The following is a 46,681-nucleotide window of genomic DNA, read 5'->3' as shown; positions in this document are numbered from 1 at the left end:
GACAAAAAGAGCGGCCGGGACCCAAACTCGCATCGCCTTAAGGCGATACTCAAACATGGGTCCCTCTTTTCCGCTCTTTTTGCCTGCCGACGAGGCGCCCCATACGGCCTGGTACACCTTGACGGCTCGCTTCGCATCGCGGGTTGGTGCGGCCCGCCCTTGGGGGCGCTCCACACGGCTACACCAGGTCGTTGATCTGGCGGTGGCGCTTTTCTCTGCGTTGCTTCGGTCCGTCAGGCTTTGCTTGTCAGGCGCGAGTTCCACATTCGCCTTTGGTCTTGGCCAGGCTGTTGCCGTTAGAGCATCGTCGCTGCAGCCTAGCCGCTTCCGCCTTTCCTGAAATGCGCTTGCAAGGCTTCAATCATCGCCGCTGCCGCTACCGAGTCTCCTCTCTCTTTCAGCCGCACCAGGCATATCTCGCGTACCAGGGAGGGTAATTGCAGGGGCCGGATCGCCAGGCTTTCTTGCTGGAACTGGAACAGCGCCAGCGCGGGCACCACCGTCACGCCGAGCCCCGCCGCTACCAGTGCGGCTACGGTGGCGAGGTGTTCTACTTCCATCACCCCGTTAAGCTTGAGCGGATGGAGCGCGGCGTCCAGGTGCTGGCGCACGCTGCTGGTACGCGAGAGCTGGATAAAGGGCAGGCCCGCAAGCGCTTGCGGGGCCACCCGCCGGCGGCGCGCCAGCGGATGGTCCGCCGGGCAAACCAGGTGGAAGCTGTCCGTCACCAGGGGCTCGATGCGCAGGTCGCCGTCCTGCGCCGGGGCGGGCGCCAGCGCGAAGTCCGCGCGGCCTCGCCGTACCAGGTCGATGCAGCCGTCCGCCAGCAGGTCGAACAGCTCGATGGCAATGCCGGGATAGCGCTGGTGGAAGGCCGCGAGGATCGGCGGCAGGTCGCCCGCGGCCAATGAGGGCAGCGCTGCAATCGAAACCCGCCCCTTGCGGCGTTCGGCGTGGTCGCGCAGTTCCGCGAAGGCGGTCTCGAAATCCGCCAGCAGGCGCGTGGCCACTTCCTCGAAGCGCCGGCCTTCCACGCTCAGTTCCACATGCCGCGTGGTGCGCTCGAACAGCCGCGTACCGGCCTGTTCCTCCAGCGTCTGGATAAGTGCGCTGAAGGCCGATTGCGACAGGTGGCAGGCCTGCGCGGCGCGCGTGAAGTTGCGGTGCGTGACCAAGGCCACGAAGGCGCGCAGGTGTTTGACCGAGAGGTTCATTGGCAGGCGCCCAATTCAGCTGAAAAAACGATAGATTAATCCAAATTATCCATTTTTTAGTTGAGGATGACACGTCTAGAATGACTTCATCGGACGTGCTCATCGGGGCTCGTACTTCTTCATCACCCAAGCTTTTCTCAGGCCATCAACGGGCTTCCATCCTATGACCGCTCCTCTGCTGATTGGCTCAGGCGCCGGCTTCTCCGGCGACCGCACCGACGCCGCCCTGCCCGTGGTGCGGTCCCTGATCGCAGCGGGCGGTCCGGCCGTGCTGATGTTCGAGACGCTGGCCGAGCGCACGCTGGCGCTGGCCCAGCTGGCGCGCCGCGGCAACCCCGCCCATGGCTATGAACCGCTGCTCGACGCGCTGCTGGCGCCCGTGCTGGGGCTGTGCCTGGCCAATGGCATTCCCATCGTCGGCAATTTCGGCGCGGCCAATCCGCATGCCGCCGCGCAGCGCGTGGGCGCACTGGCGGCGGAGCTTGGCCTGGCGCCGCCGCGGGTGGCGGTGGTGGAGGGCGACGATCTTTCGCACGAGGCCGGCCGCGCCGTCCTGCGCCAGATCGTCGGCCCTGATTTTCCCGAGGCGCGCTTCGTTTGCGCCAACGCCTACATCGGGGCGCAGGGCATTGCCGATGCGCTGGCCGCCGGCGCGCAGGTGGTGGTGTGCGGCCGCGTGGCCGATCCCGCCCTGGCGGTCGGCCCGGCCATGGCGCATTTCGGCTGGTCATGGCAGGACTGGGATCGCCTGGCGCGCGCCACCATGGCAGGCCACCTGCTCGAATGCGGGGCGCAAGTCACCGGCGGCTATTTCGCCGATCCCGGCATGAAGGACGTGCCGGATGTGCACGCCGTCGGCTATCCCATCGTGCGCCTGGATGAAGACGGCAATATCGAGGTGGGCAAGGCGGCGGATACCGGCGGCTGCGTGGACCTGCGCACGGTCAAGGAACAGTTGCTGTACGAGGTGCATGACCCTGCCGCCTATCTCACGCCCGACGTGATCGCCGATATCAGCGCGGCCACGGTCGAGCAGGTCGGCCCCGACCGCGTGGCCGTGCGCAATGTGCGCGGCCGCGAGCGGCCCGGACAACTCAAGGCCAACCTGTTCTACGAAGGCGGCTGGATCGCCGAAGGCGAGATTTCGTACGCCGGCCCCAACGCCGCGGCGCGCGCGCGCCTGGCTGCGGAGATCGTGCGCAAGCGCATGGACCTGCTGGGCCACGCGGCGCCGATCCGCTTCGACCTGATCGGCGTGCTGAGCGTGTTCGCCGACGATGGCGGCCGCCTGCTGCAACAGCCGCAAGCCGGCGAGGCGCAGGCGCGGGACGTGCGTCTGCGCGCCGCGCTGGCGCATGAGGACAAGTCCGTGGCGGAAACGCTGCTGCGCGAGGTCAATGCGCTCTATACCTGCGGACCCGCCGGCGGCGGTGGCGTGCGCACCGCGCTGCGCGCGCGCCTGAATGCCATGTCCTGCCTGGTGCCGCGCAGCGCCGTCACCGCAAGCCACACTCTGCTGCCATGAACGCCACCACCTCCAATACCGCCACGCCGGCTGCCGCTGCAGCCACCATCGCGCTTTATCAGCTTGCGCACGGACGCACGGGCGACAAGGGCGATCGCTCCAATATCAGCGTGATCGCCTACGACCCGCGCGACTTCGACCATCTCGCCGCCCATGTCACCGAAGACGCCGTGGCGGCACTGTTCAGCTACCGGCGGCCGTCTGCGGTCAGACGCTACCTGGTGCCCTCGCTGCAGGCGATGAACTTCGTCATCGACGGCGTGCTCGACGGCGGCGTCAACGATGCACTCAACCTGGACACGCACGGCAAGGCGCTGTCCTTCCTGCTGCTGCAACTGGAAATTCCCTTGCCCCCGCGCCTGGCCGGCGCCGGCTGAAACGCCGGATCCAGACCGCAAGCGACAAACCACAAACCACGTATCACAAATCAAAACGATTCGAGATTCGAACAGGAGACCCAAGATGTCCGCATACACCAAGCCCGCTTCCGTCCTGAAGGCGGTCACCGGCATCGCCGCCGCCGCGCTCGTGCTGCTGGCCGGCCCGGCGCACGCGGAGTTCCCGGACAAGCCGATCCGCTTCGTGGTGCCTTTCGCCGCCGGCAGCGCGACGGACCAGCTAGCCCGCGCGATCGGCCAGGCCATCACGCTGGATGCCAAGGTAACGGTGGTGGTCGACAACAAGCCCGGCGCCAACGGCTTTATCGCCGCCAGCGACGTGGCCAAGGCCAGCCCCGACGGCTATACCGTGCTGATCACCAGCAACACTACGCATGCGGCCAACGAGCACCTGTTCAAGAAGCTGCCTTACGATCCGGTCAAGGACTACGTTCCGGTGACAGCACTGGGCCGTGGCGGCCAGATCATGGTGGTCAACCCGCAGTTGCCGGTCAATAGCGTGGGAGACTTCATCGCGCTGGCCAGGAAGGAGCCGGGCAAGCTCAGTTTCGGCAGCGGCAGCTCGTCCTCGCGTATCGCGGGCGAGCTGTTCCAGCAGATGGCGCATGTGCAATTGCTGCACGTGCCCTACAAGAGCAATCCGCTCGCGGTCACGGATCTGCTGGGCAACCAGATCCAGATGATGATCACCGATACCGCCACCGGACTACCCCAGGTCAAGAGCGGCAAGCTCAAGGCGCTGGGCGTGTCGGGCAAGACCCGCTCGCCGCTTGCGCCCAATGTGCCGACCATCGACGAGGCGGGCGTCAAGGGTTATGAGATGAGCTACTGGTTCGCCGCCTACGCGCCGGCCAAAACGCCGCAGCCGGTGGTGGACAAGCTCAACGCGCTGATGGTAAAGGCCGCCAGGAGTGACACCGCGGCCAATTTCTACCAGTCCACCGGTACTGAAGTGTTCACCAGCACGCCGGCGGAACTGGCGAGGTTCCAGACGCAGGAATCGGCCAAGTGGGGCCGCATCATCAAGGCCGCGAACATCCAGCCCGAGTAAGCCATGCGTGCCGCCTTGCCGTGCGATCCACCTGCACGGCATGGCCTGGCAGCCAACCGCATACGGCAGCTTGCCGGGCTAGGCGCTGCGCATCGGATGTGTTGGATGGGGCGGGGCGCGCCCTAGGTCAACCTTGCTGGCGGCAGGGCCGCAGCGCCCCGGGCGCCACAGACGGGCTACCATGCCGGCACCCACTCAACTTTCGCCACGCCCCGGCCCACGGCCATGCGCGGACGTACGCAAGGCACAGCATGAACGCAACCGCCGCTTCGGGACTTCCCGGCTCCCTCGACCCCCAGGCGCTGATCCGCACCTATATCCGCGCCAAGGACGAAAACCGTCCCCACCTGATGGCGCAGGCCTTCGCCGCCGATGCCACGCTGGAGATGACGGTCAAGTCCGCGGCCATCGCCTTCCCCGCGCGCAGCGAAGGCCTGGCCGCCATCAGCGATGTGCTGGTGCGGCGCTTTGGCCAGAGCTACGACAATGTCTACACGTTTTGCCTGGCCGAAGCCCAGCCCGCAGCGGATGCGCAGCGCTATGCCTGCGACTGGCTGGTCGGCATGACCGACAAGGCCACCGGCGGCGTACGTGTGGGCTGCGGCAGCTACGCATGGGAATTCTCCGGGCCGGGCAAGCCGCGCGTGCAAGCCCTCGCCATCGTGATCGAGGCCATGGAAGTATTGCCCTCCGACACCGCGCAACCCGTGCTCGACGGCTGGCTGGCGCGGCTGCCCTATCCGTGGTGTGCTGGTGCACTCGCCTGTCAGCAGGCGCCGGCGCTGCCGCAACTGGCACCGGTGCTGTCGTATCTTCGTGCCGGCGCCGCGGACCGGTGAGGAATCCGGGCGGCGCGGGCGCCGCTCAGCGCTTGAACCCGAGCACCAGCACGCCGGCGCCCACCAGAGCGATGCCGGCCCACTCGCGCAGGCTGGGGCGTTCGCCGAGGAAGATCACGGCGAACACCGCCACCAGCAGCAGGCTGAGCTTGTCCACCGGCGCCACCTTCGAGGCATCGCCGATCTTCAGTGCCCGGAAGTAGCACACCCAGGAGGCGCCGGTGGCCAGTCCCGACAGGACCAGGAAGATCCAGGTCCGGGGCGGCAGCGCGAGCGGGTTGCTCCACTTGCCCGTCAGCACCACGAAGATGCTCAGCACCACGATGATCACCGCGGTGCGCACCAGGGTGGCGAGGTCGGAATTAATGCCCTCAAGCCCGATCTTGGCAAAGATCGCCGTCAGCGCGGCGAAAACAGCCGACAGCAATGCCCAATGAAACCAACCGGTGGAAGAAGCCATGGCGTTGCGTGTGAGGTGTTTGGCGGCCGCCTTGCGCCACTCAGGTGCGCCGGCGCTCCATGGCCACCAGCGAAGGCACGAAGCCTAGCTGGCCGAAGAAGGCCGCCTCGGACGAGCGTCCGGCGCGTAGCACCCAGGTGATGTCGGGATCGTTGCCGACGATCTGGCGCACCAGGGCGCGCCCGATGCCGCGCCGGCGATGGCTCGGTGCCACCGCGACCATCGACAGATAGCCGTTGGAGATGTCGTCGCACAAGGCACGCGCGAAACCTACGACTTCACCGTTATCCACCGCCACCACCACCCGTTGCGAGTTGGCGATCAGGCGGGCGAAGCGTTCCGTATTGGCGACCCGGTGTGCCCACCCGTTGGCCGCAAGGAGTTGTCTGGCTGCCTCGGTTTCTTCTGGCAGCAGATTGCGGATTTCCATCAGGGCTCCCCATGCAAGCACATACTGCAACTCGGCGCTGCCCTTCTTGTGGGGGGGCGTCTCGAGGCGAGTGCGGCCCGAGGCCGCGAAAGACTGCTGGCAGTGTAGCGAGCGCGCGCAGGCCCGTCAATTTGCGACAGGCCATGTTGCTACCATGCTGTGGCGGGGTATCATGGACACCATGAATGCCTCGATCTTCTCTTCCGCCCATCCGGCCGATCAGCTGGCCGAGTTCAGCGATGCCGATGCCGCGCTGGCCCGCATCCGTGAAATCTACGATGCCTCGGTCGGCGCCATCCGCGCGCGCTTCGATGCCTTTGCCAAGGGACAGCCACTGCCGTCAGCGGCACATGCCTGTTACCCCTACCTCGGCATCTCGGTCAATCTCGAAACCATGGTCACCGACAGCCGCCCATCCTGGGGCACGGTCGCCTACCCCGGCGTGTACGGCACCACGGTCACCCGGCCCGAACTGCTGGCGGACTACTACCGGGACCAGATCGAGCGCCTGATACGCTACCACCGCGTGCCCGTGGTGGTCGGCGTGAGCCGGCGCCCGATCCCGCTGCCCTTCGTCATCGAAGCCTCCACCACGGACATCAGCTACACCCAGGCGCGCGAGCTGGAAGCCTCCTTCGTGCTGCCCGAGCTGAGCCGCATCGACGATGCCATCGCCAACGGTACCTATGAGCCGGTGGCGGGCGAGGCCTGGCCGCTCTCGATGTTCCCCGGCGAGCGCGTGGACCTGGCGCTGCAGCGTCTCTACCACTACACCGGCACCGCGCCACAGCACTTCCAGCGCTTCGTGCTGTTCACCAACTACCAGCGCTACGTCGATGAATTCATCGCGCTCGGCCGCTCGCTGATGGGGGCCGAAGATGCGCAGGGCGCCGATGGCTACGTGCGCTTCGTCGAACCCGGCGACGTGATCCAGGAGCGCGGCGCGGCCGAGCCCGACGACGCCCAGCGTCCGCGCGCGCTGCCGCAGATGCCCGCCTATCACCTGGTGCGCGAGGACAAGCTCGGTGTCACGCTGGTCAATATCGGCGTGGGCCCGTCCAACGCCAAGACCATGACCGACCACCTTGCCGTGCTGCGTCCGCACTGCTGGCTGATGGTCGGCCACTGCGGCGGCCTGCGCCGCTCGCAGCAACTGGGCGACTACGTGCTGGCGCACGCCTATGTGCGCGACGATCACGTGCTCGATCATGACCTGCCGCCGTGGGTACCGGTACCTCCCATCGCCGAAATCCAGGTCGCGCTGCAGGAGGCCGTGGTGCGAGTGACGGGCTTGTCCGGCAATGAAATGAAAACCCGCATGCGCACCGGCACGGTGGTTTCCACCGACGACCGCAACTGGGAGCTGAAGTCCAAGGCGCTGTACGCCCGCTTCAACCAGTCACGTGCCATCGCCATCGACATGGAGAGCGCCACGGTCGCGGCCAACGGCTTCCGCCTGCGGGTGCCATACGGCACGCTGCTGTGCGTGTCCGACAAGCCGCTGCACGGTGAGCTCAAGCTGCGGGGCATGGCGAATGCGTTCTACCGGCAGCGGGTGAGCCAGCATATGTCGATCGGGCTGGAAGCGATTCGTATCCTGCGCGAAGGTGGTGCCGAACAATTGCACTCGCGCAAGCTGCGTAGCTTCGACGAACCGGCGTTCCGCTAGGCGGGCTTCTTCGGGAAAGCTGCAATGCAAGGGGGCCCCGTGATGCGGGGCCTTTCTTCTTGTGCCGCGCTCTCATCGACGTGCGAGCTGGCGTACGTTCGCACTGGCGGTCCATCGCATTCCCTGTTCCCGCTCACCGCGCCGTTGGCCCGCCACGCGTGTTTCACCGGATCCCTGGCGATAACCGGCTATTGCCTATTGGCGATATGCCAGTCCAGGCATAGAATCTCGCGCTTTGCCAGATGCCATTCGCCGTCATGCGGCGAATGCCGCGATTGCCCGGCATGGCATCCACCTGGCCATGCCGGTGCCGTTGCGATCTGCACCACTTCAGAACTATGACTACGAACCACCATGCGGTCGTCACGCTGGCCAGCCTGACGCTGGCAGGCTGCTTGCGTTATCCGCATGCCTCTGGCCATCTGGTTCGCACCGCGACGATTGCGGCCGGCCTTGCGGAAATGGTCGGACTGCGTGCCGAGGAGTGCGAGCGCATTCGGCTCGCCACGCCGGCGCACGACGTCGGCAAGCTCGCCATCCCGGACGCCGTGCTGCTCAAGCCCGGCAAGTTGCTTCCCGAAGAGAGACAGGTGATCGAGCGCCACGCCGAGATCGGCGCGAACCTACTTGCGGGTAGTTCGAATGCCCTGATGCGGCTCGCATCGCWGGTCGCGCATCACCACCATGAGCGCTTTGACGGCACGGGCTATCCGTGTGGGCTGGCCGGCCAGGAGATCCCGCTGGCAGCTCGCATCGTGGCGGTTGCCGATGCCTTTGACGCGATGACCGAGGCGCGTTGCTATCGCCCCTGCATGACGGACGACGATGCGCTATCCATCGTCTCGGCTGGGTCAGGCACGCAATTCGACCCGGAGGTGACGAGCGTCTTCCTCGCCAACATCCCGCAGGTCTTGCACCGCCGGCGGTCGGCGCAAGCGCTGCTCAGCGCCGGCTCCGAGATGGCCGTGGTCGCGCGCTTCTACGGCTTGAATCGCGATGCATTGCGGCAGATCCCCCGTCAGGCGAGGGCCTGACGGGGGATCTGCCGCGCGCGCCTGGAAGCCCGGTTAAAGCGTCCGAGGCGTCCGAGGCGTCCGAAGGGCTCGATGTGTTCGATGTGTTCGAGGTGTTTAGAAGCGGTAGCCCACACCCATGCTGAACAGCCACGGATCCAGGCTCACGTTCGAGACCTTGACGCCGGCCGCCTTGACGTCGCTCGACAGCCACACCTTCTTGATGTCGGCATTGAGGAACCAGTTCTTGGTGAGCTTGTAGTCCATGCCGATCTGCAAGGCAGGCGCCACGCTCCAGCTGTCGAGCGATAGCGAGTTGTTGGCAATGTCGGCGCCCCAGATCCGCGTGAAGTTCAGGCCCGCGCCCACATAGGGGCGGAAGGTACCGTTGGGGATGAAGTGATATTGCACCAGCAGCGTCGGCGGCAGGTGGGTGAAGGAACCGATCTTGTTGCCATCGAGGTAGACGTTCTGCTTCTGCGGCACGGTCAGCACCAGTTCCGCGGCGATGTGTGGTGTGAAGAAGTAGGTGACGTCGAGTTCCGGGATCCACTTGTTGTTGACGGTGATGCGGTCCGATGCGCCAACGCCGCCGATCGGGTCCGACTTGTCGGCCATGTCCAGATAGGTGGCGCGCAGGCGCACCATCCAGTTGCCCTGGGTTTCGTCGGACGCTGCCATGGCGGGCGCCGCGGCAACGCTGCCGAGCAGGGCGATGGCAGCAACAACGGTTGTGGAAAGGCGGGTGGACAGACGCTTCTTCATGATGGTTGGCTCGTGTAGTAGGGAAACTTCACGCTCAGTGTGGCGTAGGGTTCCCAGCCAAGCCTTGACCGAAAGCAAGAAGCACTGCATCGGCGGCGCGCGTGTGCATGTGCGTCGCAGCGTCGCCACAGCCGCTGTCTGGTTGTCAGGCGGGATCGTGGGCAAGCCGCCGGACTTTCGCATTTCCAATCGCGCTCCGGGGTTCTAAGGACATGCGCAAATATTCGTGGCAACCGGCACCGGCGCCCCTTACGCTGTGCACACAGTCAAGCAACGAGCATGTCGTGGGCGTCCCGCCAAGGGCGTCTTTCCGGGTGTGCCCCGTGGGGGCGGGGCACACCGGTTTTTCCTCGGTGGACCTCAGCCGGCCAGGGCTTCCTCGCGTTGCGACTGACTGGTGGCGCGCAGGTGGCGGTTCACGCCGGACACCACAGCCTTGAGCGACGCCGTGACAATATTGGCATCGATGCCGGCGCCGAAGCCGGTGGCGGAATCGCCAACACGCACTTCCACATAGCAAGCCGCGGCGGCATTAGCGCCGGACGACAGCGCGTGCTCGTGGTAATCCATCACACGTACCGGCGCATCGAGCGCGCCGGCGAAGGCGCCGACGAACGCATCGATCGGGCCGTTACCCCGGCCGCGCACGCTGACGGACTCGCCGTCGCGCAGCAATGCCACTTCGATCTCCACCTGGCCTTCGCTATCGGACACCATCTGGTGGCCCACATAGCGCAACGGCGCGGCGTGTTCGAGATACTCGCGCTGGAACAAGCCGTAGAGGTCGTCGGCGCTGGCTTCGAGCCCGCTTTCGTCGGTCATTGCCTGCACCGCGCGGCTGAACTCGATCTGCAGGCGCCGCGGCATATAGATGCCATGCACCTGTTCCAGCAGGTAGGCCATGCCGCCCTTGCCGGACTGGCTGTTGACGCGGATCACCGCGTCGTAGCTGCGGCCAAGGTCGGCCGGGTCGATCGGCAGGTAGGGCACTTCCCAGATCTCGTCAGGCTTTTGCTGGGCGAAGCCTTTGCGGATCGCGTCCTGGTGCGAGCCCGAGAACGCGGTGAAGACGAGGTCGCCCACATAGGGGTGCCGCGGATGCACCGGGAGCTGGTTGCAATGCTCCACGCAGTGGCGCACTTCGTCGATATCGGAAAAATCGAGCGCAGGGTCCACGCCCTGCGTGTAGAGATTCAGCGCCAGCGTGACCAGGTCCACATTGCCGGTACGCTCGCCGTTGCCAAACAGGCAACCTTCCACGCGATCCGCGCCGGCCATCACGGCCAGCTCGGCGGCAGCCACGGCGGTACCGCGGTCATTGTGCGGATGGACCGACAGCACGATGTCAGCGCGCCTTGCGAGATGGCGGTGCATCCATTCGACCTGGTCGGCGAAGATATTGGGCGTGCTGCATTCCACCGTGGTCGGCAGGTTCAGGATCAGGGGGCGCGCAGCGCTCGGTTGCCAGATCGCGGACACCGCATCGCAGACCTCGAGCGAGAAATCCAGTTCGGTCATGCTGAAGGTTTCCGGCGAGTATTCGTAGCTCCATGCCGTCTCGGGCATGGCATCGGTCAACGCCTTGATCAGCCGCGTGCCCTCCAGGGCGATCTCCTTGACCTCCTCGCGGCTGGCACCGAACACGATGCGGCGAAACGCGGGAGCGATGGGATTGTAGAGATGCACCACGGCGCGAGCCGCGCCGCGCACGGAATCGATGGTACGGCGGATCAGGTCCTCGCGCGCCTGCGTCAGCACCACGATGGTCACGTCATCCGGAATGCGGTCTTCCTCGATCAGCATTCGCACGAAATCGAAATCGGTCTGCGATGCCGAGGGGAACGCCACCTCGATCTGCTTCAGGCCGATCTTCACCAGTTGCTCGAAGAAACGGAGCTTGCGCTGCGGGTTCATCGGCTCGATCAGGGCCTGGTTGCCATCGCGCAGATCGGTGCTCATCCAGATCGGCGCGCGCGTGATGCGCTGGTCGGGCCAGGTGCGGTCGGCGATTTCGACGGCGATGGCGGGGCGGTACTTGGCGGCGGGGTTGCACAACATCATGACGGTTCTCCTTCCTCGCGGGAAGATGCAAGACACAATAGGCCAGAGCGCTAAAGCGCAATGGCGGAAAAAGGGTGGCGCGAGGCTGCCGAACTGCCACGAGGCACTAGGCCCGGCAACCGATCGGTAGGTCTAGCAGTAGCGAGGAGGAGAGATGCGGCGCCGATAGCGCCGGAGCGGTGCCCGGCACACGGCCTGCTGCCGGCACGCGCACGGCTGCGGCGATGCTGGAAGCATCGGCGGCCTGGCGGTGGGAGCAGGTGGCTTGGTGCATTGCGTGCGGTGCGGGAAGCGGTCCGGATGGCGCGGCTTCCGTGGTTGCGCTGATCACTTGCGTTGCATGCCTGTCGCCAGCGAAGCGGCAAGCATCTGGCAAGAGTAGTCGAGTTGACGCGCGGGCGTCAAGGGCGCCGCCGCGTCGTCTTCGGGCCTGAGCCGCAAAGGTGCGCGTTTCGCATTTCACCCTGACGGATGGCGGCGCGGGGATGAGCGCTGCCGCACATAAGCCTCGAACCCTCAACCGTATGGCTGGTACAGCAGTCCGCGCATCCTGACTAGTCTGGTAAGCGACGTGACCAGAGATTCCGCCATTTTCCCAGCTGGCGCGTCCGGAAAACGAGATTCGGCACCTGCGCCTTTGCCTTGTTCGGCATGGCCCGCGGACAGGACGCCATACGGGGGAGACATCATGACAAACACCAAGAGGTGGCCAGCATGGCTGGCCTGTGGCGCCATGGCATTGCTGGTGGCGGGTTGCGGTGGCGGGGGCGGCGGCGGAAATTCAGCCGCGCCCAGCACGGCGAGCACCGCGGCCGATACGACACCGCTGAAATACTCGGTAACGCTCACGATGACCTCGGGACAGGTGGGCGTGGGACGCAGCATTTCGATGTCAGCCTCGGTGGTGGACAGCAAGGGCACGGACGTGACCTCGTCCACCGCCTTTGCCTGGACTTCGTCAGTCGATACAGTGGCCACCGTGGTCCCTGCCGCCGCTGCAAGCGGCAGCGCCACCGTGACGGGCGTGGCGGTGGGTACGGCCACCATCCAGGTGGTCGCCAGCGTCAAGGCGGCCGACAACACCACCACGCAGTTGCCCGCACAGACCGCGACGGTGACCGTGGAGCCGGGCACCGTCAGCTACAACCTGGCGTTGTCGAATCCGGTCCTGTCGCTGGTCGACGGCCAGGTGCAGCCAGTCACGGCGAAGCTGGTCGATGGCAACGGCAACGACGTCAGCGCGGCCGTGCATGACTGGGCCTGGGCCAGTTCGATTTCCAACGTGCAAGTCAGTGCCACGCAGAACTCGGCTTCGCTCAAGGGGGTCAACAGCTCTGATACGACCGAAGCGGTCGGCACGGTCACCGTGTCGGTCACCGCGCCCAACGGCAGTCCTGTCAGCGGGCAAATGCTGGTGACGGTGCAGAAGAACACCAGCTACACGTACCAGCTCGAACTGTCGCAGGGGGGGACGCCGATCAGTACGCTGACCGTGCTCAATGGCTATCCGCAGACCTTTGGCGCCCGCGTGATCCGCAGCGACTCACATGATTCCACCGCGGACTTCGACGGCACCTGGAGCTATGCGATCGCTTCCCCGACACTGTCCGTCTCCGCGACTCCGGCCACGCGGCAAGCCGTGGTGAGCAGCAATATCGTGATTGGCAAGCCCACCGTGCAGAGCCAGTTGCTGGTGACGGCTGCAAGTTCCAAGATATCCAGTACGCCCAAGGCCAGCCTGACGGTGACGGAGCAGCCGAAATGGGCGCTGGTGTATAGCGGGCCGCAGCCCCTGAAGCTGCTGCTGTCGCTGCCGGTGCCCATTCCAGTCAGCGCCAAGCTGATGTTCTTCGGTGCGGCAAGCCCGTCCCTCAACTGCACCGGCTGGAGCTGGACCAGCAGCGCAAACGTGACGTTCGGGCCTGGCGTCGATGCCGCGCAGATCGTAGTGACGCCCCTGGCGCTTGGCGACTTCTCCGTGACGGCAACCTGCACGGCAGGCCCCGAGTTGCAGCCGATCTCAATCACGATTCCGGGAACGGTGATCTGATACGAGGGCCAGGTCTTCCTGTACGCCTTCTCGGCTTTGACGCGGCGCCCGGCATGCTTATCTGCCGGGCGTCGTTGTCATTGCCGGCGCACTGCACAAGCAAGCAGAGGTTGGCCTGGCATTCGGGAAAATACCGTAACGCGGTGGGAATCCGGCAACTGCTCGTGCATGAGAGCCTGGACCTTGGCGCAACATCGTGGAGACTGCCTGGCCCAGGCTTCCTGGCGGGTAGAGAAAGACGGCGCAGGGGGAGGGGGAAAGGAGGCGGGAAAAGCCGGGATTCAGCCCCGGCGAACCCAGGGCGTACCCGTTTCTGCGTGGACCGGCAAGAGGGTTCGCGATGGGTCTTGAGGGTATTTCAGCGCTTGGCCACGAAACGGATGACCTGCTCGCCGGCCTGTTTGCCGGGCGCCGGATGCTCGCCCTGCGCCGTGCTGGAGTCGCAGGTATTGCACCCGCCGCTGTCGCAGCCGCTGGCGCAGCCGGCCGCGGCCTGCGGTGCCAGCCATGCCACGGCGCGCTGGCGCCAGCCGTTGGCGGCGCTGCCGCCCAGGCTCGCCGCCAGCCACGCCTTGACCCGCTCGCGCGTGCGCGGCGCGTAGCGCGCCAGCACGGAGAGCGCGCAGACCAGCACGATCAACGGTACGAGCAGGGTTTCGGCGGCGTGGTAGAGGTTCATGACTGGGTGCTGCTGGTTAGCTGAACATCAGGGCGATGCGGTATGTGGCAAAGGCTGCCACGTAGCCCAGCCCCGCCAGGTAGGCGGTCGAGGCCGCCATTACCTTCCAGGAGCCGGTCTCGCGCCGGATCACCGCCAGCGTGGAGATGCACTGCGGCGCGAACACGAACCACGCCAGCAGCGACAGCGCGGTGGCGAGCGACCATTGCGCGGCGATCATCGGCGCCAGCTGGCTGGCCATGGCGTCCTCGCTGCCCGACAGGGCATAGACGGTGGCCAGCGCGCCCACGGCGACTTCGCGCGCGGCCAGGCCGGGTACCAGCGCAATGCAGATCTGCCAGTTGAAGCCCACCGGCGCGAAGACATGCTCCAGCCCGCGGCCGATCATGCCGGCGAAGCTGTAGTCGATGGCCGGGGCGGTGGCGCCGTCCGGCGGCGACGGGAAGGTGGCCAGGAACCACAGCAGCACCGTCAGCGTCAGGATCACCTTGCCCACGCGGGACAGGAAGATACGGGCACGCTCCCACAGGCCGATCGCCACGTCGCGCGCATTGGGGATGCGGTACGAGGGCAGCTCCATCAGCAGCGGGTGGTCGGTGCGGTCGCGGCGGAAATACTTCAGCACATAGGCCACCACCAGCGCGCTCACGATGCCCGCCACATAGAGCGCAAACAGCACCAGTCCCTGCAGGTTGAACAGCCCCATCACCGTGCGCGCCGGGATGAAGGCGCCTATCAGCAGCGCGTATACGGGCAGGCGCGCGGAGCAGGTCATCAGCGGCGCCACCAGGATGGTCGCGAGGCGGTCGCGCGGGTCCTGGATGGTGCGCGTGGCCATGATGCCGGGAATCGCGCAGGCAAAGCTCGACAGCAGCGGGATAAAGGAACGGCCGGACAAGCCCGCGCCCATCATCAGCCGGTCGAGCAGGAAGGCTGCGCGCGGCAGGTAGCCGGATTCTTCCAGCGTCAGGATAAAGAGGAACAGGATCAGGATCTGCGGCAGGAACACGATGACGGCGCCCAGGCCGGCAATCAGGCCATCCACCAGCAGGCTGCGCAGCATGCCTTCTGGCAGGTGGCTGCCGACGATCTCGCCGAACCAGTGCACGCCGCCCTCGAGGCCGTCCATCAGCGGCGTGGCCCATGAGAACACCGCCTGGAACATCAGGAACAGCAGCACGGCCAGGATCAGCAGCCCGAACACCGGATGCAGCAGGATGCGGTCGAGCCGGTCGTCCATGGCGGCGGTGCGCGCCGGCATCGTGACGGACGCATCCAGCAGGCGCTTGACCTCCTGGTGGACGTCCAGGTCGGAAGCGCTTTCGGCGGCGGCCTGCGGCGCCGCGGGCAGGGCGGCGTCGAGGGCGGCCAGCAGGTTGGCGGCGCCATCGCGCCTGACGGCCACCGTCGCCACCACCGGCACGCCGAGCGCGGCGGACAGCTTGTCGCGATCGATGTGGATGCCGCGCTTGGCCGCGGCGTCGCTCATATTGAGCACCAGCACCATCGGCAGGCCGAGGCGGCGCAGCTCCAGCACGAAGCGCAGGTGCAGGCGCAGGTTGGTGGCATCCACCACCGACACCAGCAGGTCGGGGCGCGGCTCGCCCGGGCGCTGCCCCAGGCAGATATCGCGCGTGATGGCTTCGTCCAGGCTGGCCGCGTGCAGGCTGTATGCGCCCGGCAGGTCGAGCACCCGCACCTGGCGCCCGGCCGGCGAAACGAAATGGCCTTCCTTGCGCTCGACGGTGACGCCCGCATAGTTGGCCACCTTCTGGCGGCTGCCGGTCAGGCGATTGAACAGGGCGGTCTTGCCGCAGTTGGGATTGCCCACCAGCGCAACGCGCAAAGCGGGACGCTGGGAAGCGGAAGTCGGGGAGGCGACAGACATATTCTTGGCAGGTGCCCGGTCAGGCAGCGGAGCGTTTGACGGCGGGCGCGTCGGGCTGCGCTGCCGGCGTGATGCTGGAGACGGAAGCGCTGACCGCTTCCACGGTAATGCGGGCCGCTTCGGCGCGGCGCAATGCAAACCGGGTAAAGCCAACCTGGGCGACAAGGGGATCCATGCCGAACGGTCCCAGTGCAATGACCTGTACAGCTTCGCCCGGCACAAAGCCGAGTTCGCGCAGGCGGCGAGCTACCGGATCGTTAGGAGAGTTGTCATCGACAGACACGATGACAGCGGCAGTGCGCCGCGCAAGGTCAGACAACCGCATGTGGCTTCCAGTCCGTTGGCGCGAGGCACGGCACGCGGTCGGCAAACTCACACCAGGGTTGGTAAATGAAAATCGTTCCTATTGTAGCCGATTTGCATGCCTGTGTTCGGCTTTCGGGCCGTTGCCATGTTGCTGCCGCAAATCTTCCGCTGGTAACGGGCATTTGCGGTTGTGGAAGCGGACATTGCCGGGGGACGGACGGCGTTGCGCGACGGGATGTTGCCCCCTGTCATAGAATGCGAGTCGGCACACACCCGGCGCTGGCCCAGGGCGGCCAAGCCACGCTAACAGGGAGCACAAGACATGATTTTCGAAATAGCGCAGTTCCAGATCAAGCCGGGTTCCGAATCGGCGTTCGAGGCGGGTGTGGCGAAGGCGGCGCCGCTCTTCAAGCGCGCCCGCGGCTGTCACGCCATGCGCTTGCTCAGGTCGATCGAGAATCCCTCGCACTACACCCTCGAAGTGAAGTGGGAGACGGTCGAGAACCATATGGTCGATTTCCGCGAATCCGAGGATTTCACCGAGTGGCGCAAGCTGGTTGGCGAATACTTCGCGGCGGCGCCCAATGTCGGGCATGCGAGCGTCGCGGTCGAAGGGTTCTGAGGCCGGCGGCAGCCGGGGATGCCCGGGCTGCCGGCGCTTTTCCCCTGCTGCAGTCCCCTGCTTCGGGAGGGGGGCGAATAACGCAATTGCGTTATTGGTGGGGGCATGGCCAGGGGGTAAGCTGTTTGCACGCTGAACACCCCGTTCCACGCGTATTTGACGTGCCACCTGCCGGTAAAGCAGGTGGCATTTTCTTCTTGTGCCGGGGCTTTCGCCATAGGGGCGCTGCGATGCCCATTCAAACCCGAAAGCACCCTGCGTGAACTGCCGCGCTGTCCTCCTGCCTCATCCCCTCACCATTTCCAGGAACCGGTCCCTCGCCGGATCATCCGGCCCGGCCTTCCACACGCAATACACCTCCGACGGCACTGTCGCCTGCGCCAGCGGCAGGAACACCGCCCCGGCCATCGCCGAGTGCTGCAATGCCGCCGGCACCACGGCAACCCCGGTGCCTTGCGACACCAGCGACACCACCGACAGCCAGTGCCGCACCTCATGCCGGATCTGCGGATAAAAGCCCTGCGCCGCGCACATCTCGAAGATCCGGTTGTAATAGTCGGGCGAAGCCTTGCGCGAGAACAGTACGAAAGGCTCGCCACGCAACTCGCCAAGCGCTACGGAGGCTTGGTTGGCCAGCGGATGGTCGTCGGGCACGCAGCACAGGAACGGCTCGCTGTGCACTAGCGAGGTGGCGAGCTCGTCCGGGACGCGGTTGGTATGGATGAAGCCGGCGTCCAGCGCATCGTGCAGCAGCGCGTCGATCTGCTCCTGCGAGTTGAGTTCGGTCAGCGCCACCTGGATGCCGGGGTAGCTGGTCTGGAACGCACGCAGGCGCTGGGGCAGGCCGCGGTACAACATTGAGCCAACGAAGCCGATGCGCAGCCGTCCCACCGCGCCGGCCTCGATCTCGCGCGCCAGCAGGCGGGCTTCCTCGGCCTGCGCAAGCAGCGCGCTGGCCGATTCCCGGAAGGCCCGGCCGGCGGCGGTCAGGCGCACGCCGCGGCTGTCGCGCTCGAACAGGCGGGCGCCCACCGAAGCTTCCAACTGCTGGATATTGAGCGACAACGGCGGCTGGGAGATCGACAGCCGGCGAGCGGCACGGCCGAAATGCAGCTCCTCGGCGAGCACAAGGAAGTAGCGCAGGTGACGGAATTCCATAGCGATACAGAAATTATATGGATCAAGCCAATTTTAGAATTAGACACGAATCGCCGGGCTTTGAATAATGCAGACAGAGCATCCGTCCGCCGCCCCGCGCGCGATGCCACGGCCCAGGGGCCACGCAGATGCCCTGCCCGCTAAAAACGGCCGGTAAAAGCACAAAACTAACAGCAAGAGACAGCAAAACCACCACACCGCGCAAGAACCGCCCGCCAGCAGCCTGGAGCGTCCGCCCAGGGGCCGGTCTGGCTTTGGACCCGGCGTCACGCGCCGGCAAACTCAGGAGACACCTCATGCAGACCAGCGCAGCGCGCCAAACTGCCACTTCCGCCACCACCGCACCCGCCGCCACGGCCACGCCAGCCCATCCGGTGCCGGACCAGCAGGGCGTCAACCTGTTTGCCAGCGATCCGGATCTTCGCGCGCTGTTGCCGCTGTATCTCCCGGCGGACCTGTTCGCCCACCTGCTGCCCCACCTCGATCGCATGGGCGCGCTGGCCGGCGGCGTGCTGGACGAACTCGCGCATATCGCCGACCAGAACAAGCCCACCTTGTCGCACCGGACCCGCACCGGCATCGATGCGCAACGCATCGACAAGCATCCCGCTTACGTGGAGCTTGAGAAGGTAGCGTTCTCCGAGTTCGGCCTGGCGGCGGCATCGCACCGCGGCGGCGTGCTCGGCTGGGACAAGCCGATGCCCGCCGCGGCCAAGTATGCGCTGACCTACCTGTTCGTGCAGGCCGAGTTCGGCCTGTGCTGCCCGCTGTCGATGACCGATTCGCTCACCCGCACGCTGCGCAAGTTCGGCGATCCGGCGGTGGTCGAGCGCTTCCTGCCCAATCTCACTACCCAGGTCTTCGAGGACCTGTACCAGGGCGCCATGTTCATGACCGAGCAGGGCGCCGGATCCGACGTGGCCGCGACCACCACGCGCGCCGCCCGCGACGCGCAGGCCGAAGGCGGCTGGCGCCTGTCGGGCGACAAGTGGTTCTGCTCCAACCCGGACGCCGCGCTGGCGATGGTGCTGGCCCGCGTCGAAGACGAGAACGGCGAGGCCGCTCCCGGCATCAAGGGCGTGTCGCTGTTCCTGCTGCCGCGCACACTGGCCGACGGCAGCGCCAATCACTATCGCATCATCCGCCTGAAGGACAAGCTCGGCACGCGCTCCATGGCCAGCGGCGAGATTCGCCTCGAAGGCGCCCATGCCTACCTGGTGGGCGAACTGGGCCGGGGCTTCGTGCAGATGGCCGACATGATCAACAACTCGCGCCTGTCCAACGGCGTGCGCGCGGCCGGGCTGATGCGCCGCGCCCTGTCCGAGGGCCAGTTCATCGCGCGCGAGCGCCGCGCCTTCGGCAAGCGCCTGCTGGACATGCCGCTGATGCGCCGCCAGCTGCTCAAGCTCGTGCTGCCCACCGAGCAGGCCCGCACCATGGTGTTCCAGACCGCCGAGGCACTGCGCCGCGCCGATGCCGGCGAGGCCGATGCTTATCCGCTGATGCGCGTGCTGACGCCGCTGATCAAGTTCCGCGCCTGCCGCGATGCGCGCAAGGTCACCGGCGACGCCATGGAAATGCGCGGCGGCTGCGGCTATATCGAGGAATGGAGCGATCCGCGCCTGGTGCGCGACGCGCATCTTGGTTCGATCTGGGAAGGCACCAGCAATATCGTCGCCCTGGATGTGCTGCGCGCGATCCGCCGCGAAGGCGCGTTGCCGGTGCTCGAAGCCCACCTGGCAGGCCTGCTGCAAGCCACGCCGATGCATTCCACGGCGCGCGCTGCGTTCACCAGGGCCGTCGCTCGTGCCAGCACGCTGGCCGACCGCGCAGCCGAAGCCGGCGCCGATGGCGATGTGCTGGCCCGCCAGGCCGCCTCGGCGCTGTACCACGTGACCAGCGCGGTCGCCATGGCCTGGGAAGCCGGCCGCATCGGCTCGGTACGGCGCATGCGCCTGGCCCAGCTGGTGCTGCTCCATCGCGTGCTGCCCCAGGATCCTCTGGCCGGCGAGGCCGAACCCTACTGGCTGGCCGACACCGTCGCGCCGCCCGACGACGGCGCCGTGAGCGCTACCGGCGAGGTGGACCAAGTCAACCTCTTCTGACGCAGTACCGCAAAACCGTAAACCGACAAGCCCCCGCGGCGCCCACCGGCGCCGCGCACGCCGCCGCAGCATCGGCTGCCCGGCGGAAGAAGACCTAAACCAGGAGACAAGCATGACCCTCTGGCAACGCATCGCGGCCATCGCCGCCTGCACCCTCTGCGTAGGCGTGGCCCCCGCGCAGGCGCAGAAGGAATTCCCGTCCAAGCCGATCATGATGATCGTGACCTACCCGCCCGGCGGCCCCACCGACGTGATGGCGCGCACCCTGGCGTCCGCGCTCAAGGGCAGCCTCGGCCAGACCGTGGTGGTGGAAAACCGCGCCGGTGCCGGCGGCAATATCGGCGCCGAAGCGGTGGCGCGTGCCGAGCCGGATGGCTACACGCTGATGTTCGGTACCTCGGCCCCGCTGGCGATCAATGTCAGCCTGTACCGCAAGATCAACTACGACCCGGTAAAGAGCTTTGCGCCGGTGATCCAGATCGGGCAGTTGCCTAACGTGCTGGTGGTCAACCCATCCGTGCCCGCCAAGAACGTGAGCGAACTGATCGCGTACGGCAAGGCGCATCCCGGCAATCTCACCTATGCCTCCTCCGGCAACGGCGCGTCCTCGCATCTCGCAGGCGTGCTGTTCAACAACATGGCCGGCACCGACTTCCGCCATATCCCCTACAAGGGCACCGGTCCCGCGCTCAACGACCTGCTTGGCGGGCAGGTCAGCATGGCGTTCACCGATGTGCTCACCGCGCTGCCCTTTATCAAGAGCGGCAAGGTGCGCGTGCTGGGCGTGACCACCAAGGGCCGTTCGCAAGCGCTGCCCGATGTGCCCACCGTGGCCGAGCAGGGCGTGCCCGGCTTCGACGTCTCGGTATTCTTCGGCGTGGTCGCGCCGGCCGGCACGCCGCCGGCGGTCATCACCCGGCTCAATCGTGCCTTTGCCGAAGCGCTGCAACAGCCCGAAGTACGCAAGACCTTGCTCGCGCAGGGTCTGGAACTCGCGCCGTCGACGACGCCGGAGCAGCTCGGCAGCTTCGTCAAGGCGGAGGTGACCAAATGGCGCGGCGTGGTGCAGAAATCGGGCGCGCAGCTGGACTGAGCAAACGGCGCCGGGGCGGCCGCGCCGCCGCCCCGGCGGTGACGCTGGCCAGGCAAGGCTATGAACGATGGCCGGTTCGGCTGTAGTATCGTTGTTTGCGAACGAGCGTGCGTTTCTGCGCACCTCATGGCATGAAGCCTGTTCGTGGGCACAACAAAGCAGCGGTGCCCGCTCCGGACTTCATGACCGTCCCTCGTTCCCGCGTTTCCTGACCGCCCCCAACCGACCCCGCCTTATATGACCGATTTATCCAAGCCCACGCCCGTCAACGAATTCGCCGGTGAGGCGCCTGGCCTGCTGTTCGCCCTGCCGATGCCGATGGCCCGCGTCTTCGGGCTGACCGGCGTGCACATCGACGCCAAAGAAGCGCGCGTGCGCATGCCCTATCACCCGGACCACACCAACAGCCGCGGCGACGTGCATGGCGGCGCGCTGGCCACCCTGCTCGACTGCACGCTGGCCTGCGTCGCGCGCGGCCACGATCCCCGGCGCTATGGCGTGGCGACGATCGACCTGTCGGTGCATTTCACGGCGCCCGGACGCGGCGAGCTGACCGCCACCGCCTGGTGCGAGCGGCGTGGCCGCTCCCTGTGCTTCGCGCGCGGCGAGATCCGCGACGAGCAGGGCGAGTTGCTGGCGCTGGCTACCGGCACCTTCAAGCTGCTCGAGCGCGCCCCCGCGGCTGCCTGAGCAGCAAACGCCAATCGTCAACCGTCAACCACCGCCAACCGCCGCCAACCACCGCAGCTACGGAAACCCATCTCATGAGCAAACTCCCTGCATCCCCCGGCGCCCTCGCCGGCATCCGCGTGGTCGATCTCTCCCGCATCCTGGGTGGCCCGTTCTGCGGCCAGATCCTCGGCGACCATGGTGCCGACGTGCTCAAGATCGAACCGCCCCAGGGCGACGACACGCGCACCTGGGGGCCTCCGTTCAAGGATGGCGTGGCCTCGTACTACTTCGGGCTCAATCGCAACAAGCGCGTGATGCGCCTGGACCTCACCACCGATGCAGACCGCGAAGTGCTGCTCGCCTTGCTGGCGGATGCCGACGTGCTGGTCGAGAACTTCAAGACCGGCACGCTGGAAAAGTGGGGCCTGGGCTTTGACGCGCTGTCGGCGCGCTTCCCGCGCCTGGTGCACTGCCGGGTCTCGGGCTTTGGCGCCGATGGCCCGCTGGGCGGCTTGCCCGGCTACGACGCGGCGATCCAGGCCATGGCTGGCATCATGAGCATCAACGGCGAAGCCGGCGGCGATCCGCTGCGCGTGGGTTTGCCGGTGGTGGATATGGTGACCGGGCTGAATGCCGCGCTGGGCGTGCTGCTGGCGCTGCAGGAGCGCGAGCGCAGCGGACGCGGCCAGTTCGTCGAGGCGGCGCTGTACGACTCGGGACTGTCGCTGCTGCACCCGCATGCCGCGAACTGGTTCATGAACGGCAAGGAGCCCACCCGCACCGGGAACGCACACCCGAATATCTATCCCTACGACACCGTCGCCACCGCCACCGATCCGATCTTCCTCGCGGTCGGCAACGACCGGCAGTTCCGCATCCTGTGCGAGTACCTGGACCTGGCCGCGCTGGCCGACGACGAACGCTACGCCACGGCAGGCGCGCGTTCGGTCAACCGTGCCTTGCTGAAGGTGGAGCTGGAAGCCCGCATGGGCAAGCTGGATGGGAAGGTGCTGGCCGATACGCTGGTGGCTGCCGGCGTGCCGTGCGCGCCGGTGCTGTCGGTGGCCGACGCCTTGCAGCATCCGCACACCGCTCACCGCGAGATGGTGGTGGAGATGGCGGATGGTTACAAGGGACTGGGCGCGCCCATCAAGCTGAGCCGCACGCCGGCCACCTACCGCTACGCGCCGCTGGCCGAGGGCGATCAGTTCCTGCCGCGCGACGCCGCCAACGATAGCGAGTAACGTCGCCGCGCCCGCCGCGCATTGCACGCGGCAGGCGCCGGTGCCCGCTCAGTGCGGCACCATGCCCGTGAACACGTAAGCCTGCAGCACGGTGATGATGCCCACGATCACCGCGAACAGCAGGCTGTGCTTCACGGTGAAGCGGAACAACTCCGATTCCTTGCCCACCAGCCCGGTCGCCGCGCAAGCCACCGCGATCGATTGCGGCGAGATCATCTTGCCGGTCACGCCGCCGGTGGTGTTGGCCGCCACCAGCAGCGTGTCGGACACGCCGATCTGGTGCGCGGTGGTGCTCTGCAGCGAGCAGAACAGCGCATTGGACGACGTATCCGAACCGGTCAGGAACACGCCCAGCCAGCCCAGGAAGGGCGAGAAGAACGGAAAGGCCGCGCCGGTGCCGGCCAGCAGCAACGCCAGCGTCGACGACATGCCCGAGTAGTTCGCGACGAACGCAAACGCCAGCACCAGCCCGATCGACAGGATCGGGCGGCGCAGTTCCGCCAGCGTCTCGCCGAAGGTGGCCAGCGCATCGCGCGGCTTCATGCGCAGCAGCACGGCGGAGATCAGCGCGGTCAGCAGGATGGCAGTGCCCACCGCCGATACCAGGTCCAGCTTGAGCACTGCCTCGTAGGCCTTGGGCTGCGCCACGATCGGCGCGGCCTTGATCACCAGCTGGTCCAGCGCCGGCACATGGAACTTCAGCACCCATCCGGCCAGCGCGCCGTTGCCGGCGAACAGCGCCTTGAACGGTTGCAGGCTCCACACGGTAACGATGGCGGTGAGGATGCCGAACGGCGCCCAGGCGCGCACGGTCTGCGCCACGGTATAGGGCGAGGCGCGGCGATTGTCGCCCGCACCGTTGCCGACGGCACCGGCGCCAGCGGCGAGCCCGCTGCCCATGCGCGCCAGCGCGGCGGCACCGCCGCTGCCGGTCGCCACCGCGCCGCCGGCACGCTGGCTTGCGCGCTTCGGCTGCCACACCTTCAGGAACAGCGTCAGCGACACCAGGCTTACCAGCGCCGAGGTGATGTCAGGCAACTCGGGCCCGATGTGGTTCGAGGTGAAATACTGCGTCACCGAAAAGCTGGCGCCGGTCACCAGCGCTGCCGGCCACGTCTCTTTCACGCCGCGCTTGCCGTCCATGATGAATACCAGCCAGAACGGCACCGCCAGCGACAGCAGCGGCAATTGCCGGCCCGCCATCGCGCCGATGTGCATGGCGTCGATGCCGGTCACCTGGCCCGCCACGATGATGGGAATGCCCATGGCGCCGAAGGCCACCGGGGCCGTATTGGCGATCAGGCACAGGCCCGCCGCATAGAGCGGGTTGAAGCCCAGCCCCACCAGCAGCGCCGCGGTGATCGCCACCGGCGCGCCGAATCCCGCGGCGCCTTCCAGGAAGGCGCCGAAGGCGAAGCCGATCAGCAGCATCTGCAGGCGCTGGTCATCGGTGATGGCCAGCACGGATGCGCGGATGATGTCGAACTGCCCGGTCTTTACCACGATCTTGTAGAGGAACACCGCGGTCACGATGATCCACGCGATTGGCCACAGGCCGTAGGCAAAGCCGAAGCCCGCGGCGGCCAGCGCTTGCGGCACGGGCATGCCGTAGGCGAAGATCGCCACGCCTAGCGCGAGCAGTAGCGTGATGGCTGCCGCCACGTGGCCCTTCATGCGGAGCACCGCAAGGGCGAGGAAGAAGAAGAGGATGGGTAGCGCGGCTGCTAGCGCGGACAGCCATAGGCTGCCTAGCGGTGTGTAGATCTGGGTCCAGGGTTGCACGGTGGGTCTCCTCCGGGGATTGCGTTTGGATGAATTTGCTTTGGGGCGTTTTGGTGCTTGCGTTTGTTTTTTGTTGGCTTGGGGCATCACTGACATCTTCTGCAACTGACTGACTGCCTGACTGGCAAGGTCAAAGGCTTAAAGTCAAAAGCAGTTTCACCCCCCTGCGGGGGGCGACCTACTTTCTTGTCTTGCCAAGAAAGTAGGCAAAGAAGGCGCCCCATACGGCCTGGTACACCTTCACGGCTCGCTTCGCATCGCGCTGGGGTGTGGCCCGCGGGCGGGCCTACACATCGAATCCGCGCGCTTTCGTTGTGTTTGTTCCCGGTGCCGGCCTACTCTGCCTGTCCACGCTCGCGCAGCAAGTCCGACAGACTGCGCGGCGCTGGCGTAAGCGGCGCGCGGTGCCGTGTCCAGCCAAGCTGGCGCGAAGGCGTAAGCGCACGCAGCCGCGTTGCGGCCCAGCGGAACAGTCGGTAGGTGAAGGGATGTGCGAAGGCTCCGCTCCAGAAGCGCCAGACCAGGTGTTCGCTGCGGCTGAATTTCGCCCCCTGGCCTCGCAGCGGATGCGCTACCTGTTCGTCCGGATCGCGGTTGGCTTCGGTGCGCAGGCGGACCAGTAATTGCGGGATGGGGATGCGCACCGGGCACACTTCGCCGCAGGCGCCGCACAGGCTGGAGGCGGTGGCGAGATCGGCGGTGGCGTCGAGCCCGAGCAGGTGCGGCGAGATGATCTTGCCGATCGGGCCGGGGTAGGTGGTGCCGTAGGCATGGCCGCCAATGCGCGTGTACACCGGGCAGTGGTTCATGCACGCGCCGCAGCGGATGCATTGCAGCGTGGCGCGCAGTTGCTCGTCGGCGTAGGCCTGGCTGCGGCCATTGTCGAGCAGCACCAGGTGTACCTCGCGCGGGCCGTCGCGCTCGCCGGCGCGGCGCGGGCCGGAGATCAGGTTGAAGTAGGTGGTGATGGCCTGGCCGGTGGCCGAGCGCGTCAGCAGGCTGGCCAGCGGCACGATGTGCTCCAGGCGGGCCACCACCTTCTCCATGCCCATGATGGCGATATGCACGTCGGGCACGGTGGTGGAGAGGCGGCCATTGCCTTCGTTCTCCACCAGCCACAGCGTGCCGGTGTCGGCCGCGGCGAAGTTCACGCCGGACAGGCCGATATCGGCGTTGACAAATTCCTGCCGCAGCGCGCGCCGGCCGGTCTGGATCAGTTCGTCCACGTCCTCGGTGTAAGGCGTGCCGGGGATGTGCCGCTCGAACAGTTCGGCGATGTCGCCGCGCGTCTTGTGGATGGCGGGCATCACGATGTGCGACGGCTTCTCGCCGGCGAGCTGCACGATGTACTCGCCCATGTCGGACTCGATGCAGTCGATGCCGCGCTCGGCCAGGTAATGGTTCAGCTCGATTTCCTCGCTGGCCATCGACTTGCCCTTGATCACCCGCCGCGCCTGGCGTGCCTGCGCGATGCGGTGCACGATGGCGTTGGCTTCATCCGCGGTCTCGGCCCAGTGCACCTGCACGCCGGCTGCCGTGAGCTTGTCTTCGAGCTGCACCAGCAGGTCGGGCAGGCGCGACAGGGCGTGCTGGCGCACCGCTTCGCCCAGGTCGCGCAACTGTTCGAGTTCGTCGCCGTCGGGGAACTGCACCGAGCGCTTGGCCTGCAGGAAATCCATGGCGCCACGGAAGCTGCTGCGCAGCTTGGGGTCATCCAGCGCGGCGCGCGAGCGCGCCTTGAAGTCGGCGGCGGGGACGAAATGCAGGGGCGCGGCGCCTGCGGTGCCGGAGGTGTTCGGCGTACTCATTGGGCGGCTCCCGTTGCATCGCTGCGAGTGACGATGATCACCCACAGTTCGCGCGGACCATGCGCGCCGTAGGCCAGCGTCTGCTGGATATCGGAGGTTTTGGATGGTCCGGACACCAGCACCAGGTTGGTTGGCATCCCAGCGCTCCAGCGTTCGGCACGCGCGGCGGCATGCAGGTCGGGATGCAGGGTGTCGGCGTAGACCAGCGCGATATGCAGCGGCGGTACCAGCGAGACGGTGCGCGGCGTTTGCGCGTCGGGCGCCAGGATCAGCGTGCCGGTGCCGGCAATGCCGGAACGCGCGACGGTAAAGCCCGCGTCCACGGAGTCGAAGAGCTCGGATTTCCAGGCTTCGATGGGGCGGTCGTAGGCGATGGCCGCCACCGGGGCGTGCAGGGCACGCACAAGCGCTGCGCCTTCCGCGCCAGCAGGGTCCAGTAGCAGGCGCCGCACGCCGGCTGCGGCGAGCTTGTCTGCAAGTTGCGCGGGCCAGGCGTCGGCACTCGCGCACCAGGCTTGCGCGTGCGAAGCGCCCAGCGCGGCCTGCATGGCTTGCGCCAGTTCGATCGGGGTGGCAGGCACGGCGGATGCCGCCTCGCGGCGCGCCTGATAGTGCGCGTCGATGCTTGCGTCCAGCATGCTGGCATCGCTCGCGGCGGCCGGCGCTGCCGCGCGCAGCCTGCCCAGCATGCGCTCACGGGCATTCAGTGCGTTCATGCTTGGCCCCCGGTACGCCGCCACAGGAAGGTAGCGAGATGTTCCACCGGGAGCGCCGCGCCCTGGTGCCGGGCCGCATGCCCGATATTGAGCAGGCAGCCGCAGTCGGCGGAAACCAGCCGGTCGCAGCCGGTGGCGCAGGCCGAGGCGATCTTGTCCTGCACCATGGCACCGGAGATATCGGGATGCTTGAGCGAGAAGGTGCCGCCAAAGCCGCAGCATTCGGATTCGCGCTGGTGCTCGGCGCGCGTTACGCCGGGCAGGGCGTCGACCAGGGCTACGCCATGCTCGCGCGTACCCATTTCTCGACGCGCGGCGCAGGAGGTGTGCAGCACCACTGTTTCGGGCGGTTGCCCGGCCACGCCACTGACATCGAAGCGTACCTTCAGCACGTGCAGCAGGAATTCGCTTAGTTCGAACACGCGCTCGGCCAGTTCGCGCGCCTTGGGGCCCGCCACCGGGTCATGCTCGAACAGTTGGGGCCAGTGGTGCCGCATCATCCCGGCGCATGAGCCCGAGGGCACGATGACCGGCCACGGTTCGGCGAAGAGGTCCAACTGGGCCAGCGCTACCGTGTGCGCCTGCTCCGGGTTGCCGCTGCTGTATGCCGGCTGGCCGCAGCAGCTCTGGCCGCGCGGGAAGTGCACGGTCAGCCCTTCGCGCTCCATCAGGCGCACCGCATCCAGCCCGGCTTGGGGCACGAACAGGTCAACCAGGCAGGTGGCGAACAGGTAGACCTGTGCCGGGGCAGGGGGGTAGCGCCTTTGCTTCATGTCTCGCTCCGTGGGGCGGCTGCCTTGCTGTCAGGTCGGCCGGTGTTTGGGCGCATAATTCCGCGAGACGCGCGCCAGTTCAAATTGGTTGGACCAGGTGGATGCGCAGGGCGATTTCGGAGCTGGGGATGGCGGCGGGCATGCAGGCGCGGGGGCGCGTGGAAGAGGTCATGCGGAAACTGGAAACGGCCATGCTGGACGGCACCTGGCCGGCTGGCGCGCGCCTGCCCGCGGAGCGCCTGCTGGCGGCGCAGTACGGCGTGGCCCGCAACACCATCCGCGAGGCGATCCAGCGCCTGGCCGCGCGCGGGCTGCTGCAGAGCCGGCAGGGCGCCGGCGTGTTCGTCACCGACCAGTTGCGTACCGGGATGGCCTCGCCGTGGCGCCAGCTGGTGGCCGACCACCCCGTGCTGCGCGACGATATCCTGGAGTTCCGGCGCGTGCTGGAGGGCGCCACGGCCTATTTTGCCGCGCTGCGCGCCGATGCCGCCGATCTCAAGCGCATCCGCGGCCTGCTGCGCGCGCTGGAAACCTCCCGCGAGCAGGACGACAAGGCCGCCGAGGCCGAGGCGGATGCCAGGCTGCACGAGGCCATTGCCCAGGCCTCGCACAACACCATGTTCCTGCACCTGCATACCAGCGTGATCGGCATGCTGCGCGAACACATCACCATCAATGGCACCGGCCTGCGCGTGCAGGACGAGGACGCCTCGGCGCTATTGCTGCTGCAGCACCGCACGCTGTGCGAGGCGATCTGCGCGCGCCGGCCCGAGGAGGCGCGCACCGCCATGCAGACGCATATCGATTTTGTGCGCAGCCGGGTGGAAGAGGGTGGGGGTGGGGTCTAGGGTGGATTGGTCCAACCAGGGTGGGGAGCCTGGCGACTTGCGCCCTACTCGGCGCATCTTCGGCACGCGAGACAGCGCCGCGCGGCCCTCCCGATTTACCCTAGGTCTTCGGGACATCGGGGCGGCGGCGCGGCGCGAGCCGGCCAGGCCGCCGGCTCAGACCAGTCCCGCGTTGGACAGCTCGCGCTTCAGGTAGGCGTAGTAGATCGGCCCGGCAATCACGCCGGGGATGCCGTACAGCGATTCCATCAGCAGCATCACCGTCAGTAGCTCCCAGGCGGCGGCATTGATGCGCGCGCCGATGATGCGCGCGTTCAGGAAGTATTCGAACTTGTGGATCACCACCAGGTAGAACAGCGAAGCGATCGCCATCGGCAGCGAGATCGACAGCGAGGCCACCACGATGAAGGTGTTCGATATCAAATTGCCCAGCACCGGCAGCAGCCCGACCAGGAAGGTGAGCGCCACCAGCGTCTTGGTCAGCGGCAGGTGCACGCCGAACAGCGGCAACACCACCAGCAGGTAGACCGCCGTCAGCACGGTGTTGATCAGCGAGATCTGCACCTGGGCGAAGATGAACTGCGAGAAGGCCAGTTGCAGGTTGCGGGCGCGTTCCACCAGCGCCGTGGCCAGCGGCCTGCGGTTGGGCTTGGAGATGRCGCGGTACAGGGCGACCATGGCGCCGATCACGAAGCCGATCAGGATGTGCGCCAGGGTGCGCAGCACTTCGGCGCCCAGCTTTTGAGCCATCTGCGCGTGCTCGCGCAGCCAGTCGATCAGTGTGTTGGCGAGTTCGTCCACCCCGCGCGGCAGCGCGTCGCTGACCCATACCGGCAACTGGGCCCGGGACTTGTCGATGATGTCGGCGGTGCGGATCAGCAGGGTGTCCAGGGTATTGCCGTCGCCGCTGACGAAGCGTACGACTGCCCAGCCTCCCAGCGTCAGTCCCAGCAAGGTGACCGCCGACAGGATAGCCACTGCCAGGGCGTCGTGACGCTGGTGCAGGCGCACCAGCTTGGGGGCCAGCACGTCCACCAGGGAGTACAGCAGCAGGCCGGCCAGCAGGGCTGCCACCAGGTTGGCCTGCATCACTGTCCAGAGCGCCAGGGCGGTCAGGATATAGGCGGCCGTGCCGATGCTGAACCACTTTGCTTCCGGCAGGCGGGGCAAGTGTGGCGGATCGGGTTGATTCATAGGTCTCCTGCTTGGGGGGGGCCGTGGGACGGCCGGGCGTCTGTGGATTGTACGGCGCTTGATTGGGGGGTGGGGGATTGGGGTGTTGCTGGGGGGAGTATTGAGGGGCGTTGGGGGCTGGCTGCGGGCTACTCAAACATGGCCCCCTCTTTTCCGCTCTTTTTGCCTGCCGACGAGGCGCCCCATACGGCCTGGTACACCTTCACGGCTCGCTTCGCATCGCGTGGGGGGCTCGCTTCGCATTGCCTGGGGGCTTGCGGTCGGCGTTGTCTAGTTCGGGCGGCTTTGCCCGGTTGGTCCGCGCAGGGCCGCCGATGGCAGTTCGCCGAACATGCGGCGGTAGTCCTGGGCGAACTGCGACAGGTGATGGAAGCCCCAGGCTCCAGCTATGTCGGAAACGGTGCGGTGGCCGTTGCCGGACTTGAGGTCGCGGCGTACGCCGTTCAGGCGCAGGGCGCGCAGGTAGGCGGCGGGTGACATGCCGGCTACGTCTTCAAAGCAGTATTGCAGCGCGCGCCGGCTCAGGTGGAAATGCCGGCACAGGTCCGGCACGGTGATGGGGTCCGCGGCATGGGCCAGCAGGTAGTCGCGGATGCGCTGTACGGTGCGTTGGCGGTTGACGTGCGTGACGGTGGCGCGTTGCGCGCTGTCGCTGGATGCCATCAGCAGGGTCACCAGGCTGCCCAGCAGCCGTTCCTGCAGGTCGCGGCAGAACAGCGCCGGGTCGGCCCGGTCGGCTACATCCATCGCGTGGTGGCCCGCAGCTTCGGAAAGAATCTCCATCAGCGCGCGGCACAGCCGTGCGCGTGCCCACGGCTGGACCGACAGCACCTCGCGCTGGCCGAGCACGCTGGCCGGGTCGCGATGCTCTACTTCCTCCATGTAGCGGGCGAACTCGGCGGTCTCCACCACGATGCCGAAGATGCCGAAATCCTCCGGCGTGCGCAGTTCGAACTCGGTGCCTCCGGGCCGCACGGCAATGGCCGTGGGCGCGATGGCAATCCCGCCCACCGTGGCCGGGGCCTGGACCGAGGGCAGCGGCACGCCGAACCACATCGCGTCGGGCCAGGCCATGCACGACTGCCGCAGGCTGCGGTTGGTGCGCTCGATAAATACCTGCGCATGCGGCAGCCATAGCTCACGGACCTCGCCGGCGAAGTGGCCGGGAGAGAGCTGGTCGTAGGTCTGGGTCCAGCGCGACAGGTTGCTGGCGTGCTCGTCGGCATCGTGCGCGGCGGTGACGCGGAAGATGCCGTGGCGGCCGGCGCTAGTGTTGCTGTCGGTGCTGCGATCGAACGTAGCGCTCATGGCGAAGATGGGGGCATTCGGTGCAAAGCGTCTCTCCCGCAAGTTTCATTCCAGCGTCGGGATGCAGCATCCGTTGCGCCGGCGCCCTTGCCTGCTGTCTTTGCACGGGTCCAAGGCAATGCTGCCAATTTTCGATAACGCTGCCCGCACGGTTTTGGCGATGATGCCGGAAATGCCACCGCCAAGGCAATGCACCGCGGTGGCAAACCGCCCCGGAGAAACCCTAGCCATGTCCAGCCAGCCCCACGCATCGCCGCTCTCGTCCTCCCCTTCGTCCGGTGGCGCCAAGACCCTGACGCAGACGCTGGGCACCGTACAGCTCTGGGGCATCGCCGTGGGGCTGGTGATCTCGGGCGAGTACTTCGGCTGGAGCTTCGGCTGGGCCAGCGCCGGCACGCTCGGCTTCATGGTCACGGCGGTGGCGGTGGCGACCATGTACGCCACCTTCATCTTCAGCTTCACCGAGCTGATCACCAGCATCCCGCATGCCGGCGGGCCTTTCGCCTATGCGTATCGCGCGTTCGGGCCTGGCGCGGGCTATCTCGCGGGGCTGGCTACGCTGATCGAGTTCGTGTTCGCGCCGCCGGCCATTTCGCTGGCCATCGGCGCCTACCTCAATGTGCAGTTTCCGGGGCTCGATCCCAAGATGGCCGCGGTGGGCGCCTATATTGTGTTCATGGGACTCAATATCATCGGTGTGCGCATTGCGGCCACCTTCGAGCTGGTGGTGACGCTGTTTGCCATCTTCGAGCTGCTGGTCTTCATGGGCGTGCGGGCCGTGGGCTATGCGCACTACCACTGGCGCGGGCGGCACCAGGGCGCGCACTGCGACCTGGCCCGCAGCGGGCCGCAGGTGCCGGCTCCCGTGGCCGCCCCCGCCGACTGAGACGCACTATGGCCTTCACCCACACCGTTGCCTCGCGGCGCCATCTCTTCGCCGATCTCAAGGCCCTGCTCGCCAAGGCCAGCCCCGCACGCTCGGGCGACTACCTGGCGGGGCTGGCGGCCGCCAGCGAGGAAGAACGCATGGCCGCGCGCATGGCGCTGGCCGAGGTGCCGCTGGCGCATTTCCTGAACGAAGCGCTGGTGCCATACGAAGAGGACGAAGTCACGCGCCTGATCGTCGACCGCCATGACGCGCACGCCTTCCGCGAGATCGCGTCCCTCACCGTAGGCGACTTCCGCAACTGGCTGTTGCTGCACGAGACCGATTCCGCCGTGCTGGCCCGCGTGGCGCCGGGCGTTACGCCCGAGATGGCCGCCGCCGTGAGCAAGCTGATGCGCAACCAGGACCTGGTCGCGGTGGCGCGCAAGTGTCGCGTGGTCACGCGTTTCCGCAACACCATCGGCCTGCCCGGCAGGCTCTCGGTGCGGTTGCAGCCCAATCATCCCACCGACGATGCCCGCGGCATTGCCGCATCGATGATCGATGGCCTGCTGTATGGCTGCGGCGATGCCACCATCGGCATCAACCCGGCTACCGACAATCTCGGTGCCATCGTCACCCTCATGCGCCTGATCGACGACCTGCGCCGCCGCTACGACGTGCCCACGCAGTCATGCGTGCTGACCCACGTCACCAATACCTTGCGCGCCATCGAGCAGGGCGCCCCGGTGGACCTGGTGTTCCAGTCGGTGGCCGGCAGCGAGCGTGCCAACGCGGGCTTCGGCATCAGCCTGGCGCTGCTGGCCGAGGCGCATGACGCCGCGCAGAGCCTGGGGCGCGGCACGGTGGGCAACAACGTGATGTACTTCGAGACCGGCCAGGGCAGCGCGCTATCCGCCAACGCGCATCACGGCGTGGACCAGCAGACCATGGAAACCCGCGCCTATGCGGTGGCGCGCGAGTTCTCGCCGCTGCTGGTGAATACGGTGGTGGGCTTTATCGGCCCGGAATATCTCTACGACGGCAAGCAGATCATCCGCGCCGGGCTGGAGGACCACTTCTGCGGCAAGCTGCTCGGCGTGCCGATGGGCTGCGACGTCTGCTACACCAACCATGCCGAGGCCGACCAGGATGACATGGACACGCTGCTGACGCTGTTCGGCGTGGCGGGCATCAACTTCATCATGGGCGTGCCCGGCGCCGACGACATCATGCTGAACTACCAGAGCACCTCCTTCCACGACGCGCTCTACCTGCGCGACACGCTGGGCCTGCGGCCCGCGCCGGAGTTCGAGGCCTGGCTGCAGGCGATGGGCATCTTCGGCGAGGACGGGCGGCTGCTTGAACTCGCCGAGCGCCAGCCGCTGCTGCAGCTTGCCCACGGTTTGTGAGACATCGCCAGCCATGAGCCGCAAACTGATCCAGGACAACCCGTGGCAGCGCCTGCGCCAGTTCACTGCCGCGCGCATCGCGCTGGGCCGTGCCGGCCACAGCCAGACCACGGAGGCCGTGCTCGCCTTCGGGCTGGCGCACGCGCAGGCGCGCGACGCCGTGCATCTGCCGCTGGCGCGCGCGGCCATCGAGCAGGCCCTGCGCGACGCGGGTCTTGGCTGCGTGCCTGTGCACAGTGCCGCGCCAGACCGTCAGCACTACCTGCGCCGCCCCGACCTGGGCAGGCAGCTTGATGACGACAGCCGCACACGGCTGGCGCAGGCCAGGCCCGCCGAAAAGCCTGACGTGGTGTTCGTGATCGCCGACGGCCTTTCCGCGCTGGCCGCCGAGCGCCACGGCGTGGCCCTGTTGCTGGCCGTGCGCGAACGCCTGCCGGACTGGCGCATCGGGCCGGTGGTGGTGGCCGAGCAATCGCGCGTGGCGTTGGGCGACGAGGCCGGGCACCTGCTCGGCGCGCGCCAGGTGGTGATGCTGATCGGCGAGCGGCCCGGGCTGAGTTCGCCGGACAGTCTCGGCATCTATCTCACGCATGACCCGCGGCCCGGGCGCAGCGACGCCGAGCGCAACTGCATCTCCAATGTGCGGCCGGAAGGGCTGCCCTACGCACAGGCCGCCGACAAGCTCGCCTTCCTGCTGCGCGGCGCGCTGGCGCTGGGGCGCAGCGGCGTGGACCTGAAGGACGACAGCGAGCACGCGGCGTTGCCCGAGGCAGCGCCGGGCACGCTGCCTGCGTCCGGCGCAAAGACTGACTGAGGCCGTGGTGAGCGCAGTCGGCACCGCGCTCACCGGACAGCCTCGCCATCCGGCCTGTCTGCGGCCGAACCTTCACCTTTTACGCCGGTCCTATGGCAACCCGGCCAGCCGAGCGCTCGCGACCGCGCATTCGACGGTAATACGCAGGGGGCCTGATCCAATCCCTGCCAGGCACGGCCCCGCGCCTGCTTGCTCCGATCTCCTGGTCGTTTATCGCGAGGAGTTTCTCGCGCCTCTGGGCATGAGCGCCAATGCGCTCGCCGTGGCACTGCATGTGACCGCAGCCCGCATCAACGACATCGTGCGCGAGCTTCGGGGGATTACGCCGGACACCGCTCTCCGGCTGGTGCGCCACTTCGGCGGCGACGCTGAATCCCGTTTGGCGACATTGCGCCTTCCTCAATCCGGATCAAACACCCGCCCTGGGCTGAGGATGTTGTGTGGATCCAGCGAGCGCTTGAGCAGGCGCATCAATCCCAGTTCCTCCGGCGTGCGCGAGCAGTGCAGGTAGGGCTTCTTGTGAAAGCCGATGCCGTGCTCGGCAGAGACGCTGCCCTTGAACTCCCGCACCACGCCGTACATCACGTCGGAGATCTCGTGCTCCGGGAAGTCTGCGTCGGTAGYGCCCGGCAGGTACACGCTGACGTGCAGGTTGCTGTCGCCCACGTGACCGAAATTGACCAGTTCCGCATGCGGCCACACGGCCAGCATGCGTGCGCGCAGCGTGTCGGCGAATTCGCCGATGCGGCCGATCGGCAGGCTCACGTCGTAGGCGGCATTGGGCGCCCACATCACCGGGAATTCGGCGACCGCGTCGCGCAGTTGCCAGAAGCTCTCCGCTTCCTTGTTGCTGGAGGCCACCGCCGCGTCCCGGATCAGGCCGGCTTCCATGGCGGACTCCAGCATGCCTTCGAAGGCCGCGGCATCCTGCGCGTCGTCATTGCCCTGCAGGTCGAGCAACACATAGAAGGGATGGCCTTCGGGCAGCGGCGCGCGCACGCCGGCCACGCGCGTGGTCACGAGGTTGTAGAAGTCCGCCCACATCGCCTCGAAGGCGGATAGCCGGCCCGAGAGCTTGCGCTGCGCATGGCGCAGCAGGCGCACCACGTCGTCGTAGCTTTCGAGCGCGCACAGCGCCGTCTGCGTGGCCGCCGGCAGCGGCGCCAGCCGCAGCACGGCACGCGTGATCACGCCCAGCGTGCCTTCGCTGCCCACGAAGAGCTGGCGCACGTCATAGCCCGCATTGTTCTTCTGCATCTTGTTGAGCGACGAGACCACCGTGCCATCGGCCAGCACCGCTTCCAGCCCCAGCACCTGGTCGCGCATCATGCCGTAGCGGATCACGCGGTTGCCGCCCGCGTTGGTGGCGATATTGCCGCCGATCTGGCAACTGCCACGCGCGCCCAGATCCACGGCCAGCAGCCAGCCGGCCGCGCGCGCGGCTTCCTGCGCGGCCTGCAGCGTGGTGCCCGCCATCACCGTCATGGTGCCGGCTTGCGCGTCGATCTCTTCCACGCCGCGCATGCGCTCCAGCGACAGCACCACCTCGCCGCCCTCTGGCGTGGCGGCGCCCGCCAGCCCGGTCAGTCCGCCTTGCGGCACCACAGGCTGATGCAGCCGGTTGCACAGCGCCAGCACGGCCGCTACCTCCTCCGTATTGCGCGGGCGCACCACCGCCAACGGCGGCACCGCGCCGAGCGGTGCGTACCAGTCCTTGCGGAAACGGGTTTCGATGGCGTCGCCCGTCTGCAGGCCGGCGGCGTCGAGCAGGCCGGCAAGTTCGGTGAGCAGGGTGGCGGACTGGGCTGGCGCGTTGCTTGGCATAGGGGGGAGGCGGTGAAGGGGAAGAACAAGGACGCTAATGCTATGGAAGGATCGGCCTTGCGTTAAGGGCCAATCCAGCGGGAGGCGATGGCACCATCGCACGGCGCCGCGCGCATGGCAAGCCGCGCACGCGCCATCACGCGCCGCTCCACGCCTCCCGGTTGATGGCCGCCGCAGGCGCGCGGCGCGGTGCCTGCGTGCGTGCCAGGTGCTCCAGCGCGGGTTCGATCACCTCCGCCAGCTTGTTGAATGCAGGCGCGATCTCGGCTTCCGGCACGCAGGCATAGCCCAGCAGCAGGCCCTGCTGCGTCGCCTGCGCGGGATCGGAGAAATAGCGCGACAGCGGCCGCGTGGACAGGCCCTGGGTACGCGCCGCCATGCTGATGCCGAGATCGTCGGCGCCCGGCGGCAGGTGGAGCACCATGTGCAGGCCGGCCTCGTGCGTGGACGTGGGCCAGGCCGCGCCGAGGCGCGCCGCGATGGACTCGCGCAGCAGGCCCTGGCGTTGTGCGTAGCGCTGACGCATGCGCCGGATATGCGTGGCGTAATGCCCTTCCTCGATAAAGTCGGCGAGCACCGCCTGCTGTACCAGTTGTCCCTCGCGGAACAACTCCGAAAGCCCTGTGGCGAAGTGCGGCGCGAGCGGCTTGGGCAGCACCATGAAGCCCATGCGCAAGCCGGGGAACAGCGTCTTGGAGAACGTGCCCATGTAGATCACGCGGTCGTGTTCGTCCAGCCCTTGCAGCGAGGCCAGCGGCCGGCCTTCGAAACGGAATTCGCTGTCGTAGTCGTCCTCCACGATCCAGGCGCCGCGCTGGCGTGCGTATTCCAGCAGCATGCGCCGGCGCGACAGGCTCATCACCATGCCCAGCGGATACTGGTGCGAGGGCGTGGCAAAGATAAAGCGCGGCGGATTCTGCAAAGTAGCCGCATCCGGGGCGAGCCCCTCGCTGTCCACGGGGACCGGAATGGTCTCGATGCCCGCGCTGTTCAGCAGGCTGCGGGTGCCCCAGTAGCCCGGGTCTTCCATCCACGCCTTGTCGCCGACGTCGCCCAGAAGGCGGGCGATCAGGTCGATGGCCTGGTGGATGCCGGTGGTCAGGATGATCTGCTCGGGCTCGCAGYGCACCGAGCGCACCAGCCGCAGGTGCTCGGCCAGCACGCGGCGCAGCGGCATGTAGCCGCCGTTATGGGCATAGGTCAGCAGTTCGGGGCGCGGCGCGCGCCAGTGCTTGTTCAGCAGGCGTGCCCACACGGCGTGCGGAAACAGCGACACGTCGGGTACGCCCGCAACGAATGCGCCCCATTGCCGATCCGATGCACCGGAGTGCGATATCAGGTGCTGGCCGCGGCGCGAAAGCGTGAACCGGTTCGGGTTCTGCTGCATCGCAGGCACTGCCATGGTGCCACTTTGCGCCCTGTGGTTGTGCAATGCACTATGGTCGGGAAAACTTTGCGACACGAAGGTGCCACTTCCGCTCGCCGCTGTGACATAGCCTTCCGCGAGCAACTGCTCATAAGCGTAAAGCACGGTATTGCGGGAAACCCCTACCTCTTTCGACAGCAGGCGCGAGGCGGGCAGCTTGGTGCCCGCAACCAATGATCCGGCAAGGATTTCCTGGCGAATGATCTCGTAGAGCTGGCGGTTCATGTGCGCGCCATTCTTGTCCGTCGCGCCGTCCGCAGGCCGCTCCAGACGCTGCAACAGCAGCTCGGACAGAATCGTCTCTTTCAAAGCGGCCCCTAGTGAAAAGAAAAATATGGATCTATGTATGGTACCAATGATCCGCTAAGTTTCCACCCATCATATTTCGAGCGTCGTTTTCCTGAACGGCGTTTTGCCGATCCGGCCTATCCGGCCGAGTTGCCCTCTCCGGACACACGCCCGCTGCGTGCACCGGACCCCCGTGGAGCCACTTATGCATCGTCCTGCAGGCAGTTCCGGTTTGTCCTCCATTGCTACCCCCACGCTTTCCACCGACGACATCGCCGCCGCAGTGCGCGCGCTGGAGCCGTACATGGTGCGCACGCTGTCGGAGTTCGTGGCGGCGCCCAGTCCCTCCGGACAGGAACAGCCGGCCGTGGCGTTCATGGAAGGCGCGCTGCGCGAACTTGGCCTGGAGCCCGAGCGCATCTACCTGCGCAGCGAGACGCTCAAGGACCTGCCGCTGTTCTCGCCGCCGTGCTGTCCGGACGGCGGCCGCTACAACCTGCTGGCCACGCACAGGCCGGTGGCCAAGGGCGGCCGTTCCGTGTTGTTCAACGGCCATCTGGATGTGGTGCCCACCGGACCGGAATCGATGTGGCGCCAGTCGCCCTATGCGCCCTTCGTCGAGGACGGCTGGCTGTTCGGCCGCGGCGCGGGCGATATGAAGGCCGGCATCATCTGCACGCTCGCCGCCTACAAGGCGCTGAAGGACCTCGGCGTGCAGCCCGCCGGCGCGGTCGGTTTCAACTCCGTGCTCGAAGAAGAGAACACCGGCAATGGCGCGCTCGCCACCGTGGCTGCGCTGCGCAGCGCGGTGGGCGCCGGCAAGCTGGCTTCCTTCGACACCGTGGTGATTCCCGAGCCGCTGGGCGAGAGCCTGATGAGCGCGCAGATGGGCGTGTTCTGGATGTTCGTGGAACTGACCGGGCGGCCCGCGCACGCGGCCTACATGACCAGCGGCGTGAACCCGGTGGAAGCCGGCATCGAAGTGATGGCCGGCCTGCGCAAGCTCGAGGCCGAGTGGAACCTGCCCGAGAACCGTCCCGCAGCCTATCGCGACCACGCCCACCCGATCAACTTCAACCTTGGCCAGATCCAGGGCGGCGAGTGGAATTCGTCGGTGCCCTGCACCTGCACGCTGGGGATCCGCATCGGCTTCTACCCGACCATGAGCGTGACCGATGCCAAGGCGCGGGTCGCGGCCTGCGTGCAAGCCACGCTGGATCGCCTGGCCAGCAACCTGACACTCAATATCCGCTACGAAGGTTTCCACGCGCCCGGTTGCGAGTTCGATCTCGATGTGCCCAGCATGCAGGCGCTGGGCGAGGCGCACCGCAAGGTCAATGGCGAGGCAGTGCGGCGCGAGGCCACCACCGCCACCACCGATGCGCGGCATTTCCGCCTGATGCTGGAAACGCCGGTGACCTGCTACGGACCGCAGGCCCGCAACATCCACGGCATCGACGAGTCGGTTTCCATCGAAAGCATGGTGCGCGTCGCCACCACGCTCGCGCAGTTCATGCATGACTGGTGCGGTGTCGAGCCGGTCGCTACCTGAGTCAACGCGTCAATGCGTCAATGCGTCGGCGCGTCCGCATGGCGGCGCGCGGCACTCGCGCGGCTTGACGGGGCTGCATGAGGTGCCATGGACCCAGGCAATCGAAGTTAGTCGTCTTCCGTATCCGCAGATCACGATCACCACCACAGGAAACTGACCGATGAAACACCTCACCCAACACCTGAAAAAGAGCTTTGGCAAAAGCCTGGTGTCGATGGCGCTGGCCACCGCCGGCCTGGCCCTGGCACCGGTACTATTGCCCGCGGGCAACGCTGCCGCGCAGACCGCCGGCGGCACATTGTCCGGCATCGTGCAACCCGAACCGCCGATCCTGATCAGCGCGATGAACTCGCAGGCGCCCACGCAATACATCGCCGGCAAGATCTACCAGGGCCTGCTGACCTACGGCCCCGACCTGAAGCCGCGCCCGGAACTGGCCAAGTCGTGGAAGATCTCGCCCGATGGCCTGACCTACACGTTCGAGTTGCAGAGCGGCGTGAAGTGGCATGACGGCAAGCCCTTCACCTCCGCCGACGTGGTGTTCTCGATCGACAAGATGCTGCGCGAAGTCCACGTGCGTACCCGCGCGGTGCTCAACAAGTACGTGGAGTCGATCCGCGCGGTGAACGACAGCACGGTCGAGATCAAGCTCAAGGAAGCCTTCCCGCCGTTTATCTCGATGTTCGAGACCGGCACCATGCCGATGATGCCCAAGCACATCTACGACGGCACCGATTACCGCAACAACCCCGCCAACCAGAAGCCCGTCGGCACCGGCCCCTTCGTGTTCAAGGAGTGGAAGAAGGGCGCCTATATCAAGCTGGCCAAGAACCCCAACTACTGGAAGAAGGGCAAGCCCTACCTGGATGAGCTGGTCTTCTACGTGATCCCGGATTCGGCCTCGCGCGCGGTCGCCTTCGAGAAGGGCGACGTGCAGGTGCTGCGCGGCGGCGACGTCGACAACGTGGACGTCAAGCGCCTGCGCACGCTGCCCAATGTGGAATACACCACCAAGGGCTGGGAGCTGTTCTCGCCCATGTCGAACCTGCTGATGAACACGCGCAAGCCGCCGTTCAACAACGTCAAGGTGCGCCAGGCGGTGATGCACGCGCTCAATCGCAAGATGATCGTGGACAACATCTTCTTCGGCATGGGCAAGCCGGCGATCAGCCCGTTCGCCTCGGCCACGCTGTTCTTCGACAAGAACACGCCGGCCTATGATTTCAACCTGAAGAAGGCGCGCGAGCTGATCAAGGAGTCCGGCGTCAACGTGGGCCAGTACCCGGTCAAGATCCTGTCCACGTCCTACGGCGCCAACTGGGACCGCCTTGACGAGTACATGAAGCAGATGCTGGAACAGCTCGGCTTCAAGGTCAGCATCGAGTCCGCCGATGCCGGCACCTGGTCGGCCCGCGTCAGCAACTGGGACTTCGACCTGACCGCCACCTACACCTACCAGTACGGCGATCCGGCGCTGGGCGTGGAACGGCTCTACGTGACCAAAAACATCGTCAAGGGTACGCCGTTCGCCAATGTACAGGGCTACAGCAATCCGCAATCGGATGAACTGTGGGCCAAGGCCAGCATCACCATGGACCCGGCGGAGCGCCAGAAGCTCTACACCGAGGTGCAGAAGATCCTGATGACGGAAGTGGCCGCGGGCAACCTGTTCGAGCTGGAGTTCCCCACGCTGTACCGCAAGAACGCCAAGAACCTCGTGACCACCGCCATCGGCCTGAACGAGTCGTTTGACAACGTCTCCATCGAGAAGAACTGAGTACGCGAGTACGAAGCCGCCAGTAAGTTCGCGCGCCGGGCAACCCGCCCGGCGCGCGCGAGATGGTGCCGGCCAAGCCCGTCGCCGCCGCGCTCCGCCAGGACTGCGGTGATGGCGCGGCCGGCCCGGGCCCAGCGTTTGCCCGTGTGGAGCATGCCGTGAATTTTCTCTCTTTCCTGCTATCCCGGCTGTGGAAGGCCCTCGTGGTCGTCCTCGGCGTGGTCATCATCAACTTCTTCCTGATCCGCATGGCGCCGGGAGACCCAGCCACCGTGCTGGCGGGCGAGGCCGGCGCGGGCGATGCCGCCTTCGTGGGCCAGTTGCGCCAGCAGTTCGGGCTCGACCAGCCGGTGCTGACGCAGCTTGGCATCTACCTGAAAGGCGTGGCCACGCTCGATCTCGGCTACTCCTATCGCAATCACCTGCCGGTGCTCGACCTGATCCTGGACCGGCTGCCCGCCACCATCGTGCTGATGAGCGGCGCCTTCGTCTTCTCCCTCGTGCTCGGCGTGTTCCTGGGCGTGGTCTCGGCGCGCACGCGCTATGAGAACAAGCGGCGCTGGATCGACAGCGCGGTGATGTCCGGCGCGCTGCTGCTGTACGCCACACCGCTGTTCTGGCTGTCGCTGATGGCCATCATCCTGTTYTCGGTGGTGCTGGGCTGGCTGCCCGCCTTCGGCATGGAAACCATCGGCGCCGGCTATACCGGCATGGCGCGCGTGCAGGACGTGGCGCTGCACATGATCCTGCCCACCATCTCGCTGGGCTGCTTTTTCATGGCGGTGTATGTGCGCCTGACGCGGGCGTCGATGCTGGAAGTGATGGGTATGGACTTTGTCAAGACCGCGCGCGCCAAAGGCGTGCCCTCCGGGCGCGTGATCCGCGTGCATGTGCTGCGCAACGCATTGTTGCCGGTGATCACCTTTGCCGGTATCCAGCTTGGCCAGATGGCGGGCGGCGCGGTGCTGACCGAAACCGTCTTCTCCTGGCCGGGCATCGGCCGGCTGATGTTCGATGCCCTRCTGCAGCGTGACTACCAGCTGCTGCTCGGCATCTTCTTCGTCACCTCGGCGCTGGTGGTGTTCTTTAACCTGGTGACGGACATCGTCTACCGCTTTATCGACCCGCGCATCTCGGTGGGCGGCAAGGGAGCCACGGCATGAAAGCCTTCGCACAACGTTATTGCCGCAACTACGGCGCGGTGATCGGCCTGGTCGTGCTGCTGCTGGTGGTGGCCGTGGCGCTGCTGGCGCCGGTGCTGTACGAGGAGTCGCCCTGGCTGATGGTGGGCGATCCGCTGGTGCGCCCGTTTGCCGAAGCGGCCTTTCCCTTCGGCACCGACATGCTCGGGCGCGACATCACCGCCGGCATGCTGTACGGCGCGCGCGTCTCGTTGCTGGTGGGCGTGATCTCCACCGGCGTGGCGCTGGTGTTCGGCATCCTGATCGGCTCGGTGGCCGGCTATTGCGGCGGCCGCATCGACGACGCGCTGATGCGCTTCACCGAGTTCTTCCAGACCATTCCGCAACTGGCGATGGCAGTGGTGATCGTGGCGATCTTCAATCCCACTATCTACTCCATCGTGGCCGCCATCTCGGTGGTGTCGTGGCCGCCGGTCGCGCGGCTGGTGCGCGGCGAGTTCCTCACCCTCAAGCAGCGCGAATTCGTGCAGGCCGCGGTGGTGATCGGGCAGAAGCCGCTGAGGATCATCCTCACGCAGATCCTGCCGAACGCCATGTCGCCCATCATCGTGTCGGCCTCCTTCATGGTGGCGACCGCGATCCTGACCGAGTCGGCGCTGTCCTTCCTGGGCCTGGGCGACCGCAACATGATGAGCTGGGGCTTCATGATCGGCGCGGCCCGCACCATGATCCGCGAAGCCTGGTGGATGAGCGTGTGGCCCGGCGTGGCCATCCTGCTGACGGTGCTCTCCATCAACCTGATCGGCGAAGGCCTGAACGACGCCATGAACCCGCAACTGCGCCGCCGAGGCGAGTAAGCACAAGGAATACGCACCATGCAAGCACCAGACAAGCTACCGCTGCTATCCGTGCGCGACCTCACCATCGCGCTGCCCGCCGGCGGCGACCGCGCGCACGCGGTGAAGGACGTGAGCTACGACCTGCACGCCGGAGAGATCCTCTGCATCGTCGGCGAGTCCGGCTCGGGCAAGTCGATGAGCGCCAACGCCATCATGGGCCTGCTGCCGCCCTACCTGAAGCCGCGGGGCGGCCAGATCCTGTTCCAGGGCAAGGACCTGCTGGCACAGGACGAGCAGACCCTGCTGTCCATGCGGGGCAAGGAAATGGCGATGGTGTTCCAGGAGCCGCTATCGGCCCTGAACCCCGTGATGACGGTAGGCGACCAGATCGCCGAGGTCATGCGCGTGCACGACGCCTGTCCGGGCGAGGCGCGTACCCGGCGTGTACTGGAGTTGCTGGCGTTCGTGGGCCTGCCCGATCCCGCTACGCTGATCCACAGCTATCCGTTCCGCCTGTCCGGCGGGCAGCGGCAGCGCGTAGTGATCGCCATGGCGCTCGCGCTGGAGCCGGCGCTGCTGATCGCCGACGAACCCACCACGGCGCTCGACGTCACCACGCAGGCCCAGATCCTGGCGCTGATCAAGCGCATCCAGGCGGAGAAGGGTATGGGCGTGATGTTCGTCACGCATGACTTTGGCGTGGTGGCGGAGATCGCCGACCGCGTCGCGGTGATGGAGAAGGGCGTGCTGGTGGAAGTCGGGACGGTGCAGCAAGTGCTCAACCACCCGCAGCATCCCTATACCCGCCGCCTGATCGGCGCGGTGCCGCACGGACGCGCCAAGGCGCGCGACCAGCAGGCGGCCGAGATCGTGCTGGATGTGCGCGGGCTGCGCAAGACGTACTCTTCCGGCGGCGGTCTGTTCAGCAAGAAGCGCGTGGTCAACGCCGTGGACGGCGTGAGCTTCAGCGTGCGGCGCGGCCAGACGCTGGGCATCGTCGGCGAATCCGGTTCGGGCAAGTCCACCATCGGCAAATGCCTGCTGAAGCTGACCGATATCGACGGCGGCGAGCTGCTGTTCGACGGGCAGGATATCGCGCGCCTGTCCGAGCGCCAGTTCCGTCCGCTGCGCAGCGACGTGCAGATGATTTTCCAGGACCCGTTCGCCTCGCTCAACCCGCGTCATACGGTGGGGCGCATCATCACCGACGGCCCGGTGGCCAACGGCGTGCCGCTGGCCAGGGCGCAGACCCGCGGCCGCGAACTGCTGCAGCTGGTAGGGCTGGAGGCGTCCGCCTTCGACCGCTATCCCAACCAGTTCTCCGGCGGCCAGCGCCAGCGTATCGGCATCGCGCGTGCGCTGGCGCTGGAGCCGAAGCTGCTGGTGGCCGACGAATCCGTCTCCGCGCTCGATGTCTCGGTGCAGGCGCAGGTGCTGCAACTGCTGAGCGACCTGCAGAAGCGGCTCGATATCGGCCTGATCTTCATTACCCACGACTTGCGTGTTGCCGCCCAGATCTGCCACCACGTGATCGTGATGCACAAGGGCAAGGTGGTGGAGTCCGGACCGCCCGGCCAGATCTTCGACGCGCCGCTGCACGATTACACGCAGCGGCTGATTGCCGCGATTCCTGGCAAGGAGTGGGACCCGACGCTGATCCGCGCCGCTGCCTGAAGCCGCGCGCGCCATGCGGCCCGCGAGCGCGCCCAGGTGCTGCGCGCCAGGTACGAACTGATGCTGGCCAACGCCCGCGACCTCGCCGGGCGGGGTGGACCGCTAAGCCGCCAGGCCTTTGCCACAACACATATCGCTTTCAGGAGCATCCGCCATGAGCAGACCCCAGGCCGTCCCCACCGTGCAGGTCGACAACGACCGCGTGGTCGTCACCGAGTGGCGCTTCGCGCCGGGCGCGGAGACCGGCCATCATCGCCATGGCTACGACTACGTGGTGGTGCCGATGACCACCGGCGCGCTGCGGCTGGAGACGCCGGCCGGCGAGGTCGTCAGCCAGCTCGTGGCGGGCCGCGCCTACTACCGCGGCGCGGGCGTGGAGCACAACGTGATCAACGCGCATGACGGCGAATGCGTGTTCGTGGAAATCGAAATCAAGCAAACCGCCGCGCAGCCGCCCGCCACGGGCGACTGAGTGGCAAGGGGTCCAGGCCGGCGATAACGACAACGCGCAAGCTCAGGCGACGTGGTGCCAGGGGCGCCACCCGGCGGCCCGGAAACCGTGAGTCTCACCTTTACAAAAACCATCATGCGCGCCTTCTTCTCGGATGACCAACTGCTGCACCAGCCCCGCCAGTTCATGCGCGCGGGCCGCTTGTGCGAACCTACCGACGTGCCCGCCCGCGCCCACGCGCTGCAACGTGCGCTGGCCGGGCGCGGCATTGCGCTGGCCGAGCCGGCGGACTTCGGCCGCGCGCCGCTGGAGGCGGTGCACAGCCCGGCATATCTCGATTTCCTCGGCTACGCTTACGAACGCTGGATGGCGCTGGCGCGCCCCGGCTTCGAGCCGGGCATCGAAGTGCTGCCAAATCTCTCCCCGTACTACAACGGCCGCGTAGACCAGCCGCGCCGCGTGCCGTGCCCGACCGATTCCATCATCGCGCAGGCTGGTTACTACCTCGGCGACCTGAGCGCGCCGCTCGGGCCGCATAGCTGGCGTTCCATCCTGCGCTCCGCGCACAGCGCCGTGGCCGCGGCCGGGTACGTCTGCGAGCAGCAGGACCGGCAGGGTGTCGCGTACTCGCTGTCGCGCCCGTCCGGCCACCATGCGCACAGCGACCGCGCGGTGGGCTTCTGCTATGTCAACAACTCGGCCATCGCCGCCGAGACGCTGCTCAAGCGGTTCGACAAGGTAGCGGTGCTCGACGTGGACGCCCACCACGGCGATGGCACCCAGCAGATCTTCTACCAGCGCTCCGACGTGATGACGATCTCGCTGCACGCCGACCCCAGCGCGTATTACCCCTTCTATACCGGCTACGCCAACGAGCGCGGCTATGGCGCGGGCTACGGCTACAACCTGAACTTCCCGCTGCCGCACGACACCGGGGATGCCGGCT

The 46,681-nt window shown here is 66.9% G+C and carries 39 protein-coding genes and 2 pseudogenes (1 of these 41 only partly in view); 24 read left to right on the top strand and 17 right to left on the bottom strand.

Going from position 1 to position 46,681, the window contains the following annotated elements:
* Positions 1-317: 317 nt before the first annotated feature.
* Positions 318-1,214 carry a LysR family transcriptional regulator gene (locus AC1DN0_RS15450; protein ID WP_441636540.1) on the bottom strand — a complete coding sequence of 299 codons (897 nt, stop codon included), beginning with the start codon at positions 1,212-1,214 and terminating at the stop codon, positions 318-320.
* A gap of 163 nt (positions 1,215-1,377) precedes the next feature.
* Between AC1DN0_RS15450 and AC1DN0_RS15445 the strand changes: the two genes are divergently transcribed.
* The 4 genes from AC1DN0_RS15445 to AC1DN0_RS15430 all read left to right on the top strand — a co-directional run bounded on the left by AC1DN0_RS15445 (position 1,378) and on the right by AC1DN0_RS15430 (position 5,027).
* On the top strand, positions 1,378-2,739 hold the full coding sequence (locus AC1DN0_RS15445) for an acyclic terpene utilization AtuA family protein (protein ID WP_441636542.1): 1,362 nt from the start codon (positions 1,378-1,380) through the stop codon (positions 2,737-2,739).
* On the top strand, positions 2,736-3,116 hold the full coding sequence (locus AC1DN0_RS15440; RefSeq protein WP_441636544.1) for an AtuA-related protein: 381 nt from the start codon (positions 2,736-2,738) through the stop codon (positions 3,114-3,116). Before AC1DN0_RS15445 ends, AC1DN0_RS15440 begins: the two co-directional genes overlap by 4 nt.
* Positions 3,117-3,201: 85 nt before the next feature.
* A complete protein-coding gene (locus AC1DN0_RS15435; protein WP_441636546.1) occupies positions 3,202-4,188 on the top strand; it encodes a Bug family tripartite tricarboxylate transporter substrate binding protein in 987 nt (328 codons plus the stop codon).
* 251 nt (positions 4,189-4,439) lie between these two features.
* Positions 4,440-5,027: a hypothetical protein gene (locus AC1DN0_RS15430; RefSeq protein ID WP_441636547.1), complete on the top strand. Its 588-nt coding sequence runs from the start codon at positions 4,440-4,442 to the stop codon at positions 5,025-5,027.
* A 25-nt stretch (positions 5,028-5,052) separates the two neighbouring features.
* Here the strand turns inward: AC1DN0_RS15430 and AC1DN0_RS15425 are convergent, their stop codons facing one another.
* Complete coding sequence (locus tag AC1DN0_RS15425; protein WP_035862605.1) at positions 5,053-5,487, bottom strand: EamA family transporter; 435 nt, start codon at positions 5,485-5,487, stop codon at positions 5,053-5,055.
* 40 nt (positions 5,488-5,527) lie between these two features.
* Positions 5,528-5,917: a GNAT family N-acetyltransferase gene (locus AC1DN0_RS15420; RefSeq protein WP_035862606.1), complete on the bottom strand. Its 390-nt coding sequence runs from the start codon at positions 5,915-5,917 to the stop codon at positions 5,528-5,530.
* Positions 5,918-6,089: 172 nt separating this feature from the next.
* Between AC1DN0_RS15420 and AC1DN0_RS15415 the strand changes: the two genes are divergently transcribed.
* Both AC1DN0_RS15415 and AC1DN0_RS15410 read left to right on the top strand, forming a co-directional pair.
* Positions 6,090-7,586, top strand: a complete 1,497-nt coding sequence (locus AC1DN0_RS15415; protein WP_152561723.1) for an AMP nucleosidase — start codon at positions 6,090-6,092, stop codon at positions 7,584-7,586.
* 284 nt (positions 7,587-7,870) lie between these two features.
* On the top strand, positions 7,871-8,620 hold the full coding sequence (locus tag AC1DN0_RS15410) for an HD-GYP domain-containing protein (protein WP_477145830.1): 750 nt from the start codon (positions 7,871-7,873) through the stop codon (positions 8,618-8,620).
* Positions 8,621-8,716: 96 nt separating this feature from the next.
* On the opposite strand, the gene AC1DN0_RS15405 is transcribed toward AC1DN0_RS15410, so the two are convergent.
* Together AC1DN0_RS15405 and leuA are read right to left on the bottom strand one after the other, a co-directional pair.
* Positions 8,717-9,364, bottom strand: a complete 648-nt coding sequence (locus AC1DN0_RS15405) for an OmpW/AlkL family protein (protein WP_441636552.1) — start codon at positions 9,362-9,364, stop codon at positions 8,717-8,719.
* A 360-nt stretch (positions 9,365-9,724) separates the two neighbouring features.
* A complete protein-coding gene (leuA, locus tag AC1DN0_RS15400) occupies positions 9,725-11,422 on the bottom strand; it encodes a 2-isopropylmalate synthase (RefSeq protein WP_441636556.1) in 1,698 nt (565 codons plus the stop codon).
* A 691-nt stretch (positions 11,423-12,113) separates the two neighbouring features.
* Between leuA and AC1DN0_RS15395 the strand changes: the two genes are divergently transcribed.
* On the top strand, positions 12,114-13,475 hold the full coding sequence (locus AC1DN0_RS15395; RefSeq protein WP_441636554.1) for a hypothetical protein: 1,362 nt from the start codon (positions 12,114-12,116) through the stop codon (positions 13,473-13,475).
* Positions 13,476-13,833: 358 nt separating this feature from the next.
* Here AC1DN0_RS15395 and AC1DN0_RS15390 read toward each other — a convergent pair whose 3' ends face one another.
* From AC1DN0_RS15390 to AC1DN0_RS15380, 3 genes are read right to left on the bottom strand one after another with little or no spacing between them, the layout of a single operon-like run.
* Entirely contained in the window at positions 13,834-14,154 is a 321-nt protein-coding gene (locus AC1DN0_RS15390; RefSeq protein WP_477111684.1) for a DUF6587 family protein, read from the bottom strand.
* Positions 14,155-14,170: 16 nt separating this feature from the next.
* Positions 14,171-16,042, bottom strand: coding sequence for a ferrous iron transport protein B (feoB, locus tag AC1DN0_RS15385; protein ID WP_441637102.1), 1,872 nt, complete (start codon positions 16,040-16,042; stop codon positions 14,171-14,173).
* 19 nt (positions 16,043-16,061) lie between these two features.
* Positions 16,062-16,367 (bottom strand): FeoA family protein, encoded by a 306-nt coding sequence (locus AC1DN0_RS15380; protein ID WP_035862617.1) that lies wholly within the window; start codon positions 16,365-16,367, stop codon positions 16,062-16,064.
* 303 nt (positions 16,368-16,670) lie between these two features.
* Between AC1DN0_RS15380 and AC1DN0_RS15375 the strand changes: the two genes are divergently transcribed.
* On the top strand, positions 16,671-16,970 hold the full coding sequence (locus AC1DN0_RS15375; RefSeq protein WP_035862620.1) for an antibiotic biosynthesis monooxygenase family protein: 300 nt from the start codon (positions 16,671-16,673) through the stop codon (positions 16,968-16,970).
* A gap of 285 nt (positions 16,971-17,255) precedes the next feature.
* On the opposite strand, the gene AC1DN0_RS15370 is transcribed toward AC1DN0_RS15375, so the two are convergent.
* Positions 17,256-18,128: a LysR family transcriptional regulator gene (locus tag AC1DN0_RS15370; protein ID WP_441637104.1), complete on the bottom strand. Its 873-nt coding sequence runs from the start codon at positions 18,126-18,128 to the stop codon at positions 17,256-17,258.
* A gap of 296 nt (positions 18,129-18,424) precedes the next feature.
* Here AC1DN0_RS15370 and AC1DN0_RS15365 point away from each other — a divergent pair, with 296 nt between their 5' ends.
* The 4 genes from AC1DN0_RS15365 (at position 18,425) to AC1DN0_RS15350 (ending at position 23,242) form a co-directional block, all read left to right on the top strand.
* Positions 18,425-20,233 carry an acyl-CoA dehydrogenase family protein gene (locus AC1DN0_RS15365; protein WP_441637106.1) on the top strand — a complete coding sequence of 603 codons (1,809 nt, stop codon included), beginning with the start codon at positions 18,425-18,427 and terminating at the stop codon, positions 20,231-20,233.
* Positions 20,234-20,345: 112 nt separating this feature from the next.
* Positions 20,346-21,326, top strand: coding sequence for a Bug family tripartite tricarboxylate transporter substrate binding protein (locus AC1DN0_RS15360; protein WP_441637108.1), 981 nt, complete (start codon positions 20,346-20,348; stop codon positions 21,324-21,326).
* Positions 21,327-21,563: 237 nt separating this feature from the next.
* Entirely contained in the window at positions 21,564-22,016 is a 453-nt protein-coding gene (locus tag AC1DN0_RS15355) for a PaaI family thioesterase (protein WP_276287419.1), read from the top strand.
* Between the two features lie 74 nt (positions 22,017-22,090).
* Positions 22,091-23,242, top strand: a complete 1,152-nt coding sequence (locus AC1DN0_RS15350; protein WP_441637111.1) for a CaiB/BaiF CoA transferase family protein — start codon at positions 22,091-22,093, stop codon at positions 23,240-23,242.
* 48 nt (positions 23,243-23,290) lie between these two features.
* Here the strand turns inward: AC1DN0_RS15350 and AC1DN0_RS15345 are convergent, their stop codons facing one another.
* From AC1DN0_RS15345 to AC1DN0_RS15330, 4 genes are all read right to left on the bottom strand, one after another.
* On the bottom strand, positions 23,291-25,024 hold the full coding sequence (locus AC1DN0_RS15345) for a lactate permease LctP family transporter (protein ID WP_477111683.1): 1,734 nt from the start codon (positions 25,022-25,024) through the stop codon (positions 23,291-23,293).
* A gap of 335 nt (positions 25,025-25,359) precedes the next feature.
* On the bottom strand, positions 25,360-26,832 hold the full coding sequence (locus AC1DN0_RS15340) for a LutB/LldF family L-lactate oxidation iron-sulfur protein (RefSeq protein ID WP_051649221.1): 1,473 nt from the start codon (positions 26,830-26,832) through the stop codon (positions 25,360-25,362).
* On the bottom strand, positions 26,829-27,548 hold the full coding sequence (locus tag AC1DN0_RS15335; protein ID WP_441631432.1) for a LutC/YkgG family protein: 720 nt from the start codon (positions 27,546-27,548) through the stop codon (positions 26,829-26,831). The genes AC1DN0_RS15340 and AC1DN0_RS15335 overlap by 4 nt, the downstream gene beginning before the upstream one ends.
* Complete coding sequence (locus AC1DN0_RS15330) at positions 27,545-28,321, bottom strand: (Fe-S)-binding protein (protein ID WP_441631430.1); 777 nt, start codon at positions 28,319-28,321, stop codon at positions 27,545-27,547. Before AC1DN0_RS15330 ends, AC1DN0_RS15335 begins: the two co-directional genes overlap by 4 nt.
* 128 nt (positions 28,322-28,449) lie before the next feature.
* Between AC1DN0_RS15330 and AC1DN0_RS15325 the strand changes: the two genes are divergently transcribed.
* Positions 28,450-29,169: a FadR/GntR family transcriptional regulator gene (locus AC1DN0_RS15325; protein WP_477103632.1), complete on the top strand. Its 720-nt coding sequence runs from the start codon at positions 28,450-28,452 to the stop codon at positions 29,167-29,169.
* Between the two features lie 156 nt (positions 29,170-29,325).
* On the opposite strand, the gene AC1DN0_RS15320 is transcribed toward AC1DN0_RS15325, so the two are convergent.
* Positions 29,326-30,363 (bottom strand): AI-2E family transporter, encoded by a 1,038-nt coding sequence (locus AC1DN0_RS15320; protein ID WP_477145829.1) that lies wholly within the window; start codon positions 30,361-30,363, stop codon positions 29,326-29,328.
* Between the two features lie 270 nt (positions 30,364-30,633).
* Complete coding sequence (locus AC1DN0_RS15315; protein WP_441631428.1) at positions 30,634-31,671, bottom strand: helix-turn-helix domain-containing protein; 1,038 nt, start codon at positions 31,669-31,671, stop codon at positions 30,634-30,636.
* A 229-nt stretch (positions 31,672-31,900) separates the two neighbouring features.
* On the opposite strand from AC1DN0_RS15315, the pseudogene AC1DN0_RS15310 reads away from it, so the two are divergent.
* The 4 genes and pseudogenes from AC1DN0_RS15310 to AC1DN0_RS15295 form a co-directional block, all read left to right on the top strand.
* Positions 31,901-32,461: pseudogene (locus AC1DN0_RS15310) on the top strand (amino acid permease); the annotation flags it as partial.
* Positions 32,462-32,565: 104 nt separating this feature from the next.
* Positions 32,566-33,948, top strand: coding sequence for an ethanolamine ammonia-lyase subunit EutB (locus AC1DN0_RS15305; protein ID WP_441631426.1), 1,383 nt, complete (start codon positions 32,566-32,568; stop codon positions 33,946-33,948).
* Between the two features lie 13 nt (positions 33,949-33,961).
* Positions 33,962-34,762 carry an ethanolamine ammonia-lyase subunit EutC gene (gene eutC / locus AC1DN0_RS15300; protein WP_441631424.1) on the top strand — a complete coding sequence of 267 codons (801 nt, stop codon included), beginning with the start codon at positions 33,962-33,964 and terminating at the stop codon, positions 34,760-34,762.
* A 202-nt stretch (positions 34,763-34,964) separates the two neighbouring features.
* Positions 34,965-35,144, top strand: a pseudogene (locus tag AC1DN0_RS15295) (HigA family addiction module antitoxin); the annotation flags it as partial.
* 17 nt (positions 35,145-35,161) lie between these two features.
* Here AC1DN0_RS15295 and AC1DN0_RS15290 read toward each other — a convergent pair.
* Both AC1DN0_RS15290 and pdxR read right to left on the bottom strand, forming a co-directional pair.
* The gene (locus AC1DN0_RS15290) at positions 35,162-36,586 is read right to left on the bottom strand and encodes an FAD-binding oxidoreductase (RefSeq protein ID WP_477145828.1); all 1,425 of its coding nucleotides are present in this window, start codon (positions 36,584-36,586) and stop codon (positions 35,162-35,164) included.
* Positions 36,587-36,722: 136 nt separating this feature from the next.
* The gene (pdxR, locus tag AC1DN0_RS15285; protein WP_477145827.1) at positions 36,723-38,321 is read right to left on the bottom strand and encodes a MocR-like pyridoxine biosynthesis transcription factor PdxR; all 1,599 of its coding nucleotides are present in this window, start codon (positions 38,319-38,321) and stop codon (positions 36,723-36,725) included.
* 184 nt (positions 38,322-38,505) lie between these two features.
* Here pdxR and AC1DN0_RS15280 point away from each other — a divergent pair, with 184 nt between their 5' ends.
* The 7 genes from AC1DN0_RS15280 to AC1DN0_RS15250 all read left to right on the top strand — a co-directional run.
* The gene (locus tag AC1DN0_RS15280) at positions 38,506-39,852 is read left to right on the top strand and encodes an ArgE/DapE family deacylase (RefSeq protein WP_276286008.1); all 1,347 of its coding nucleotides are present in this window, start codon (positions 38,506-38,508) and stop codon (positions 39,850-39,852) included.
* Between the two features lie 160 nt (positions 39,853-40,012).
* Positions 40,013-41,629: an ABC transporter substrate-binding protein gene (locus AC1DN0_RS15275; RefSeq protein WP_441631419.1), complete on the top strand. Its 1,617-nt coding sequence runs from the start codon at positions 40,013-40,015 to the stop codon at positions 41,627-41,629.
* 158 nt (positions 41,630-41,787) lie between these two features.
* Positions 41,788-42,792 carry an ABC transporter permease gene (locus AC1DN0_RS15270; protein ID WP_441631418.1) on the top strand — a complete coding sequence of 335 codons (1,005 nt, stop codon included), beginning with the start codon at positions 41,788-41,790 and terminating at the stop codon, positions 42,790-42,792.
* Positions 42,789-43,628: an ABC transporter permease gene (locus AC1DN0_RS15265; RefSeq protein WP_035859582.1), complete on the top strand. Its 840-nt coding sequence runs from the start codon at positions 42,789-42,791 to the stop codon at positions 43,626-43,628. Before AC1DN0_RS15270 ends, AC1DN0_RS15265 begins: the two co-directional genes overlap by 4 nt.
* Before the next feature lie 18 nt (positions 43,629-43,646).
* On the top strand, positions 43,647-45,284 hold the full coding sequence (locus AC1DN0_RS15260; RefSeq protein ID WP_441631416.1) for an ABC transporter ATP-binding protein: 1,638 nt from the start codon (positions 43,647-43,649) through the stop codon (positions 45,282-45,284).
* Between the two features lie 154 nt (positions 45,285-45,438).
* Entirely contained in the window at positions 45,439-45,756 is a 318-nt protein-coding gene (locus tag AC1DN0_RS15255) for a cupin domain-containing protein (RefSeq protein ID WP_441631414.1), read from the top strand.
* Positions 45,757-45,870: 114 nt separating this feature from the next.
* A protein-coding gene (locus AC1DN0_RS15250; protein ID WP_441631438.1) for a histone deacetylase family protein crosses the window boundary here: on the top strand, positions 45,871-46,681 show its 5' portion. The gene runs 269 nt beyond the window's last position; only the first 811 of its 1,080 coding nucleotides appear in the window; the start codon lies at positions 45,871-45,873; its stop codon lies beyond the right edge, outside the window.

It is taken from the genome of Cupriavidus sp. 05N39, assembly GCF_056397325.1.
The sequence above is the reverse complement of the archived record's forward strand: the minus strand, read 5'-3'. Positions and strand labels throughout refer to the sequence as shown.

What these genes read in the sequence shown, in the direction of transcription:
- AC1DN0_RS15425 (WP_035862605.1), bottom strand. Translation starts at nt 5,487, where the DNA reads ATGGCTTCTTCCACCGGTTGGTTTCATTGGGCATTGCTGTCGGCTGTT.
- AC1DN0_RS15370 (WP_441637104.1), bottom strand. Translation starts at nt 18,128, where the DNA reads ATGGAATTCCGTCACCTGCGCTACTTCCTTGTGCTCGCCGAGGAGCTG.
- AC1DN0_RS15405 (WP_441636552.1), bottom strand. Translation starts at nt 9,364, where the DNA reads ATGAAGAAGCGTCTGTCCACCCGCCTTTCCACAACCGTTGTTGCTGCC.
- AC1DN0_RS15355 (WP_276287419.1), top strand. Translation starts at nt 21,564, where the DNA reads ATGACCGATTTATCCAAGCCCACGCCCGTCAACGAATTCGCCGGTGAG.
- AC1DN0_RS15395 (WP_441636554.1), top strand. Translation starts at nt 12,114, where the DNA reads ATGACAAACACCAAGAGGTGGCCAGCATGGCTGGCCTGTGGCGCCATG.
- leuA (WP_441636556.1), bottom strand. Translation starts at nt 11,422, where the DNA reads ATGTTGTGCAACCCCGCCGCCAAGTACCGCCCCGCCATCGCCGTCGAA.
- AC1DN0_RS15450 (WP_441636540.1), bottom strand. Translation starts at nt 1,214, where the DNA reads ATGAACCTCTCGGTCAAACACCTGCGCGCCTTCGTGGCCTTGGTCACG.
- AC1DN0_RS15440 (WP_441636544.1), top strand. Translation starts at nt 2,736, where the DNA reads ATGAACGCCACCACCTCCAATACCGCCACGCCGGCTGCCGCTGCAGCC.
- AC1DN0_RS15280 (WP_276286008.1), top strand. Translation starts at nt 38,506, where the DNA reads ATGCATCGTCCTGCAGGCAGTTCCGGTTTGTCCTCCATTGCTACCCCC.
- AC1DN0_RS15330 (WP_441631430.1), bottom strand. Translation starts at nt 28,321, where the DNA reads ATGAAGCAAAGGCGCTACCCCCCTGCCCCGGCACAGGTCTACCTGTTC.
- AC1DN0_RS15275 (WP_441631419.1), top strand. Translation starts at nt 40,013, where the DNA reads ATGAAACACCTCACCCAACACCTGAAAAAGAGCTTTGGCAAAAGCCTG.
- AC1DN0_RS15380 (WP_035862617.1), bottom strand. Translation starts at nt 16,367, where the DNA reads ATGCGGTTGTCTGACCTTGCGCGGCGCACTGCCGCTGTCATCGTGTCT.
- AC1DN0_RS15315 (WP_441631428.1), bottom strand. Translation starts at nt 31,671, where the DNA reads ATGAGCGCTACGTTCGATCGCAGCACCGACAGCAACACTAGCGCCGGC.
- AC1DN0_RS15375 (WP_035862620.1), top strand. Translation starts at nt 16,671, where the DNA reads ATGATTTTCGAAATAGCGCAGTTCCAGATCAAGCCGGGTTCCGAATCG.
- AC1DN0_RS15420 (WP_035862606.1), bottom strand. Translation starts at nt 5,917, where the DNA reads ATGGAAATCCGCAATCTGCTGCCAGAAGAAACCGAGGCAGCCAGACAA.
- AC1DN0_RS15435 (WP_441636546.1), top strand. Translation starts at nt 3,202, where the DNA reads ATGTCCGCATACACCAAGCCCGCTTCCGTCCTGAAGGCGGTCACCGGC.
- feoB (WP_441637102.1), bottom strand. Translation starts at nt 16,042, where the DNA reads ATGTCTGTCGCCTCCCCGACTTCCGCTTCCCAGCGTCCCGCTTTGCGC.
- AC1DN0_RS15365 (WP_441637106.1), top strand. Translation starts at nt 18,425, where the DNA reads ATGCAGACCAGCGCAGCGCGCCAAACTGCCACTTCCGCCACCACCGCA.
- AC1DN0_RS15430 (WP_441636547.1), top strand. Translation starts at nt 4,440, where the DNA reads ATGAACGCAACCGCCGCTTCGGGACTTCCCGGCTCCCTCGACCCCCAG.
- eutC (WP_441631424.1), top strand. Translation starts at nt 33,962, where the DNA reads ATGAGCCGCAAACTGATCCAGGACAACCCGTGGCAGCGCCTGCGCCAG.
- AC1DN0_RS15360 (WP_441637108.1), top strand. Translation starts at nt 20,346, where the DNA reads ATGACCCTCTGGCAACGCATCGCGGCCATCGCCGCCTGCACCCTCTGC.
- AC1DN0_RS15390 (WP_477111684.1), bottom strand. Translation starts at nt 14,154, where the DNA reads ATGAACCTCTACCACGCCGCCGAAACCCTGCTCGTACCGTTGATCGTG.
- AC1DN0_RS15340 (WP_051649221.1), bottom strand. Translation starts at nt 26,832, where the DNA reads ATGAGTACGCCGAACACCTCCGGCACCGCAGGCGCCGCGCCCCTGCAT.
- AC1DN0_RS15325 (WP_477103632.1), top strand. Translation starts at nt 28,450, where the DNA reads ATGGCGGCGGGCATGCAGGCGCGGGGGCGCGTGGAAGAGGTCATGCGG.
- AC1DN0_RS15305 (WP_441631426.1), top strand. Translation starts at nt 32,566, where the DNA reads ATGGCCTTCACCCACACCGTTGCCTCGCGGCGCCATCTCTTCGCCGAT.
- AC1DN0_RS15415 (WP_152561723.1), top strand. Translation starts at nt 6,090, where the DNA reads ATGGACACCATGAATGCCTCGATCTTCTCTTCCGCCCATCCGGCCGAT.
- AC1DN0_RS15350 (WP_441637111.1), top strand. Translation starts at nt 22,091, where the DNA reads ATGAGCAAACTCCCTGCATCCCCCGGCGCCCTCGCCGGCATCCGCGTG.
- AC1DN0_RS15255 (WP_441631414.1), top strand. Translation starts at nt 45,439, where the DNA reads ATGAGCAGACCCCAGGCCGTCCCCACCGTGCAGGTCGACAACGACCGC.
- AC1DN0_RS15265 (WP_035859582.1), top strand. Translation starts at nt 42,789, where the DNA reads ATGAAAGCCTTCGCACAACGTTATTGCCGCAACTACGGCGCGGTGATC.
- AC1DN0_RS15335 (WP_441631432.1), bottom strand. Translation starts at nt 27,548, where the DNA reads ATGAACGCACTGAATGCCCGTGAGCGCATGCTGGGCAGGCTGCGCGCG.
- AC1DN0_RS15445 (WP_441636542.1), top strand. Translation starts at nt 1,378, where the DNA reads ATGACCGCTCCTCTGCTGATTGGCTCAGGCGCCGGCTTCTCCGGCGAC.
- AC1DN0_RS15260 (WP_441631416.1), top strand. Translation starts at nt 43,647, where the DNA reads ATGCAAGCACCAGACAAGCTACCGCTGCTATCCGTGCGCGACCTCACC.